The sequence below is a fragment of the Mesorhizobium huakuii genome (assembly GCF_030160235.1).
GTDB classification, from domain to species: Bacteria; Pseudomonadota; Alphaproteobacteria; order Rhizobiales; family Rhizobiaceae; genus Mesorhizobium; species Mesorhizobium huakuii.
In genome coordinates this window covers 223,289-271,357 of sequence record NZ_BSNY01000055.1, presented here as the reverse complement: position 1 = coordinate 271,357, position 48,069 = coordinate 223,289, and the positions used below count along the sequence as shown (strand labels likewise).

49 protein-coding genes (1 of these 49 running past the window's edge) are annotated in these 48,069 nt (G+C 64.1%); 21 read left to right on the top strand and 28 right to left on the bottom strand.

Annotated features, from left to right (window positions below; genetic code table 11):
• Positions 1–336 precede the first annotated feature (336 nt).
• A complete protein-coding gene (locus QQK95_RS29925; RefSeq protein ID WP_284278014.1) occupies positions 337–1,254 on the bottom strand; it encodes a LysR family transcriptional regulator in 918 nt (305 codons plus the stop codon).
• A 139-nt stretch (positions 1,255–1,393) separates the two neighbouring features.
• Here QQK95_RS29925 and QQK95_RS29920 point away from each other — a divergent pair, with 139 nt between their 5' ends.
• Both QQK95_RS29920 and QQK95_RS29915 read left to right on the top strand, forming a co-directional pair.
• The gene (locus QQK95_RS29920; protein ID WP_284278013.1) at positions 1,394–2,032 is read left to right on the top strand and encodes a DsbA family protein; all 639 of its coding nucleotides are present in this window, start codon (positions 1,394–1,396) and stop codon (positions 2,030–2,032) included.
• Between the two features lie 38 nt (positions 2,033–2,070).
• Positions 2,071–2,682 carry an NAD(P)-dependent oxidoreductase gene (locus QQK95_RS29915; protein WP_284278012.1) on the top strand — a complete coding sequence of 204 codons (612 nt, stop codon included), beginning with the start codon at positions 2,071–2,073 and terminating at the stop codon, positions 2,680–2,682.
• Here the strand turns inward: QQK95_RS29915 and QQK95_RS29910 are convergent, their stop codons facing one another.
• Positions 2,683–3,486, bottom strand: coding sequence for a hypothetical protein (locus QQK95_RS29910; RefSeq protein WP_284278011.1), 804 nt, complete (start codon positions 3,484–3,486; stop codon positions 2,683–2,685). It abuts the gene before it with no gap.
• A 179-nt stretch (positions 3,487–3,665) separates the two neighbouring features.
• Between QQK95_RS29910 and QQK95_RS29905 the strand changes: the two genes are divergently transcribed.
• The gene (locus QQK95_RS29905) at positions 3,666–4,448 is read left to right on the top strand and encodes a DeoR/GlpR family DNA-binding transcription regulator (protein ID WP_284278010.1); all 783 of its coding nucleotides are present in this window, start codon (positions 3,666–3,668) and stop codon (positions 4,446–4,448) included.
• On the opposite strand, the gene QQK95_RS29900 is transcribed toward QQK95_RS29905, so the two are convergent.
• Positions 4,427–5,902 (bottom strand): ROK family protein, encoded by a 1,476-nt coding sequence (locus tag QQK95_RS29900; RefSeq protein ID WP_284278009.1) that lies wholly within the window; start codon positions 5,900–5,902, stop codon positions 4,427–4,429. The two genes, QQK95_RS29905 and QQK95_RS29900, sit on opposite strands and share 22 nt — an antisense overlap.
• Positions 5,903–5,986: 84 nt before the next feature.
• Positions 5,987–6,895 carry a tagatose-bisphosphate aldolase gene (locus tag QQK95_RS29895; protein ID WP_284278008.1) on the bottom strand — a complete coding sequence of 303 codons (909 nt, stop codon included), beginning with the start codon at positions 6,893–6,895 and terminating at the stop codon, positions 5,987–5,989.
• 273 nt (positions 6,896–7,168) lie between these two features.
• Here QQK95_RS29895 and QQK95_RS29890 point away from each other — a divergent pair, with 273 nt between their 5' ends.
• From QQK95_RS29890 to QQK95_RS29875, 4 genes are all read left to right on the top strand, one after another.
• Entirely contained in the window at positions 7,169–8,068 is a 900-nt protein-coding gene (locus QQK95_RS29890) for a sugar-binding transcriptional regulator (RefSeq protein ID WP_019861322.1), read from the top strand.
• A gap of 411 nt (positions 8,069–8,479) precedes the next feature.
• Complete coding sequence (locus QQK95_RS29885; RefSeq protein ID WP_284278007.1) at positions 8,480–9,457, top strand: ABC transporter substrate-binding protein; 978 nt, start codon at positions 8,480–8,482, stop codon at positions 9,455–9,457.
• A 93-nt stretch (positions 9,458–9,550) separates the two neighbouring features.
• On the top strand, positions 9,551–10,612 hold the full coding sequence (locus QQK95_RS29880) for an ABC transporter permease subunit (protein ID WP_202357778.1): 1,062 nt from the start codon (positions 9,551–9,553) through the stop codon (positions 10,610–10,612).
• Entirely contained in the window at positions 10,605–11,360 is a 756-nt protein-coding gene (locus QQK95_RS29875) for an ATP-binding cassette domain-containing protein (RefSeq protein ID WP_284278006.1), read from the top strand. The genes QQK95_RS29880 and QQK95_RS29875 overlap by 8 nt, the downstream gene beginning before the upstream one ends.
• A gap of 70 nt (positions 11,361–11,430) precedes the next feature.
• On the opposite strand, the gene QQK95_RS29870 is transcribed toward QQK95_RS29875, so the two are convergent.
• The 6 genes from QQK95_RS29870 to QQK95_RS29845 form a co-directional block, all read right to left on the bottom strand.
• Positions 11,431–11,937 carry an L-2-amino-thiazoline-4-carboxylic acid hydrolase gene (locus QQK95_RS29870; RefSeq protein ID WP_284278005.1) on the bottom strand — a complete coding sequence of 169 codons (507 nt, stop codon included), beginning with the start codon at positions 11,935–11,937 and terminating at the stop codon, positions 11,431–11,433.
• Positions 11,934–12,719, bottom strand: coding sequence for an ATP-binding cassette domain-containing protein (locus tag QQK95_RS29865; protein WP_284278004.1), 786 nt, complete (start codon positions 12,717–12,719; stop codon positions 11,934–11,936). Before QQK95_RS29865 ends, QQK95_RS29870 begins: the two co-directional genes overlap by 4 nt.
• Complete coding sequence (locus QQK95_RS29860) at positions 12,716–13,513, bottom strand: ABC transporter ATP-binding protein (RefSeq protein WP_284278003.1); 798 nt, start codon at positions 13,511–13,513, stop codon at positions 12,716–12,718. Before QQK95_RS29860 ends, QQK95_RS29865 begins: the two co-directional genes overlap by 4 nt.
• The gene (locus tag QQK95_RS29855; RefSeq protein ID WP_284278002.1) at positions 13,510–14,340 is read right to left on the bottom strand and encodes an ABC transporter permease; all 831 of its coding nucleotides are present in this window, start codon (positions 14,338–14,340) and stop codon (positions 13,510–13,512) included. The genes QQK95_RS29860 and QQK95_RS29855 overlap by 4 nt, the downstream gene beginning before the upstream one ends.
• On the bottom strand, positions 14,337–15,323 hold the full coding sequence (locus tag QQK95_RS29850; protein ID WP_284278001.1) for an ABC transporter permease: 987 nt from the start codon (positions 15,321–15,323) through the stop codon (positions 14,337–14,339). The genes QQK95_RS29855 and QQK95_RS29850 overlap by 4 nt, the downstream gene beginning before the upstream one ends.
• A gap of 126 nt (positions 15,324–15,449) precedes the next feature.
• On the bottom strand, positions 15,450–17,060 hold the full coding sequence (locus QQK95_RS29845) for an ABC transporter substrate-binding protein (protein ID WP_284278000.1): 1,611 nt from the start codon (positions 17,058–17,060) through the stop codon (positions 15,450–15,452).
• Positions 17,061–17,429: 369 nt separating this feature from the next.
• Here QQK95_RS29845 and QQK95_RS29840 point away from each other — a divergent pair, with 369 nt between their 5' ends.
• A complete protein-coding gene (locus tag QQK95_RS29840) occupies positions 17,430–18,620 on the top strand; it encodes a M24 family metallopeptidase (protein WP_284277999.1) in 1,191 nt (396 codons plus the stop codon).
• A gap of 104 nt (positions 18,621–18,724) precedes the next feature.
• Here QQK95_RS29840 and QQK95_RS29835 read toward each other — a convergent pair whose 3' ends face one another.
• From QQK95_RS29835 to QQK95_RS29825, 3 genes are read right to left on the bottom strand one after another with little or no spacing between them, the layout of a single operon-like run.
• A complete protein-coding gene (locus tag QQK95_RS29835) occupies positions 18,725–19,144 on the bottom strand; it encodes a cupin domain-containing protein (protein ID WP_284277998.1) in 420 nt (139 codons plus the stop codon).
• A 4-nt stretch (positions 19,145–19,148) separates the two neighbouring features.
• Positions 19,149–20,015, bottom strand: a complete 867-nt coding sequence (locus tag QQK95_RS29830) for a phosphoenolpyruvate hydrolase family protein (RefSeq protein WP_284277997.1) — start codon at positions 20,013–20,015, stop codon at positions 19,149–19,151.
• A gap of 11 nt (positions 20,016–20,026) precedes the next feature.
• On the bottom strand, positions 20,027–21,223 hold the full coding sequence (locus QQK95_RS29825; RefSeq protein WP_284277996.1) for a Tm-1-like ATP-binding domain-containing protein: 1,197 nt from the start codon (positions 21,221–21,223) through the stop codon (positions 20,027–20,029).
• 52 nt (positions 21,224–21,275) lie between these two features.
• Here QQK95_RS29825 and QQK95_RS29820 point away from each other — a divergent pair, with 52 nt between their 5' ends.
• From QQK95_RS29820 to QQK95_RS29790, 7 genes are all read left to right on the top strand, one after another.
• Entirely contained in the window at positions 21,276–21,971 is a 696-nt protein-coding gene (locus QQK95_RS29820; RefSeq protein WP_284277995.1) for a TetR/AcrR family transcriptional regulator, read from the top strand.
• A gap of 359 nt (positions 21,972–22,330) precedes the next feature.
• Complete coding sequence (locus QQK95_RS29815; RefSeq protein WP_284277994.1) at positions 22,331–23,647, top strand: ABC transporter substrate-binding protein; 1,317 nt, start codon at positions 22,331–22,333, stop codon at positions 23,645–23,647.
• 69 nt (positions 23,648–23,716) lie between these two features.
• Complete coding sequence (locus QQK95_RS29810; RefSeq protein ID WP_284277993.1) at positions 23,717–24,622, top strand: carbohydrate ABC transporter permease; 906 nt, start codon at positions 23,717–23,719, stop codon at positions 24,620–24,622.
• Between the two features lies 1 nt (position 24,623).
• Positions 24,624–25,583, top strand: a complete 960-nt coding sequence (locus QQK95_RS29805) for a carbohydrate ABC transporter permease (RefSeq protein WP_013892904.1) — start codon at positions 24,624–24,626, stop codon at positions 25,581–25,583.
• On the top strand, positions 25,580–25,804 hold the full coding sequence (locus tag QQK95_RS29800) for a hypothetical protein (RefSeq protein ID WP_284277991.1): 225 nt from the start codon (positions 25,580–25,582) through the stop codon (positions 25,802–25,804). The genes QQK95_RS29805 and QQK95_RS29800 overlap by 4 nt, the downstream gene beginning before the upstream one ends.
• Positions 25,801–26,904: an ABC transporter ATP-binding protein gene (locus QQK95_RS29795; protein ID WP_284277990.1), complete on the top strand. Its 1,104-nt coding sequence runs from the start codon at positions 25,801–25,803 to the stop codon at positions 26,902–26,904. Before QQK95_RS29800 ends, QQK95_RS29795 begins: the two co-directional genes overlap by 4 nt.
• Positions 26,904–28,007 (top strand): ABC transporter ATP-binding protein, encoded by a 1,104-nt coding sequence (locus QQK95_RS29790; protein ID WP_284277989.1) that lies wholly within the window; start codon positions 26,904–26,906, stop codon positions 28,005–28,007. Before QQK95_RS29795 ends, QQK95_RS29790 begins: the two co-directional genes overlap by 1 nt.
• Positions 28,008–28,016: 9 nt before the next feature.
• Here the strand turns inward: QQK95_RS29790 and QQK95_RS29785 are convergent, their stop codons facing one another.
• The 3 genes from QQK95_RS29785 to QQK95_RS29775 form a co-directional block, all read right to left on the bottom strand.
• On the bottom strand, positions 28,017–28,448 hold the full coding sequence (locus tag QQK95_RS29785) for a DUF4437 domain-containing protein (RefSeq protein ID WP_284277988.1): 432 nt from the start codon (positions 28,446–28,448) through the stop codon (positions 28,017–28,019).
• A gap of 135 nt (positions 28,449–28,583) precedes the next feature.
• On the bottom strand, positions 28,584–29,555 hold the full coding sequence (locus tag QQK95_RS29780) for an AraC family transcriptional regulator (RefSeq protein ID WP_284277985.1): 972 nt from the start codon (positions 29,553–29,555) through the stop codon (positions 28,584–28,586).
• 47 nt (positions 29,556–29,602) lie between these two features.
• On the bottom strand, positions 29,603–30,586 hold the full coding sequence (locus QQK95_RS29775; protein ID WP_284277983.1) for an AraC family transcriptional regulator: 984 nt from the start codon (positions 30,584–30,586) through the stop codon (positions 29,603–29,605).
• Between the two features lie 184 nt (positions 30,587–30,770).
• Between QQK95_RS29775 and QQK95_RS29770 the strand changes: the two genes are divergently transcribed.
• A complete protein-coding gene (locus QQK95_RS29770; protein ID WP_284277982.1) occupies positions 30,771–31,985 on the top strand; it encodes an MFS transporter in 1,215 nt (404 codons plus the stop codon).
• A gap of 37 nt (positions 31,986–32,022) precedes the next feature.
• Here the strand turns inward: QQK95_RS29770 and QQK95_RS29765 are convergent, their stop codons facing one another.
• Complete coding sequence (locus QQK95_RS29765) at positions 32,023–32,601, bottom strand: TetR/AcrR family transcriptional regulator (RefSeq protein ID WP_284277981.1); 579 nt, start codon at positions 32,599–32,601, stop codon at positions 32,023–32,025.
• A 98-nt stretch (positions 32,602–32,699) separates the two neighbouring features.
• Here QQK95_RS29765 and QQK95_RS29760 point away from each other — a divergent pair, with 98 nt between their 5' ends.
• Positions 32,700–33,608 carry an SDR family oxidoreductase gene (locus QQK95_RS29760; protein WP_284277980.1) on the top strand — a complete coding sequence of 303 codons (909 nt, stop codon included), beginning with the start codon at positions 32,700–32,702 and terminating at the stop codon, positions 33,606–33,608.
• A 17-nt stretch (positions 33,609–33,625) separates the two neighbouring features.
• Here QQK95_RS29760 and QQK95_RS29755 read toward each other — a convergent pair whose 3' ends face one another.
• Positions 33,626–33,973: a GFA family protein gene (locus QQK95_RS29755; RefSeq protein ID WP_284277979.1), complete on the bottom strand. Its 348-nt coding sequence runs from the start codon at positions 33,971–33,973 to the stop codon at positions 33,626–33,628.
• 118 nt (positions 33,974–34,091) lie between these two features.
• Between QQK95_RS29755 and QQK95_RS29750 the strand changes: the two genes are divergently transcribed.
• Positions 34,092–35,387, top strand: a complete 1,296-nt coding sequence (locus tag QQK95_RS29750) for an amidase (protein WP_284277978.1) — start codon at positions 34,092–34,094, stop codon at positions 35,385–35,387.
• A gap of 24 nt (positions 35,388–35,411) precedes the next feature.
• Here the strand turns inward: QQK95_RS29750 and QQK95_RS29745 are convergent, their stop codons facing one another.
• Genes QQK95_RS29745 through QQK95_RS29725 form a run of 5 tightly spaced genes read right to left on the bottom strand, consistent with a single transcriptional unit; the run spans position 35,412 to position 39,677 of the window.
• Entirely contained in the window at positions 35,412–35,801 is a 390-nt protein-coding gene (locus QQK95_RS29745) for a hypothetical protein (RefSeq protein WP_284277977.1), read from the bottom strand.
• Between the two features lie 41 nt (positions 35,802–35,842).
• Positions 35,843–36,835 (bottom strand): hydroxyacid dehydrogenase, encoded by a 993-nt coding sequence (locus tag QQK95_RS29740; RefSeq protein WP_409371717.1) that lies wholly within the window; start codon positions 36,833–36,835, stop codon positions 35,843–35,845.
• Between the two features lie 2 nt (positions 36,836–36,837).
• The gene (locus QQK95_RS29735) at positions 36,838–37,557 is read right to left on the bottom strand and encodes a FadR/GntR family transcriptional regulator (RefSeq protein ID WP_284277976.1); all 720 of its coding nucleotides are present in this window, start codon (positions 37,555–37,557) and stop codon (positions 36,838–36,840) included.
• A gap of 2 nt (positions 37,558–37,559) precedes the next feature.
• Complete coding sequence (locus QQK95_RS29730) at positions 37,560–38,729, bottom strand: mandelate racemase/muconate lactonizing enzyme family protein (protein ID WP_284277975.1); 1,170 nt, start codon at positions 38,727–38,729, stop codon at positions 37,560–37,562.
• 60 nt (positions 38,730–38,789) lie between these two features.
• Positions 38,790–39,677 carry a sugar phosphate isomerase/epimerase family protein gene (locus tag QQK95_RS29725; RefSeq protein WP_010911615.1) on the bottom strand — a complete coding sequence of 296 codons (888 nt, stop codon included), beginning with the start codon at positions 39,675–39,677 and terminating at the stop codon, positions 38,790–38,792.
• Between the two features lie 402 nt (positions 39,678–40,079).
• Between QQK95_RS29725 and QQK95_RS29720 the strand changes: the two genes are divergently transcribed.
• From QQK95_RS29720 to QQK95_RS29710, 3 genes are read left to right on the top strand one after another with little or no spacing between them, the layout of a single operon-like run.
• Positions 40,080–41,135, top strand: a complete 1,056-nt coding sequence (locus QQK95_RS29720; protein WP_284277974.1) for a sugar phosphate isomerase/epimerase family protein — start codon at positions 40,080–40,082, stop codon at positions 41,133–41,135.
• 55 nt (positions 41,136–41,190) lie between these two features.
• On the top strand, positions 41,191–42,378 hold the full coding sequence (locus QQK95_RS29715; RefSeq protein ID WP_019861283.1) for a Gfo/Idh/MocA family protein: 1,188 nt from the start codon (positions 41,191–41,193) through the stop codon (positions 42,376–42,378).
• Between the two features lie 43 nt (positions 42,379–42,421).
• Entirely contained in the window at positions 42,422–43,273 is an 852-nt protein-coding gene (locus tag QQK95_RS29710; protein ID WP_284277973.1) for a sugar phosphate isomerase/epimerase family protein, read from the top strand.
• An 89-nt stretch (positions 43,274–43,362) separates the two neighbouring features.
• Here QQK95_RS29710 and phnE (QQK95_RS29705) read toward each other — a convergent pair whose 3' ends face one another.
• The 5 genes from phnE (QQK95_RS29705) to QQK95_RS29685 form a co-directional block, all read right to left on the bottom strand.
• Positions 43,363–44,730, bottom strand: coding sequence for a phosphonate ABC transporter, permease protein PhnE (gene phnE, locus QQK95_RS29705; RefSeq protein ID WP_284277971.1), 1,368 nt, complete (start codon positions 44,728–44,730; stop codon positions 43,363–43,365).
• A gap of 3 nt (positions 44,731–44,733) precedes the next feature.
• Positions 44,734–45,705: a phosphonate ABC transporter, permease protein PhnE gene (gene phnE, locus QQK95_RS29700; RefSeq protein ID WP_284277970.1), complete on the bottom strand. Its 972-nt coding sequence runs from the start codon at positions 45,703–45,705 to the stop codon at positions 44,734–44,736.
• Between the two features lie 55 nt (positions 45,706–45,760).
• The gene (phnD, locus tag QQK95_RS29695; RefSeq protein WP_284277969.1) at positions 45,761–46,669 is read right to left on the bottom strand and encodes a phosphonate ABC transporter substrate-binding protein; all 909 of its coding nucleotides are present in this window, start codon (positions 46,667–46,669) and stop codon (positions 45,761–45,763) included.
• A gap of 148 nt (positions 46,670–46,817) precedes the next feature.
• Entirely contained in the window at positions 46,818–47,675 is an 858-nt protein-coding gene (gene phnC / locus QQK95_RS29690) for a phosphonate ABC transporter ATP-binding protein (RefSeq protein ID WP_284277968.1), read from the bottom strand.
• A gap of 234 nt (positions 47,676–47,909) precedes the next feature.
• On the bottom strand, positions 47,910–48,069 hold the end of the coding sequence (locus QQK95_RS29685) for a DUF1868 domain-containing protein (RefSeq protein WP_284277967.1). Its footprint extends 551 nt past the window's final position; only the last 160 of its 711 coding nucleotides appear in the window; its start codon lies off the right edge, out of view — the gene reads right to left on this strand; the stop codon is at positions 47,910–47,912.

Genomic DNA, 48,069 nt, shown 5'->3' with positions numbered 1-48,069 from the left:
TAGCTCGTCAGGCTCATAACCTGAAGGTCACAGGTTCAAATCCTGTCCCCGCAACCAACTTCGCAAAACGGCCCGCCTGGCTTCCCGCCCGCGGGCCGTTTTGCGTTTTGCGGCTATGCTAGCCGTCGAGCGGCTCCCGCTCAGCCGCCCGCACGCAGACAAAGCCGAATCTCCGGACAAAAACGCAAAGCCTCTCCCAAAACCAAACGTCATAACCGCCCGCCAGGCTCAAAACCCCGGCGCGCCGGTTTTGCGTTCGGGGCCCGATTGAAACACGACCACTCCCCAAGGCGTTCCGATGTAAGTTTCCACTGACATTACGTGCTGTGTGCCGCGTTACGTCTTGGCGGCGCCGCGTGCTCGTTTTTTCTCGGCGGCGACGAGCAGTTCGACGAAGGCGCGCACCTTGGCGGGCCGGAAGCGGGCCGGCGGGAACACCGCGTGGATGCCGCCGGTCGGCAAGGTCCATCCGTCGAATATCCGCACAAGCCGCCCTGCGGCGATATCCGCATCGACCGCATAGTCGGGAAATATGCCCAGACCGATGCCGGCGAGCACGCACGCATAGGCCGCCGGGCTTTTGTCGCAGACGACGACGGGATTGAGTTCGGTCAGCACCGTCTCGCCGTCCCTGGAGAACAGCCATTGGCCGACGCCGCGCAACTGGGCATTGCCGACCCAGGCCAGCGATCGCGCCTGGTTCGGGCGCGCATCCGCGGGCAGGCTTGCGGTGAAGGCCGGACTGGCAACGACGATCTGTTGAATCGTGCCCAGTCGCCGCGCCTGGTTGGAGGAATCGGTAAGCCAGCCGACACGAATGCCGAGATCGATCTGTTCGTCGACCAGACTGCTCACCGTATCGTCGAAGATCGCTTCTACCCGCATCTGCGGATAGGCCTTCAGATACGCCGCCATGACCGGCGCCACCACTCTGGTGCCGTAGTCGAGCGGCGCGGTCAGCTTCAGCGTTCCGCTCGGCTCGACCGCTGCGTGCGAGATTTCACCGTAGGCCGACTCCGCCTCGCGCAGGATGATCATCGCGCGATCATAAAAGAGCCGACCTTCCTCGGTCGGGGTGACGCGCCGCGTCGTGCGCTGCAGCAACGTCGCGCCCAGTTCCTCTTCGAGCCTGCCGACCTGATGGCTGACCACGGCCTTGGCGACGCCAAGCCGGTCCGCGGCTGACGTGAACGAGCCGGTTTCCATCACGGTGGTGAAGTAAACGAGCCGATTGAGGTTCAGAAGGTCGGCCAAGATGATTGCTTTTGTCTGATCTGATCAGACAGTTTGTATTATTGGGCACCATTTATCGCAAGGCCTCCCACTGCCACATACGACCAAGGATTTTTGGCGGCGCGTCAGCCGACAGTCCGGACCAAGGATGGCAGCGATCGTGAGCAACTCAGACGTGACTTACCTTTTCGATCCGCTCTGCGGCTGGTGCTACGGCGCCACGCCGATGCTAGACAGGCTCTCGGCCAGCGGCGTGGGCATCGAGCTGCTGCCGACCGGCCTGTTCTCCGGCGCCGGTGCGAGGCCGATGGATGAAGGCTTTGCCGCCCATGCCTGGTCGAATGACCAGCGCATCGAGCGTCTGACCGGGCAAGCGTTCACGCAGGCCTACCGAAACAATGTCCTCAATATCCGTGGCACCTTGCTCGACTCGCATGCCGCCACGCTCGGCATCAGTGCTGCCGGACTGGAAGGTCCCAGCCGACGGCTCACAGCACTGAAGGCGATCCAGCATGCGCGCTATGTCGATGGCCGCGATATCGTAACTGTCGATGGTGTGGCCGCCGTGCTTGCCGATGCCGGCATGGCCGACGCCGCAGCAATGCTGAAGAAGCCGACCGAAACCTTGCTAACCGCGCATCGCGAGCTGGTCGGCCGGGGCCGAGCGCTGTTCCAGCGCCTGCATGCCAACGGCGTGCCTTCGCTGGCAGTCATCCGCAACGATGCGCCGCGGCTCATCGGTTCGAACGCGCTATTCGGCAGCTTCGACAATCTCGTCGCCCATATCGCGGCGGCGTGATCCTCCCAACTGACCTCCAACAAGGACTGGAAAAGGACATGGCAAAAGTCGCTCTCATCGGCGCATCAGGCGCCGTCGGTTCGCGCCTGCTCAAGGAACTCTCCGATCGTGGCCACACGGTCACCGGCATCGCCCGCAACCCCGAAAAGATCGCCGCGCTGCCTGGCGTGACGGCAAGGAAGGGTGATGTCTTCGATAAGGAAGGTCTCGCCAAGCTGATCCGTGGCCATGATGTGGTGATCAGCGCCGTGCATTTCGTGGACAGCGACCCCGACATGCTGATCGCCGCGGTGCGTGCTTCCGGCGTGAAGCGCTATCTCATTGTTGGCGGCGCCGGCAGTCTTGAAGTCGCGCCCGGCAAAAGGCTGGTCGACACGCCCGAATTCCCTGCAATCTACAAGCCCGAGGCACAGAAGGGCGCTGACTTCCTCGACAAGCTGAAGACGGTCGAGGATCTCGATTGGACGTTCCTGTCGCCCTCCGCCATGTTCGTCCCGGGCGAGCGCACCGGCAAATTCCGCCTCGGCAAGGACACGCTGCTGGCCTCGGACAAGGGCAGCAGCATCTCCTTCGAGGACTACGCCATCGTCATGGTCGACGAGATCGAAAAGCCGTCCCACATCAGGCAGCGTTTTACCGTCGGCTATTGATCAACCGGCCGCGGCCGTGTCTCGATCGAGGCCGGCCGATGCCAGCCGCATCAGGGCTTCGCGGATACCGACGCGCCGATAGGTTTCGGTGACGAGGCCGTCCTGTCTCAGTTCCTGGCGGCGGCGCTCGACGAAGGCGCGTTCCTCGGCGGTCAAATCGTGCTCGCGCTTGCGCAGCCAGTCCTGGTAGGACGAATCGAGTTCCTTGACCGGTTTGGCGGCGGTCGAAACCGAAGCCGGCCGGCTGTCGGTGTAGCGCGGCCGCAAGGCACTGTTGGGATTGTATTCGGTTCGCTTGTCGTTGCCTGAAATGACAAGGTCGGGATCCGCGACCCGGCCCGACGGGCTGTAGACGAAGGCCGAGGCGATGCGGTCGAGTGCGGCATCGACCTCCTTCGGCCGATGCACGACCTCGCGCGGCGCGCGATCCGGAACGGCCAGCCTTGTGATGCCGCGATCGTTGATGGCGTCGAGCACCTCGCGATGGTCGAGCGAAGTGATGACCTCGCGCCGGGCCGGCCAGAAATCATAGGGCGCATGCGCGCCGTAGCCCTTGCCGATGTGGAAGGCATAGATTTCGGGATAGACCGTCAGCTCCGTGCGGCGGCTCGGCTTGATGTCATAGAAGGAGGTGATGGCGATCTGCAGCAGATGGGTGGCGCCGATGCCGCCAAGCGCATCGTCGATCACCAGGCCGAAGCGGTCATGCGGGTTCCAGTCCGGCAAGGCCTGCGCGATCGAGGCGGGCTTGCCGTCAATCTCGACGTCGAACATGTCAGCCTTCAGCAATGTCACGACATGCATTGCGGTTTCCATCGTCTTGAGCCGATTCGCCGGAACGTCATCAGATCAGCAGCGCTTGCGCTTGTCAGCCGGCTTCCGGCCTGAACCGTTCGAATGAAGGCAGCCCTGCTTGCGTTGCAAGACGCCTTCCCCATCAACGTCGGTGTCGCTAATGTTCCAGACTTCTCGGAGGACACATCATGGAGCAGAGCCGGCTGTCGAAGAAGGAGCGGCACGAGCTCATCCTGTCGGAAGTGCGCCGGTCGGCTTCGATCCGTGTCTCCAGGCTCGCCTTGCGCCTGGGTGTCGCCGGCGAAACGATCCGGCGCGACCTTATCGAACTTGGCGATGCGGGGTTGCTCAACCGAACCTACGGCGGCGCGACGATCTCACTGGTGACATCCGAACCGGTGATCGCCGAGCGTAGCCAGACCATGATCGAGGAGCGGGCGCTGATCGGGCGTGGTGCGGCCGGACTGGTCGAGAAAGGCCAGATCGTGATGATCGATGGCGGCTCGACGACCTATGAGGTGGCGCGCAGTCTCTCACAGCTGAAGCGGGAGCTGACGATCATCACCAATTCCATCGGCGTGGCCTCGGTGGCCGGCGCCAATCCGAGCTTTCGGGTTATCCTGTGCCCCGGCACCTATGACAGCCGCGAAGCCAGCGTGCTCGGCGAGGATACAGTGGAATTCGTCAGGCGCTACAATGCCGACATCGCCATCATCGGCGCCTCGAGCCTGTCCGCGGACGGGCCCAGTGACATGATCTCGGGGGCGGCGGCGGTCAAGCGGACGATGATCTCCCTTGCGCTGTCTACAGTTCTTGTGGTGACCAACGACAAGTTCGGCCGCAACAGCCTCGAAAGCATCTGCGCGCTCGGCGCGCTTTCCGATATCGTCACGGATCGCGAACCGCAACCGGCGCTGCGCGCGGTCATCGAAGCGGCCGGAACGGAACTTCACGTCTGCAGCGGCGACTGAACCGGCCTTTCGACCGTCTGTGCGCTGCTGGCTGTCGTCGCTCGCAGCCAGGCTGTGATGGCTTCGAAGTCGATCGGTTTCGTCGTGTCGACGTCGAAGAGCGGTCCGCGCCGCAGCGGTTCGGCGCGCTTGGCGAGTTCGATCAGTTCAGGAATGTAGGCCGCACCGGGATGGCCGGCGGGGCGCTGGTCGAGCCGGGCGCCATAGCGCTCGGCGAGCACCTCGCCGGGCGCGTGGCACCAGATCTCGAAAGTCTGATCGACGCCAGCCTTCCGCAGATGGTCCTCGAGAACCTCGCGCGGCTGGAAGCCGAACCAGGCATCGACGATCACCGTGGTCCCTGCCGGGGATTCGCCGACGACCGACCAGATCGCCTGGTAGCTGGCGCGGCCGAGGGTCCGGTTGAACAGGCGGTCGCCGCCGCCGAGCACTTCGAGAAAGGGATTTTTGATCGTGTCGAGCGCCAGCAGCGGCCAGCCCATGCGATCGGCGATGCCGCGCGAGACGGTGCTCTTGCCGCTGGCGGGGATGCCGTTGACGAGCACGGCGCGCCGCGGGCGGCTGGGCTGGGTCGAGGACGAAAAGTGCGGTTCCGCCGCCAGGGCCTGGAGGCCGGCGCCGATCACGCCGGCGTCGTCACCGAGTTGCGCGGGTTCGACCTGGCACTGATACCAGGGCGCCAGCGCCGGCGCGCGGCCCAGCGCTGCATGTGCCGCCCGGCCGAGGCCGCCACCAAGCAGCACCAGCTCAGGAGCGAGCACGGCGACGGCGGTGTCGATGGCGGCGCGCAGCGGTTTCGCCCAGGCGTCCAGTACGCCGCGCGCCTGGATATCGCCGGCCGCGTCGCGGGCAAAGAGCTGATCGACCGAAATGTCGGCGCCGAGCCCGGCGCGCGCAATGTGACGGCCGAGCGCCGTGCCCGAACTGGTGGTCTCGACGCAGCCGCGCCGGCCGCAGGCGCAGACCTCGCCATTGATGTCCACTGTGATGTGGCCGAGCTGGCCTGCCGTTGCCGAGCCACGCGTGATCCGCCGATCTTGAGCGACGGCGCCGCCAATGCCGGTGCCGATGGTGAACATGACGATGTTGCCATGACCGCGCCCGGCGCCGAGTGCCATCTCGGCGGCCAGCGCCATGTTGCAGTCATTGTCGATGACGACAGGCTTGCCTGTCATGTCTTCCAGGCGCTGGGCCAGCGCAACCGAGGCGAGGTTGACATAGCCGCCCGACAGCACCGCGCCGCGCCGCGCATCGACGCGGCCGGGAACGCCGACGCCGATCGCCTTCACGTCAGGCGTGTCGAGAAGGCGCACCATGTCGGCGATGCGGCCGAGCACCAGTTCCGGGTCGGGCGCGCTCCTTTCGGAAACGCGCTTGAGGATTTCACCGGTGCCGGAAATGCGGGCGGCACGCAGATTGGTGCCTCCGATGTCTATTCCTATGCTGAGAGGCATGGCGTCCTGCACTTGTTTTCACGCGATTCCGGACGCAAAGCCGCTTCACTCTTTCGCTGGAATAGCTCTCGTCCAACGCAACTGTCAGGCAGCGGCTTTCTGCCGGTAGTGGCCGATCACGGCCTGGATTTCACGCAATCGCGGCACTGCGATGGTCTTAAGCCTTTCGCGCTGGATGTCACGGTCGAGCGAGATGCAGTCCTTCCACAGCGAACGGCCGGCGATGACGCCCGAGGCGCCATTCTGCATTGCGATCTCGACCTGGCCAAGGAAGGTCGCGTGGTTGACGCCGGCCGAAAGCACCGCCCACGGCACGTCACCGGCCATTTTGGTGATGTTGGCGCAGGCTTCCGGCGTTCCGGGGTAGGGAAGCTTCAGCACCTTGGCGCCGCACTCCAGCGAAATCCTGGTGCCTTCTTCGACAAGCCATGGCGTCTTGGCCGCATAGTCCTCGGGGCTTTCCCCATCGAGCTGGTAGGTCAGGAACTCGACGACCAGCAACAGGTCTTCCTGCCCGAAATCGGCGATGCACTGGCGCAGGATGGCGATGTTGTGTTCGTTCGCCTCAGGCTTGTCGGCCCGCAGATACACCATGATCTTGCCGCCGGTGCCGCCGAGCGCGCGGACGCGGCGCGCGTCTATGCCGGGAACCAGGCGAGACAGGCGGTAGCCCTCGGGCGAGACGTCGAAACCGGAAGCATCGAGGCCGATGAGCAGCGCCGTGTCGCGATTCAAGACGCCCTCGTCGACAATGCGAGGCACCGCGCAGAGCGGGTCGAGCAACACGCAGGACGCCGCACTGGCGAGGTAGCGCGTGATGTCGGCCTTGGTGTCGCCGAGCATGTCGTTGGTGATCTTGGCTTGTTCCGCAGGGTCCGATGCCAGCAAGGTCCGCATGCCGCCGCGCTGGTCGCAGGCGATGGCCACCATGGCCCCGTCCTTGCCGCATATCTGCTGGTAGCCGCGCAGTTCCGCGGTGGTCATCTTGGTCATGGTCTCAATCCGATGTTGGCGCTCTCTGGACGAAGAGCGCGGATCCCGTGGAAAACAACGATGTTCAGTTCTGCCTGCCGGCAGGACCCCGTGACGCGCCATCGCCTCCGTAGAAAGCGCCTCGCCGGGCTCGCGGCCCGGAAGCCGGCGCACGTTGCGAGTTGGCTGGATTTGCGCGATAACTCCCGTCGGCCTATGTGTGTGTAACACGTTGCTGAAAGGAATTGCAAGCTGTCTATCCCTCCCATCCAGGATGCGACCGCATCGCGGACGATGCTGCACACCGTGGCCAAGCTGCATTATGTGGAGGAGATGTCGCAGGTCGATATCGCTCGCCGGCTCGGAGTCTCCACCGCGACGATTTCGCGCCTGCTGCAGCGGGCGCGGGCCGAGGGCATTGTCCGCATCGAGGTTCTCGACCTGGCAACGCCGGAGGATATCACCAGACAACTGATCGACGGCTTGAAATTGCGCGATGCCGCAGTGGTCGAGACGCCGGCGGCGGGCACGCTGGCGGCGCTCGCGGCGCCCCTTGGCGGGCTGCTCAGGCAAGCGCAACTGGTGGCGGGCTCCGTCGTCGCCATCGGCTGGGGGCGCGCCGTGCGCGAGGTCATCCGGGCCGGCCTGCCGCGCATGCCGGGCGTGCTGACCGTGGCTGCCACCGGTGGCATGCAGCAGCAGGCGGCGCATTTTCAGGTCAACGAATTCGTGCGGCTTGCAGCCGAGGAGTTCGGCGGCACCCCGCATTTCATCCACGCGCCCTATCTGCCGTCCAGCGAATTGCGAGAAGTCTTCCTGCGCGACACCGCCATCCGTGATGCTGTCGCTTTGTGGGAGAGGACCGATGTCGCGATCGTCGGTATCGGCCTGCCGCATGCCATCAATGCCCCCGAGGCGAGTGCCGCCACGCCGAGCGAGCAGGCGCTGGTTCATGCCGCCGGCGACGTGCTTCGCCATTACTTCGATGCCGAAGGCACGCTGATTGCCTGGGAAGGGGAGAGCCGGATGATCGCCATGTCGCCGGCACAGTTGCGCGCGGTGCCGCTGGTCATCGGGCTGGCCGCGTCGCCGGAAAAGGCGACGGCAATTATTGCCGCCGTTCGCGCGGGTCTCATCAACACGTTGGTGACGGATACCAAAACGGCGCAGGCCATCCTCGCCGCGCTCGCGTAACGATTAGGCCAGGCAGGACGCTGTCGCGAAAACAAGTTGTGCCGCCAAAAGCCCCGGGTGATATTTGACCGGGGCTCTGCGGAGCAGTCGGATGTCGTACGGTGTGAAAAGCCCGGCGCTGCCAGCTCGGAAAAACCGAGTTGCAATTTATTTCTGCAAAGTGTTACAAGTTCGAGCGCCCACCGGCAAGGCGAGGCGTGGGACACAGTTTGCCGGACCTCGCGGAGGCTAGGGAACGGGGCTGTGGCCAGGTGCGCCGGCGACTGACCGCCGACATATCGACTGGAGGGCGCTTGGGAGGAGCTGCCCGCAAAAAGCAAACAGGCGTTCCCGGCCGTCGGCATCCGAATGGATGACGGCCATTCCAATGTCACTTGCAACGGCAGATCTGCCAACAATGAGGAGGATGTCATGAAGAAGATCGTTGCCGCGCTCGCGGCGCTCGCCGTCAGTGCCACGGTGCTGATCGCGCCCGCGCAGGCGCAGGACAAGAAATATACGATTGCGCTCATTCCGGGCCTGACCACCGACGGCTTCTACATCACCATGCGCAAGGGCGCGCAAGCGGCGGCCGACGCGCTTGGCGTCAACCTGGTTTTCCAGGGCGCGCCGGACTTCAACCCGGTCACCCAGGTGCCGGTGCTCGACGCGGTCATCGCCAAGAAGCCGGATGCCATCCTGATCGCGCCGACCGACAAGGTCCAACTGGTCGAGCCGCTGCGCAAGGCCAATGACGCCGGCATTCCAGTCATCACCGTCGACACTTTCATCGGCAGCGGCGTCTACCAAACCGGCGCCGGCGATGCCGACTTCCCGCTGGCCTATATCGCTTCCGATAACGTGCTCGGCGGCGAGATCGCGGCGCGGGCTCTGGCCACGTCCATCGGCGACAAGGGCAAGGTCTACGTCTCGAACGTCAAGCCCGGCATCTCGACCACGGACCAGCGCGAGGAAGGCTTCAAGAAAGAGATGGCCAAGCACCCGGGCATCACCGTGCTGGAGACTCAGTTCAATGACGATGACGCCAACAAGGCGGCCTCGCAGCTGCAGGCGGTGTTCGCGCGCAATCCCGACCTGGTCGGCGTGTTCGGCGCCAACCTGTTCTCGGCGCTGGGTGCCGCCAACGGCGTCAAGCAGGCCGGACAGACGGGTACGGTCAAGGTCGTCGCCTTCGACGCTCCGACCAGCATCGTCGACAACATCAACACCGGCCTGGTCGACGTGGCCATCGCCCAGCATCCCGCCGAGATCGGCTATTACGGCGTCGTCTCGGCCTATGCCCACCTGACCGGCCATTCGATCCCGGTCACCATCGGCACCGGCTTCACGATCATGGACAAGTCCAACATCGCGGACCCGAACATCTCGAAGTATCTCTACTCCGAGTAAGTCCAGCACAGTCTGGCTCCTCCCGGTCCGCCGGGAGGAGCGTGCATTAGGTCCTCGCCAATCGAGACCTGTTGAAGGCGCCGCGGAGTATCCATGACCTCGACATCACCAGCCCAGCCTGCCGAGAAGCATGTCGCCCCTCAGGCCGATCATGGCGATCCGGCCAGGAGCCTGGTCGCACGCATCGCCGAAGGCCGCGCCTGGCTGTTCCTGGCCGGACTGCTCATCTGTTTCGAGATCTGGTCGCGGCTCGCCTTCGGCGCGACCTTCGTGCTCAATCCGTTCAACCTGCAGTCCATCGCCATCTTCGCCGTGGCGCCGCTGCTGCTGGCGACCGGCCAGACCTTCGTCATCATTTCAGGCGGCATCGACCTGTCGCTCGGCTTCATCATGGGCCTGGCCGCCGTCATCGCCGCGCACGCCACCAACATGGCGGGCGCCGCCATTCCGCTGCCGCTGGCCATGCTGGCCGGCATCCTCGCCTCGGTGATCGTTGCCGGCGTGCCGGGCATCATCAACGGCCTGCTGATCTCGCGCCTCAAGGTGCCGCCTTTCATCGGCACGCTCGGCATGTTCGGCGTCGCGCGCGGTGCTGCCTTCCTGCTTGCCGGCGGCACCACCGTGCCGGTGCAGAATTCCTGGTTCGCGCTGCTCGGCAACGGCAAGTTCTATGGCGTGCCCTATCTGGTGCTGATCACCGCGGTCTTCGTCATCGTCATGCACTATCTGCTCAGCCAGACCCGGTTCGGCCAGCACAATTATGCCATCGGCGCCAATGTGCAGGCGGCGCGGCGGGCAGGCATCGACATCAGGGGCCACATATTGCGGCTCTATGTGTTGTCGGCGATGTGCGCCGGCCTCGGCGGCGCGCTCTATGCCGCCCGCTTCACGGCGGGCGCCGCGCAAGCCGGCGAGCCCCTGCTGCTCGACAGCGTCGCGGCGGTGGTGATCGGCGGCGCCAGCCTGTTCGGCGGCTCCGGCACCATCTTCGGCACGGTAGCCGGCGCGCTGGTGATCGCGGTCATCCAGTACGGGCTGGTCTTCGTCAATGTCGAGCCGTTCTGGCAGTTCATCGCCGTCGGCGTCGTCATCATCATTTCCGTTCTTATCGACCAGGCGCAGCGCCGGTTCAGTGGAGCCCGTCAGGATGAATAGCACCAACCAGAACACGCCCCTGCTGGAAGTCCGGAATCTCTCCAAGCATTTCGGCGCCGTGCGTGCGCTCAACGACTTCTCCATGGCCGTGCGGCCGGGCGAAGTGGTGGCGCTGGCCGGTGACAACGGCGCCGGCAAGACGACGCTGATCAAGGCGATATCGGGCGTGTTCCAGCCGACGGGTGGCGAGATCCTGCTGCGAGGTCAGCCGGTGACGTTCGCGACGCCGCAGGAGGCGCGCGAAAAGGGCATCGAGACGATTTATCAGGACCTCGCGCTCGCCGACAATCTGTCGATCGGCGCCAACATCTTTCTTGGCCGCGAACCGATGCGCAAGGCGTTCGGATTCCTGCCGGTGCTCGACCGCAAGGCGATGGCCGAAGCGGCCAAGGCAACGATGGGGCGGCTGGACTTCCATGTCAGCCGGCTCGAGGCTCCGGTCAGCAATTTCTCCGGCGGCCAGCGTCAGGCCGTCGCCATCGGCCGCGCCGTCTATTGGGATGCGCAGATCCTGATCATGGACGAGCCGACCGCCGCACTTGGCGTGCCGGAGCAGCGCAAGGTGATCTCGCTGATCCACCAGCTCAAGGCGCAAGGACGCGGCGTGATCTTCATCTCGCATAACCTGCAGGACATTTTCGCGGTGTCTGACCGCATTGTCGTGCTGAGGCGCGGCGTCCAGGCCGGTGAGCGCAAGATCTCCGAGACCAACCATGACGAGGTCGTCAAGCTGAGGGTCGGCGGCTAAGCTGTGCCGATATTCAGCCGGCCTGCAAACGACGTGGCCTGACCTGAATCTCAACACACCTTAGAACTGATTAGCCGGCATCGCGGTTGGTCAGCGCGATGTGGCAGCAGCCGGAGCCGTGGCCGGGCGTCCAGGTGACGTTGTCGAAGCGCACGCCGGTCGCCTCGAACAGGCCGCGGTCGAAGGCGCCAGCGATGCGGCAGAGCGTGGCGAGCTTTTCGTCGCCAACGCCGGCCTCGACCCAGGCGTCTTTCAGCGGGCAGCGCTTGACCTTGAAGGCGATGCGGTCGTCGCCGCGCTCGACATCGGTCGGATACATAAGGCCGCCATCCGGGCTGACCGCCAGGAAGGCTTCGCCGATGGCGCGTGCATCGTTGGCGCCGAAGCTGGCGAAGGCGGCCGCCGCCACTTCCTTGCCGCGTTGCTCGATGGCGCGGATCATGATCGCCTCCGCCTTGTCTGAACCCAGCTCTCCGGTCAGCTCTTCGAGGAACAAGCGGTAGAGATCGGCGCGGTTGCGGAAGGCGGAATCGAGTTCACGCGACAGCTTTTCGGCTCTGGCTTCGGGGTCGGTCATGAGGCGTCCTGTGTGGTTCTTTTGAGCCTTGGTGCTGCCGCCACCAACGCCCTGCCGATGGCTGACTGCGGGGCGTCGATGACGGCGCGGGCATCGCCGCTCTCGGCGATCCGGCCGGCATCGAGAAGGATGACGCGGCGGGCGAGCGCGCGCACGACGCCGAGATCATGCGAAATGAAGAGATAGGCGATCCGTTCCTGGCTTTGCAGGTCGAGCAAAAGGTCGAGGATCTGTCCGCGCACCGAGACGTCGAGTGCCGAGACTGCCTCGTCGAGCACGATCAGCGATGGTCCTGTGGCGATGGCGCGGGCGATGGCGACGCGCTGCCGCTGGCCGCCGGAGATTTCGTGGATGGCGCGGGGCGCAAGGTCGGCCGCCAGCCCGACACGCTCGAGCAAGGCGGCGATGCGGCGCGGCCGCTCTGCGCGGGAGGCGATGCCGTGGATGCGCAAAGGATCGTCGAGGACGCGCGCCACGGTGGCGCGCGGGTTGAAGGCGGCCAACGGATCCTGGAAGACCATTTGCAGGCGCGCGCGGCGCGCTCTGAGCTTTGCACCGCGCAAGGCCAGGAAATCATCGCCCTCGAATTCGATGCGGCCGGCGTCCGGCTCGATCAGGCGCAGCACCAGCCCGGCGATCGTCGACTTGCCGCTCCCTGAGGGGCCGGCGAGCGCCAGTGTTTCGCCGGGCTCGATGTGAAAAGAGACGTCGTCGACGGCTGTGACGACCTTGCCGCCGCGACGATAGCGTTTGGTGAGGTTGGACACGGTGAGCAGGCTCATGCGTGGAGCCCGCTTCGGTTCAACAGCGGGGCGGCGTCGAGGCCGATATGGGCGTCGAGCAAGGTGCGGGTGTAGGCTTGAGCTGGGGCGCCGACAATCCGCGCGGTCGTGCCAAGTTCGACGAGCTGGCCATGGCGGAACACGGCGATACGCTCGGCGAGTTCGGTCGCCAGCGCGATGTCATGGCTGATGAACAGCAGCGTCATGCCGTCCTCGGCCACCAGCCGCCGGATCAAGGCGACGATTTCTGCCTGCACGATGGTGTCGAGCGCGCTGGTCGCCTCGTCGGCGATCAGCAGTTTTGGTCCGGCCGCGATTGCCGCGGCGATCGCCACGCGCTGCTTCTGACCGCCGGAGAGCTGATGCGGGAAGGCATGAAGGGCCGAGTCCGGGTCGGGCAGGCGGACGCGTTCGAGCAGGGTCTTGGCCTTGGCGTAGGCCTGGGACCAGGTGAGGCCGAGATGGGTGCGGGCGACTTCGGCGATCTGTTTGCCGACGGTCATCACGGGATCGAGGCTGACGGATGGGTCCTGGAAGACGAAGCCGATATCGCGGCCGAGCAACGGTGGTTGGCCAGGGCCGGGCCATTCAATTCTACCATCAACCGCTGATGAAGCCGGCAGCAATCCGGCAATCGCCAGCGCCAGCGTGCTCTTGCCGGATCCGCTTTCGCCGATGACGGCCAGACGCTCGCCAGCCACGATGTCGAGGCTGATGTTCCTCAGCGCCGCCACCGCGTTGCCGTCGCGGCGATAGGTCACCGTCAGATCGTGGATCGAAGCGAGCGCGCTCACGACAGGCCTCTCCTGACCGCTGTCGTCTCGACAATGCCTTCACCGGCGAGATAGACGCCGAGCACGGTCAGCACCAGCGCAATACCTGGCACGATCGACAGGAAGGGCGCGGTGCGCAGGACGGCACGGCCCTCGGCGATCATCCCGCCCCAGGTGACGCGGTTGGGGTCGCCGAGGCCAAGGAAGGACAGCGCCGCTTCAGTGAGGACCGCAGCGGCGACGATCACCGAGGACATCGCCAGCACCGGTGGCAAGGCGTTGGGCAGCACTTCGCGAAAGGCTATTTCGAGCGGATGCATGCCGATGGCACGCGCACTGGCGACATAGTCGCGTTCGCGAATGGAGAGGACTTCCGCGCGGGCGATACGGGCAGGCCCGGTCCAGGTGCCGAGCACTATTGCCGCGACAACGATGCCGAGCGATGGGCCGACGACGCTGACGAAGGCCAGTGCCAGCAGGAAACTCGGCACGGTCTGGAAGGCATCGGTGACGCGCATCAGCATCTCGTCGACGAGGCCGCCGGCAAAGCCGGCAAGCGTGCCGACCACCGAGCCGATGGCAAGTGCCGCCGCAGCCGCCGCAAGGCCGACAGCCAGCGAGGTGCGGGCGCCGTGAAAGAGTTCGGCCTGAACGTCACGGCCGAGGCGATCGGTGCCGAGCGGCAATGACCAGTCCTGGAAGGGCGGCAGCAGCGCCGGGCCGGCGATGGCTTGCGGATCGCCGGGAAACAGCAGCGGTGCGATGAGCGCCATCGCAATCAGTGCGGCCAGCAGGATGGCGCCGGCGACCGCCTCGGGCGTGCGCAGGAAACGGCGGAGCGGGTTCATGCGCCGGCCTCGCCGGCGCCGACGCGCGGATCGAGGAAGGCATAGGCGATATCGACGAGCAGGTTGATGACGACGACCAGGACGGCGCTGGTGAGGATGATGCCGAGCAGCAGGGGCGTATCGCGCGCAGCCACCGCTTCCTGCGCCAGCCGGCCGAGGCCCGGCACGGAAAACACGCTCTCGATGACGACGCTGCCGCCCAGCATCTGCGCCGACTGCAGGCCGAGCATGGTGATGAGCGGCAGCAGCGCATTGCGGGCGACATGGGCGAGCACGACGCGGCGGCGCGACAGCCCCCTGGCGCGCGCGGCGAGGACAAAATCCTGCCGCCAGGCTTCGGCCATGCCGGCCCGCATCATGCGCAGATAGAGTGCGAGGTAGATGAATCCGAGTGCGGCCACCGGCAGGATGAGATGGATAGCGATGTCGGCGGCGCGGTCGAGGCCGGTCTTGTCCGAGGCGAGCGTCTCGATGCCGCCGATCGGCAGCCAGCGCAGGTCTACGGCGAAGATGACGATCAGCACCAGGCCGAGCCAGAAACCCGGCACGGCATAGAGCGCCAGCGAGCCGATCGACAGGAAGCGGTCGCGGGCGCTGCCGGGCCTCGCGCCGGCATAGATGCCGAGCGCGGAGCCCAGCCCGAAGGACAGCGCGGTGGCGCTGACCATCAGCAGCAGTGTGTTGGGCAGCCGTTCGAGGATCACGTCGCGGATCGGCCTGGAGAAGGTCACCGACTGGCCGAGATCGAGATGCAGCAGCGCCCAGAGGTAGTTGGCGAGCCGCGTCAGCTCCGACTGGTCGAGGCCCCAGCGATGGCGCAGCAACTCGATCATGCCGGCGTCGCCGCCGGTCGAGACGATATAGGCATCGACGGCATCGCCGGGTGCGGCTTCGAGCAACAGGAAGGTGCCGATGACGACGATCAGCAGCACGAAGACGCTGCCGACGAGACGGCGGCGGAGAAGGATGAGGGCGCGGGTCATGGCCGCCTCACCCTCCCCACAAAGGGGAGGGTGAGGCGGGCGTTGTCCAACACGACCGAGGGAGGCGCAAGGGAACTCTCATTCTCGAAGCTGAGCACCCGGATTCGCGATGCGCAAGTCTGGAGGTCAACCTGCCAGATACGTGTCCGCCCAGTTCGAGACCGCCCAACGCGGATTGTTGGCGATATTGCCCACGGTGTCACGGGCGACGCTGATGAAACTCCATTCGGCGACGTTGATCAGCGGCAGGTCGGCGGCCACCTCTTTCTGGAACTCCTTGTAGAGATCGGTGCGGGCCGTCGTGTCGAGCGTCTCGGAGGCCTTGGCGATCAGCGCATCGAGCGCGTCGTTCTTGTAGCCGCCCTGGTTGGAGAACGGCACGCCGTCGGGAATGCCGCTCTGCACCAGGATGGTGGTCGAGATCGCCGGGTCGCCGCGGAACACCGGCGGGCCGACGGCGAGGTCGAAGGCGTGGTCGGTGTAGACGGCCTTGATATGCGCGGCCGAGTCGTTGTTGACGAGTTGCGCGTCGATGCCAATGGCCGCGAGCGCCTGGCGCAGATAGTCGCCGAACTGCTTGGTCTCGTTGAAATAGGGCGCCGGCAAGAGTTTGAGCGAAAAGCGGTTGCCGTCAGCGCCCTTCTTGTAGCCGGCCTCGTCGAGCAGCGCGTTGGCCTTGGCGACGTCGAAGGCATAGGTCGGGACATCGCCGGTGTAGAATTGCGGGTCGTTCTTCGGCACCGGTCCGGTGGCCGTCGCGGCATAGCCGAGGAACACCGTCTTGACGACGAAGTCCTTGTCGATGGCGTGCGCGATCGCCTGGCGCACTTTCACATCGGCCAGTTCCTTGCGGCGATGGTTGATCTCGACGACGAGCTGATAGGTCAGCCCCTCATAGCCCTTGGTGATCACCTTCAGGCCCGGCACCTTGGAGATGCGGTCGAGGTCGGCCAGCGGCACGGCGGAGAAGGCGGCGAGCTGAATTTCCTCGGCTTCCAGCGCGCTTGCCGCGGACGTGCGGTCGGGCAGCACCTGGTAGATGATCTCGTCGAGATAGGGTTCGTCCTTGCCCCAATAGTCGGTGTTCCTGGTCAGCCGGTAATACTGGCCGGCCTTGTACTCGCCGAACTTGAATGGGCCGGTGCCGATCGGCGCGGTGTTGGCCGGGTTGTCCTCGATCTTGCCGACCTCGTAGACGTGCTTCGGCACCACGCTCGACAGCGCCGGCAGCGCGTTGCGGATCAGCTGGAACGGCGTCGGCTTGGCGAATTTGAATACTGCGGTGAGATCGTCGGGCGTCTCGACGCTGGCCAGATCCTTGAACACGGTGCGGCCGAGATTTTGCAGCGGCTTCCATATCTGCAGCGCCGAGAAGGCGACATCGGCAGAGGTGAACGGCTTGCCGTCATGCCATTTGACGCCGTCGCGCAGCTTGAACGTCGCCGACAAGCCGTCGGCGGCACCTTCCCAGCTCAGTGCCAGGCGTGGCGCAAGCCCGTCCTTGCCGTCGAAGGAGGCTTCGGCCAGCGTCTCGACGATCTTGCTGGAGATGAAGAAGACGCCGTTGGAGGCGACGATCGCCGGGTTGAGGTTGCGTGGCTCGGAGTCGGCGGCGAGCACCAGCCGGCCGCCCTTCTTAGGCGCCTGCGCCCAGCCCAATGCCGGCATGGCCGTGGAGGCCAGCAGCATCGCCGAGCCGGCAAGCATCTTGCGTCTCGAAATCGTGAAACCTGGCATGATCGAACTCCGTCCTCTGCGCGACCCGATCGGCGCGACAACACCCCTCGGATGCCGGCATCGGCATCCTTGCGAGAGCGATTATGGGCCTTGTCATGGGTTTCGCCAGAGACGGAATTGGCGCATCCTTGCTTGGCTTTGAAATTTTCGTCCGCTGGACCAGTTCAAGAGAACGGGTTCAATTTGATCTATCTGGTAGGACCAGATTTGGCGGATATGCGACAGATGACGACTTGGTGACCGTTTGGCTGCGCCGCTGGCATATTTCTGGCTAGACCAGAACGGGCAAAATGGTGCAGATTTGATCCACAGCCAGGGGATCGGGAGCGGAACAGCGTCGATCCCAGGCAAAATCAGGGAGAGAGAGAGATGAACATTGCGCCGGGCAAGAATGCCGTCAGCAATATTCCGTTCGACCAGGCAAGGGTCGACCAACTGATGGAGGAGGCCGGCATCGATGTGCTGCTCGCGACCTCCAAGCACAACACGCAGTATCTGCTGGGCGGCTACAAATTCATCTTCTTCGCCGCCATGGATGCGATCGGCCACAGCCGCTACCTGCCGATCGTCGTCTACGAGAAAGGTGGACCGGACCACGCGGCCTATATCGGCAACCGCATGGAAGGCGGCGAGCACCAGAACAACCCGTTCTGGACGCCGACGCTGCATGCCGCCTGCTGGGGCACGCTCGATGCCGCCAACCTTGCCGTCGAACATCTGCAAAAGATCGGCAGAGCGGGCGCGCGCATCGGCATCGAACCGGGCTTCCTGCCGTCGGACGCCTACACGCTGATCCGCAAGGCATTGCCGGAAGCGAAACTGATCGACGCGACCGATATGCTGGAGCGCATGCGCGCCATCAAGACCGACGCGGAGCTGGAGAAGCTGCGCATCGCCTCCGAGCTGATCACCGATTCCATGCTGGCAACCATCGCCTGGGCGCGCGAAGGCACGACCAAGGCGGAGATAATCGAGCAGCTGCGGCGCGAGGAGACCAATCGTGGCGCGCATTTCGAATATTGCCTGCTGACGCTGGGCTCCAGCCACAACCGCGCCGCCTCGCCGCAAGCGTGGAAGAAGGGCGAGGTGCTGTCGATCGATTCCGGCGGCAACTATCACGGCTATATCGGCGACCTCTGCCGGATGGGCATTCTGGGTGAGCCCGACGCCGAACTTGAGGATCTGCTGGCCGAGGTCGAAACGGTGCAGCAGGCGGCGTTCTCAAAGGTCACGGCGGGCACGCTGGGCGGCGACATGATTTCTTACGCCGAAGGCGTTCTAAAGAAATCCAAGGTGGCGCCCTATACGGATTTCTTCGCGCATGGCATGGGCCTGATCACGCATGAGGCGCCGTTCCTGATGACCAACCATCCGGTCGCCTATGAAGGCACCTATGCGGCGAAACCGCTGGAAAAGAACATGGTGTTGTCGGTCGAGACGACCATGCTCCACCCGACGCGCGGGTTCATCAAGCTGGAGGACACGCTTGCGGTGACGGAGAGCGGCTATGTGATGTTCGGCGATCGCGGGCGCGGGTGGAACAGGGGCGGGACCTTATAAGGGCCAAAGCCGGCGCCGCCCCTCATCCGCCCGCCGGCACCTTCTCCCCGTTCTACGGGGAGAAATGTCCGGCAGGACAATGAGGGGCGGCTGCCCGAGAAAAACTATTTCCCGCCCGCCGGAATCAGCCTGAAATCCGGCAGTTCACGCAACACCAGTTCAGGCCCAGCTGGCGAATAGACAACGAAAAGCTGCATCGGCCCATCGCCCGTATTGAGCGTTGAATGGAAGCGGCTCTCCGGCACATAGATGGTGCAGCCGGGGCCGACCTTCGCGACCACCGGATTGCCTTGCTCGTCCTCGACCATCTGTTCGCCATGACCGGAGATGACGAAGATGATTTCCTCGGCGCCCGGATGGTTGTGGCGGGTGTGGCCCTGGCCGGAGGGGAGATCGACGACGCCGCCGGAAAAGCGCTCGGCGCCATTCACTTCAGGCGCGACTGTCAGAGCCAGTCTGCCCCAATCGAAACCGAAGGCGCTTACGTCCTTCGGATAGACAAACACCTTGCTCTTGTCGGTCATGGTCTCATCCCTTCTTTTTCTTTGGCTTGGTCTTCTCACCACCGAGCGTCACCGCCTTGAAATCGGCCGTCTGCCTGGCGATCGCCGCTTCCGCCGGCAGCCGCTCCATGGAGCTCGCGCCATAGAAACCGTGCAGCCCTTTACAGCGGTCGAGAATGTAACGGGCGTCGTCCGGCATCGAGATCGGCCCGCCATGGCACAGCAGGATGACGTCCTTGCGCACCGAGCGGGCGGCGTTGGCTATGGCGTCGATCTCGACAGCGCAGTCGTCGAGCGACTTGGCCGAGGTGGCGCCGATCGAGCCGCCTGTCGTCACGCCCATATGGGCGACGACGATGTCGGCGCCGGCTTTGGTCATGGCGCGGGCTTCGTCGGGGTTGAAGACATAGGGCGTCGTGAGCAGGTCGAGCTTGTGCGCTTCGGCGATCATGTCGACCTCGAGCCCGAAGCCCATGCCGGTTTCCTCGAAACTCTGTCGCATGCTGCCGTCGAACAGGCCGATGGTGGGAAAATTCTGCACGCCGGAAAAGCCCATCGTCTTCAGCTCGGCCAGAAGCAGCGGCATGATGACGAAGGGGTCGGTGCCGTTGACGCCGGCAAGCACCGGCGTGTGCCTGACCACAGGCAGCACCTCATAGGCCATTTCCTTGACGATCTCGTTGGCATTGCCATAGGCGAGCAGGCCGGCGGCCGAGCCGCGCCCGGCCATGCGATAGCGGCCGGAATTGTAGATGATGATCAGATCGATGCCGCCGGCCTCCTCGGCCTTGGCCGACAGGCCGGTGCCGGCGCCACCGCCGACGATCGGCACACCCTTGTCGATCATTCCCCTGAATTTCTTCAGTATGTCCTTGCGCGGTATAGCGGGCATGTTTTTGGACCTCAGAGCCTGGCGATGTCGAGAAAAGCCGCAACCGCGGCCTTGGCGAATTCAGGGTCGTTGATGTGCAGCGGCAGGCGCGTGACACGACGATTGGCATTCGGCCTGATGGTGCGCTCGATGGCTTCGAACAGGACGGCGTCGGCCTGCGGATCGAAGAAGGCGCCACCCTCCATGTCGAGCGCCGAGACGCCCTTTTCCGGAATGAGAAAATGCACCGGCCCGTCGCAAAGGGCGAGCTTGGCGCCGATCCATTCGCCAATCGCGCGGCATTCCTGCGCCGTCGTACGCATCAGCGTGACATTGGGATTGTGCTCGTAGAACAGCCGTCCGCGATAGCGCTCCGGAATGGTCGAAGGCGCCCAGAAATTGACCATGTCGAGCGCGCCGACCGAGCCGACATAGGGCAGCTTGCCGCGGGCGATCGCGCCGAAGCGATCTTCCGTTGCCGGCAGCACGCCGCCGAACAACATGTCGCAGACCTCTGTCGTGGTGATGTCGATGACGCCGGACAGCAGGCCGCTGTCCGCCAGCTTTTCCATGCTACGGCCGCCGGTGCCGGTGGCGTGAAAGACCATGCAGTCATACGCGGTGCGAAGCTGGTCGGCGATGGCTGTGACGCAAGGCGTGGTGACGCCGAACATGGTCAACCCGATCGACGGCTTGCCGTCGGGCGGCGGCGCCGGGCTTGCCGCCATGCCCGCTATCGCCTGCGCGGCATTGTGCAGCACGACGCGGGAGAGCCGGTTCAGCCCGGCCATGTCGGTCACCGACGGCATCATGATGATGTCGGAGACATCGACATAGGGAGCCGTGTCGCCCGAGGCGAGCGTCGAGACCATGATTTTCGGCAGGCCGAGCGGCAAAGCGCGCATGCCCGATGTGATGATCGACGTGCCGCCGCCGCCGCCAATGCCGATCACAGCTGATATGTCGTTTCGCGACTGAATGAAGCGGGTGAAGGCGACGCCCATGCCGGCGACCGCGGCGCCACGGTCATCGCCGCCGAGCACGGCTGAGTGGCCGCGCGGATGGTGGCCGGCAATTTCCTTCGCCGCAATATCGACCGCGACCGTTGCGTCGCGCGTTCCGACATCGACGCGGCAGACATTGGCGCCCGTCGCGGCAATCGCATCGGCCAGGAAGGCGAACTCCTCACCCTTGGTGTCCGCGGTGCCGACCACATAGATGCGCTTCATTGGCGCCTTCCAAGGTTATTGCAAATTTTTGAGACGGGCGTATCATATTGACATGGATGTCTCACGTCAACGATCCACTGCAAGCGGCGACACCGAGCGGGGAAGCGCCCAGGCCGCCGAGCGTGGACCCCGGGCGCGCACGAAACGGCTGATGCTGGAGACGGCGACACGGCTGATGCAGGCGGGCGTCACGCCGTCGGTCAGCGAGGTGGCGGAGGCGGCCGAAGTTTCGCGCGCCACGGCCTATCGCTATTTCCCGAGCCAGGCGGCATTGGTGCAGGCTGTCGTCGACGAGGGGCTTGGTCCGATCCTGACCTGGCAACCGACCTCGGCGGACGCCGAGCGCCGGGTCGCGGATCTGTTCGACACGGCCATGCCGCGCATCGAGGCTTTTGAGGCGACCTTCAAGGCGGCGCTGAAGCTGTCGCTCGATCAATGGGCGCGCCGACAGGCCGGCACGCTGGGCGGTGAGCCGGCCTTCACGCGCGGTCATCGCGTCGATTTGCTGCAGCAGGCGATCGCGCCGCTCAAGGGCCATTTGCCGCCGCGCGACTTCAAGCGCCTGGCGCAGGCGCTGTCGCTGATCTTCGGTGTCGAGGTGCTGATCGTGCTCAAGGATATATGGGGCCTGGACAGCCGCGGGACGCGGTCTGTCGCGCAATGGGCGGCGGGCGCCCTGGTGCGCGCGGCGGTGGCGGAATCGGTCGATGAAGGAGGCGACGACTGTTCAAGGCTGGCCGTGGAGTAGGGCCTATCTGGTTCGACCAGATTTGCATGCCGACTACCAATATTATCCCGGACGCGGGGGTCGGTGCAACGCCTCAGCGTATCATTGAGTAGGAAAAACATTGGAAAACAGGCAGATAAAGCTTGAATTCCGCCGGAATGGCCGGGCTCGTCTCCTAAGAAAGGGCTTGACGTCGATGCAAAATTGGTAATACCAGATTAGAAAAGAAAAGTGGGTCAAAAGTGAGGGTTGCGATCCATTTTCCGGCAGGGCGAGGAGGCCCGAAACCGGAAAGGTGCGATCACGGGAGGAACTACCGGAGCCGGCCCCGTTGCCGGCTCGCATGACAGGGTAGAATGCGCACAAGGGAGGAAATCATTATGCGCAAGTTAGTGACCAGCGTGCTTGCTGGTATCGGCTTAACGCTTGCCTGCGGAACGTCCGTTTACGCGCAGGAAAAGTCGCTCACCATCTTCTGGGCGGAGTGGGATCCGGCCAACTATCTGCAGGAACTCGGCAACGAGTACGAGAAGGAGACCGGCGTCAAGATCACGGTCGAGACCACACCCTGGTCCGACTTCCAGACGAAGGCCTTCACCGAGTTCAACGCCCATGGCGACGCCTATGACCTGGTCGTTGGCGACTCGCAGTGGCTGGGCGCCGGCTCGACCGGTGGCCACTATGTCGACCTGACGGACTTCTTCAAGAAGCACGACCTCGGCAATGTCATGGCGCCGGCGACGGTGAAATACTACGCCGAGTATCCCGGCAACAGCGGCAAGTACTGGGCCATACCGCTCGAAGGCGACGCGGTCGGCTGGTCCTACCGCAAGGACTGGTTCGAGGATCCCAAGGAGAAGGAAGCCTTCAAGGCCAAATATGGCTACGACCTCGACGTGCCGAAGGATTTCAAGGCGCTGCGCGACATCGCCGAATTCTTCTATCGGCCCGACCAGAAGCGCTACGGCATCGCCATCTACACCGACAATTCCTATGATGCGATGGCGATGGGCTTCGAGAACGCGCTGTTCTCCTATGGCGGCGAGTTGGGTGACTATTCGACCTACAAGGTCGATGGCCACATCAATTCCGACAAGGCTGTCGCCGCGCTCGACGCCTACAAGGAACTCTACAAGTTCACGCCTCCCGGCTGGGCCAAATCGTTCTTCGTCGAAGACAACCAGGCGATCACCGAGAACCTGGCGGCGATGAGCATGAACTTCTTCGCGTTCTTCCCCTCGCTGATCAACGAGGCGTCGAACCCGAACGCCAAGAACACCGGCTTCTTCGCCAACCCGCCGGGACCGAATGGCGACCAGTTCGCCGCACTCGGCGGTCAGGGCATTTCCGTCATTTCCTACTCGAAGAAGCAGGAAGAGGCGATGAAGTTCCTTGAATGGTTCATCAAGGACGAGACCCAGAAGAAGTGGGCGGCACTTGGTGGCTATACCTGCAGCGCGGCGGTGCTCAAGTCGCCGGAATTCCAGAGCGCCACGCCTTACAACAAGGCCTTCTACGAGACCATGTTCAAGGTGAAGGATTTCTGGGCCGTGCCGGAATACGCCGAACTGCTGCAGCAGCTCAACCAGCGCGTCTATCCCTACATGATCGGCGGCGAAGGCACCGCCAAGCAAACGCTGGACGCCTTGGCCGCCGACTGGAACGCGACGTTCAAGAAGTACGGCCGCGTTCAGTAACAACCATGCATCACGGAGGGGGCGTTGGTGCCTCCTCCGTTTCTTTTTCTGCAAACGGGAGCAGGGGTCTTGGCGACCACGATGATCACAACACTGGAGAGGTCCTCGCGAGCGGCCGCGCGCGGCCTGAGCGACATGTCGATCCGCAACCTCTTCATTATTCCGACGGTCCTGTTCCTGATCGTCTTCAACATCTTTCCGCTGATCTACTCGCTTGGTTATTCCTTCACCGACTTCCGCGCGTCGACCAACGCGCCGGCGAATTTCGTCGGGCTGCAGAACTATCGCGACCTGCTCAACGATCCCTATGTCTGGTCCAATTTCGCCATCACCGCGAAATACGTCATCATCTCGGTCGCCGGCCAGTTGCTTGTCGGTTTCGGCGTGGCGATGCTGCTCAACAGGGATATCCCGCTCAAGGGCCTTATCACCACGCTGCTGCTGCTGCCGATGATGCTGTCGATGGCTGTTGTCGGCCTGTTCTGGAAGTTGCTCTACGACCCGTCATGGGGCGTCATCAACTATGCGCTCGGGCTCGGCAATTTCGAGTGGCTGGCCGACCCCAAGATGGCGCTCTACGCCGTGGCGCTTACCGACATCTGGATGTGGTCGCCCTTCGTCATGCTGCTGTCGCTGGCCGGCCTCTCGGCTGTGCCGAAACATCTTTACGAGGCCGCCGCGATCGACCGCGCCGGACCGTTCTATACCTTCTTCCGCATCACGCTGCCGCTGGTGGCGCCGATCCTGATGATCGCGGTCATTTTCCGCACGATGGAAGCGTTCAAGACCTTCGACCTCGCCTACATCCTGACCAGCCAGCCGACGGCCGAACTGATCTCGATCCGGCTCTACAAGATGGCGTTCCAGGAATGGCAGACCGGGCGGTCCTGCGCGATGGCCTACATCGTGTTGATCATGGTGCTGGCCATCACCAACATCTACGTCAAATACCTCAACAAGGTGAAGGAGCGCTGAGATGGCGGCCGTCCGCACTTCTTCCGAAATAGGCTTCAACCGCGTCGCCATCGTCGCCGTGCTGTTGGTGACGATCATCTTCCTCGCGCCGATCTACTGGATCGCCTCGACGGCGTTCAAGCCGCGCAACCTGGCCACCACCATCCCGCCGACGGTCGTCTTCCAGCCGGAAATTTCGCCTTTTGTGAAGCTGTTCACCAAGCGCTCGCAATTGCGCAGCCCGCCGACGCCGGAAGAATACGCGGCGGCGCCGTGGTGGGAGCGCGTCGTTTTCGATGGCGGCGAGAAGATCGTGCGCGACGGCAAAGGCCAGGTGCAGTGGTCGGGCTATCCGAGCCGCTTCCTGAACTCGCTGATCATCGCCATCACCTCCACGGTGCTGGCGGTGGGCATGGGCACATTCACCGCCTATGGCTTCTCGCGCTTCAAGGTGAAGGGAGAGGCGGATCTTCTCTTCTTCATCCTGTCGACGCGCATGCTGCCGCCGGTGGTGGTGGCGATCCCGATGTTCCTGATGTACCGGGCGGTCGGCCTCAACGACACCCATGTCGGCCTGATCATCCTCTACACCGCCTTCAACCTGTCCTTCTCGGTGTGGCTGATGAAGGGTTTCATGGACGAAATCCCGAAGGAATATGAAGAAGCGGCGCTCGTCGACGGCTATACGCGCATGGAAGCCTTCTTCAAGATCGTGCTTCCGGAGGCCGCCACCGGCATCGCCGCCACCGCCGTTTTCTGCTTCATCACGGCGTGGAACGAGTATGCCTTCGCGCTGATCATGACCAATCGCCGCGCCCAGACGGCGCCGCCCTTCATCCCCAGCCAGGTGGGCTCCGGCCTGCCCGACTGGACGGTGATTGCCGCCGGAACCTTCCTGTTCCTGCTGCCGGTCGCGATCTTCACCTTCCTGCTCCGCAATCATCTGTTGCGCGGCATGTCCTTCGGAGCGATCCGCAAATGAGCTTTCGTGCCATCAATCAGAAATATCTGGAGCCCGGTTCGCAGGTGCTTATGGTGCTCGGCATCGTGGCACTCTGCCAGCCCTGGAACATGGCGCTGCACACATACGGCTTGACCATCATCCTGATCGGGCTGATCGGCTTCAACATCACTTCGAAGATCGCGCCCGAGGAGGAGGCCGGCACCGGTCATGCCGCGCGAAATCCGGGAGCACAGCATTGACCCAGATCGAGCTTCGCGGCGTCCAGAAATTCTTCGGCGCCGTCCAGGTCATCAAGGACCTCAACCTCAAAATATCAGACAATGAGTTCATTGTGCTGCTCGGCCAATCGGGCTGCGGCAAGACGACGACACTGCGCGCGATCGCCGGGCTGGAAACGATCGACGAGGGCGACATCCTCATCGACGGCAAGCCGGTGCAGCATCTGAAGGCGGCCGACCGCGACATCGCCATGGTGTTCCAGTCGTTCTCGCTCTACCCGCATATGAGCGTCTACGAGAACATCGCCTTCCCCTTGCGCGCCACGCGCAAGAGCAAGGCGGAGATCGACAGCGAGGTGCGCTCGGTCGCCAAGACGCTGCAGATAACGGATCTGCTTGGCAAGAAGCCGTCGGCGCTGTCAGGCGGCGACATGCAGCGCGTCGCCATCGGCCGGGCGCTGGTGCGGCGGCCGAAGGCGATGCTGATGGACGAGCCGATCGGCGCGCTCGATGCCAAGCTGCGCGAGGAGATGCGGGCCGAGATCAAGCGGCTGCACATCAAGCAGGGTTCGACCACCATCTATGTCACGCACGACCAGATCGAGGCGATGAGCCTCGCCGACCGCATCGTCATCATGCATGAAGGCGTGCTGCAGCAGGTCGGTTCACCGGACGAGGTCTATTCGCGCCCGGCCAATCTGTTCGTGGCGCAATTCGTCGGCAGCCCTGTGATGAATGTCGCCGACGCGGCGGTGGCCGAGAATGCCGCGTCCGCATCGGTGACGGTCGGCGACGCGACCACCAGCTTCGAGTTTCCCCGCGCGCTGCTGTCGAAGCTCAACGGTCATGCCGGCGGTCAGCTGGCGCTCGGAATCCGGCCGGAAGGCGTGCTCATTCGCCGTGAGGCGGCCGACGGCTTCATGGCCGTCGAGACGCAGATCGTCGAACCGCTCGGCTCCTTCGACATCGTCGACCTGAAGGTCGGCTCCAACATGCTGCGGGCCCGCACCAAGAGCGGCTTCATCTCGGGTCCCGGTGAGAAGGTCTTTGCCCGGATCGACCCGACGCAGGCGCATTTCTTCGACAAGGCAAGCGGCAAGTCGCTTGAGGTGAGGCTCTGATGGCCCATATCCAGCTCAAGAACATCTCCAAGAGTTTCGGCAACCATACGGCGTTGACCGGGCTCGATCTCGACATCGCCGATGGCGAGTTCTTCGTGCTGCTGGGCGAAACGGGCGCCGGCAAGACGACGACGCTGCGGCTGATCGCAGGCCTCGAGAAGCCCAGCGAAGGCCAGGTCCTGATCGACGGCGTCGACGTCGCCGACTGGGGTGCGGCCGAGCGCGACGTGGCGCTGGTGCTGCAGCAATACTCGCTCTATCCGCGCTACACGGTGCGCGAGAATCTCGAGTTTCCGCTGAAGCCGAAAATCCGCAGGCTGCCCGATGCCGAGATCAAGGACCGCGTCGACCGCGCGGCCCGTACGCTGCGCATCGAGCATCTGCTCGACCGCAAGACCGACCGGCTCTCAGGCGGCGAGATGCAGCGCGTCTCGATCGGCCGCGCCATCGTGCGCAAGCCGCGCGTGTTCCTGATGGACGAGCCGCTGTCGGCGCTCGATGCCAAGCTGCGCGAGGCGCTGCGCACGGAACTCAAGAACCTGCAGATACAGCTCGGCGCCACCTTCCTGTTCGTCACGCACGACCAGATCGAGGCGATGTCGATGGGCGACAAGGTGGGGGTTCTTAACCACGGTCGCATCGTGCAGACCGGCACGCCGCACGAGATCTACAACAATCCGCGCGACACCTATGTGGCGAGTTTCGTCGGCTCGCCGCCGATGAACCTCATCGACGGCAAGCTGGTGAACGGCCGCGCGGTGATGGCGCCGCTGAATTTCGAACTGCCCTTTTCAGAGGGAGCCAAGACTTTTGGGGGGCTAAAGACGGGCGCGGCGACCGACGGTCGCCCGCTCGTCTTCGGCATCCGTCCGGAAGACGTCTATCTCGAGAGCGGCGCGCCGGTCGAAGCGCGCGTCCATGATGTCGAGAACCATGGCGTCGAAAAGATCCTGACGCTGCGCGTCGGCGACACGACACTGCGCGCCACGGTGCCGGCAAGGACCGATGTCGCCATCGAGCAGCCGGTGCGCTTTGCCTGGAACCCGGACAAGGTAGTGCTGTTCGACAAGGGCAGCGGTGTCAGCTTGCGGCACGCCGGATAGAGCGTCTGGCTACTTCGCCAAGTAAGTCTCGTAAGGAGTGTCGTTGATCAGCAAGATCACGCACTCCGTGTCGGACAGGCAAGCGTCGTCATGCATCTCATTGGCCTTCTGGGTCCAGTAGGAACCCGGAGGCAGTTCGACCTTGGTCGCCTCGCCGCCTTGCATCTGCCAATGCGCCCACAGCCCCTTTATGACCACCGCGCGATAGTCGGCGGTGTGCGCATGAACCGGAGCGCGCCAGTTGCCTGGCACTTTCAGCAGCGTTCCCGCGGGGCCCTTTGCCCTTTCGCCCCACAGCGGTCCGAGGCGCTGCGGCTGGTCCGGCGCCTCGACGACATAGGGGATCTTGTTGGCCGGAAGATAGCTGTCCTCAAGGGCGAATGCCTGGCCTGAGACGACCAGCATGGTGGCGAGCGTCAGGAACTTCAGATGATTTCGCATGGATTTTCTCCTTGGATCGACCCGCTCACTGCTGGCAACGGCAAGCTATTGCATGCAGCCGGCTCGGCAATGACACTGCGTCCGGAAGACTTGGCAATTCATCCAGCAATCCAACACGGCAAGGTGCGTGCGGCCTCAGCGTTCCTCGGAGACACCGTTGACGGTGCGCAAATGGCTGGGCGCCGTGCCGACGATCCGCTTGAACGCCCGGCTGAACGAAGCCTCGGACTCGTAGCCCAGTCTGGCGGCCACCACGGATACCCGCATCCTGTCTTCGATCAGCCACCGTCGCGCCTGGTGCATGCGCATCTGGGCGACATATCTCGCCGGTGTTTCGCCGACGATAGCCGTGAACCGTTCGGCGAAGGCCGAACGTGAGGCACCCATTTCGCGGGCGAGGGCTGCGACGGTCCAGTTCCGGTCGGGCTGGCGATGAATGGCCGCCAGCACGCGGCCGATGTCACGATCCCTGATCGCCGCGATCCAACCGGTCGCGCCGTCGCCGCTGTTCTCCACCCATGAACGGATAATGCTTGCGGCCAATACGTCGGCCAGCCGCGCCAGCATACCGCCCGAGCCGGCGCGATTGCCGGTCACTTCGCTGGCCATGGCTTCCAGAAGGTGCGGAATGCCCGGCTCGTCCGCCATCAAGTCGCGGGCGCGCATTACGTCCGGCATCATGGCGAGCACAGGATGCGATCCGCCCAGATTGAAGTGCATGCTGCCGCAGAACAGCAGGGTTTTCGCGCCATGGCCGCCGTTCGAGACGGCGTAGACATTGTCCTGCAAGGGTTCGACGCTGTAGCTTTCGATCGGCACGGCTTGGACGCCCGGCGCGCTGGCAAGGATGTGCTCGGCGCCGCGCGGCAACAGCAGCGCGTCGCCGGCTTTCAGCTCCAACCATTGCCGGGACGGCGAAAACAGCCAGCATCCGTGCCGGCCAATGAAGTGGAAACGTGCCGCCTCCTGGGCTGGAAAGAACACCGCCCAAGGCTCGCCAAGTTCGCAGCGGCCGTAATCGACGCCATCAAGCCGCAATCCTCGCAGCATATCGGTCAGCGGACCGCCTGAAGCCGGCGATACACCCTCGGACGACGTGAAATCCATGCCAGGGTTCTAGCGTGGAATCGCCCGCCCGTCACGGTCGAGATGCGTCACCCCTGGCGGATGTCGGCCTGTTCCTCGGCGCGCAGATGGCTGGGCGCCGAACCGATGACACGCTTGAAGGCACGGCTGAAGGCGGCGTCCGATTCATAGCCGAGGCGTGCGGCAACGACGGATATCTTCATCCGGTCGCGGACCAGCCACTGCCGCGCCTGATGCATCCTGACCTGGGTGACATATTTTGCCGGCGTCTCGCCGACGATGGTGGCGAAACGCTCGGCAAAGCCCGAGCGCGAAGCACCCATCATCCGGGCCAGGGACTCGACCGTCCAGTCATGGTCGGGTTCAAGATGGATGGCGGCCAGCACGCGGCCGATGTCGCGGTCCCTGACGGCCGCGATCCAGCCGGAGGAGTCGCCGCAGCCGCGTTCGACCCATGAGCGGATGACAGTGGCGGCAAGCACATCGGCCAGCCGCGCCAGGATGCCGCCGGAGCCGACACGCTCCATCGTCACTTCGCGCGCCATGGACTCCAGCAGGTGCGGAATGCCCGGCTCATAGGCTTCCAGCTCATGCGAACGCATCACGTCCGGCATCATGCCGAGCAGCGGATGCAGGCCATCGAGGTTGAAGTACATGGCGGCGCAGAACAGCAGCGTTCCCGGCTGGCAATTCTTGTCGCACATCTCCGCGTTCGACGTGCAATAGACGTCCTTGCAGACTTCCTCAAGCTCGTAGCCATGGATCGGCCAGGCCTTCGCCCCGGGTTCGCTGGCCAGCACATGGGCCTCGCCGCGCGGCAGCAGCACCGCGTCACCGGCATTGAGCTCAACCCATTCGCCGGAGGGCTGCTTCAGCCAGCAGCCCTTGCGGCCGATGAAGTGAAACCGCGCGCCTGGCTGAGCCGGAAACTGGATACCCCAAGGCTCTTTCATCTCGCAACGGCCATACTCGACACCATCGAGGCGCAGGCCGCGCAATATATCCGTCAGCGGGTCGCCGGTGACTGGAATTTTGGACGAATGGTCAAGCATAATGGGGTTTTTAGCATGGAAACTCCAGGGCGTCACTCCCTATGTTGCATTGCAGCCAAATGTTGCGCCGCAAACAAATAGCGGACCGGCCCCATAGCCAAGCCGTGACGGCAAGGCATGGAACGGGTGGAATCCCCGGGCGGTCATTCCCTATGTAGCGCTGCAAGCAGATCGGAGACTGACCATGGCCGAACCCGCAACTGATGTCATCGACGCCGCGCTTCTGAACCCCGCAGACGCCGATGAACGAACCGAGCCGGCCTGGGGCGCCGTGGTTTCGCTGGCACTTGGCGTTTTCGGTCTCGTCACCGCCGAATTCCTACCCGCCAGCCTGCTGACGCCGATGGCGCGCGATCTCGGCGTCACCGAAGGTGTCGCGGGCCAGGCGGTGACGGCAACCGCCATCGTCGGTGCCATTGCCGCGCCCACCATGGCGATCATCACAAGGCGTATGGACCGACGGCTGGTGATGTGGATGCTGACCTCGTTCCTCATCCTGTCCAACCTTCTCGCCACCTTTGCCGCTTCACTGCCCATGCTTCTGTTGGCCCGCGTCGTGCTCGGGGTGGCGCTCGGCGGCTTCTGGGCAATGTCGGCGGCCATGGCGCTGCGGCTGGTGCCGATGCGGCTGATGCCGCGCGCCATGTCGATCATCCTGACCGGCGTTTCACTGGCCACGGTCACCGCCGCGCCGGTTGGCGCCTATGTCGGCGACATCTGGGGCTGGCGCACGGCGTTCATGATCGCGACCATTGTCGGTGCCCTCGCGCTGCTGGTGCAATTGGCCACCATTCCGAAGCTGCCGCCGATGGGTGTCGCGAGCTTCCGCACCTTGCTCGACGTGCTGGAGCGGCCGTCGATCCGGGTGGCCCTGCTGGTCGTGCTGCTGGTCGCGTCGGGGCACTTTGCTGGCTTCACCTATGTGCGCCCGTTCCTCGAAAAGGTGCCGGTGCTCGACATCGAGACGATCTCGCTGGTGCTGCTGGCCTACGGCATTGGCGGTTTCTTCGGCAATATCGCCGGCGGCTTCCTGGCCGAGCGCAACCTCAAGATAGCCGTGGCGCTGGCGCCCCTGCTGATCGCCCTGGCGGCCGGCTCGATGCTGATCCTTGGCGCTTCGCCGACGATCGCCGCGGCTGCCGTTGCTGCCTGGGGCTTTGCCTTCGGCGCGGTGCCGGTCGGGCTGCAGAGCTGGCTGGTGCGGGCAGCGCCCGACCAGGCCGAAAGCGCCGGCGGCCTGATGGTGGCGACCTTCCAGGTGGCGATTGCGCTGGGCGCCGTCTTCGGCGGCCTGCTGGTCGACCATGCCGGCGTGGCCAGCGCCTTCGCCTATTGCGGCGTCGCAACGCTGCTGGCGGCCATCGTTGTGTTCCTGCGCGGCCCGAAGCAGGCCGAATAGGCTCTCATCTCCGACCCATCCAGCGGCCCGGGAACCATCACGGTTTTCGGGCCGCTGCCGTCGTGATGGCGGCAACGAAGCGGTTGAGACTGTCCTCGACATAGGCGGCGACTTCGATCGTCGGATCGAAACTCCACCACAGCAACGATCCCTGCCAATGCGAGGCCATCAGCAGGCCGATGTCCTGCGGTGGGCTGGGCGTTCCGGCAAAGCAAGCCGCGAGTGCGTTGCACAGGGCTGTCTTCCAGGCCGCACCGCGTGTCCTGAGCAGGGGGTCACGCAGATCCTCGCGCAGGACGAGCAGGCCCTCGGCATAGGATTCGATGCCGCCATAGCCTTGCGAGAGCGCCACCAGCAATTCGATCGCGCCGGCTGGCGTTCTTGGAACGGCGGCCGCCAGCGTCCTGGTCTTGTCGTCAAGACCATCCCAGGCATGCAGCAAGGTGCGTTGCTTCAACCGCGCCTTGTTCCCAAAGCGCTGCACCAGGGTCGCGCCCGAGAGACCGCAAGCTTTTGCCAGGCGTTCGAAGGTGAGCGCTTCCGGGCCGTGCTCGTGGATCAATCGCAATGCGGCTTCCAGCACCTGCTCGTCGGGCTGTGTTTTGGGTCGGGTCACCTTGACATCCTGATATAACCGAATGATCATTTATATATGATGCGAGCGGCACAAGCCAGCTCGGATTTCATCGATGATGCCGTTCTTGGGAGAGTTCAATGATGTTGCAAGGAAAAGTTGCCCTGGTCGCCGGCGGCACACGGGGTGCCGGGCGCGGCATAGCGGTCGAGCTCGGTGCCGCCGGCGCCACGGTCTATGTCACCGGGCGGAGCACGCGTGCCCGGCAATCCGAATACGCCCGGCCCGAAACAATCGAGGAGACGGCGGAACTGGTCACGGCGAACGGCGGCAAGGGCATCGCCGTCCAGGTCGATCACCTCGTGGCTGACGATGTGCGCAGGCTGGTCGAGCGCATCCGCAAGGAACAGGGCCGCCTCGACATACTGGTCAACGATATCTGGGGCGGTGAAAAGCTGTTCGAATGGGACAAGCCGGTCTGGGAGCACAATCTCGACAATGGCTTGCGCATGCTGCGCCTGGCCATCGACACCCATCTGATCACCGCCCACCATGCGCTGCCCCTGATGATCGAGGAGCCGGGCGGACTGCTGGTGGAAGTCACCGACGGCACGGCCGAATACAATGCCGAGCATTACCGCCTGTCGCCCTTCTACGACCTTGCCAAGGTCGCGGTGAACCGGATGGCATGGGCTCACGCCAAGGACCTTGCAAAACACGGCGCCACCTCAGTCTCTCTGACGCCCGGCTGGCTGCGGTCGGAGATGATGCTGGAGGCCTTTGGGGTGCGCGAGGAGAATTGGCGCGATGCCACGGAGAAGGTGCCGCACTTCATTATTTCGGAGACGCCGCGTTTCGTTGGGCGCGCCGTTGCCGCCTTGGCGGCGGACACGGACCGTTCGCGCTGGAACGGGCAGTCGCTGTCCAGCGGCGGGTTGGCGCAGGTCTACGGCTTTACCGATCTCGACGGTTCGCGGCCCGATGCGTGGCGCTATGTGCCGGAGGTTCAGGACGCCGGCAAACCCGCCGATGCAACGGGTTACCGGTAAGCCAACCCGGAACCGCTTCACGCCGAGCGTCCGTCGAAGTCGAAGATCGACAAGGTGGATGGGTCGACATCGGCGACGCAGTTGAGGTTGACATAGGCGCTGCGTTCACCACCTTCACGGACGTCCTCCGCGAAAGGGTGGATGCCGCAGGTGCGGCAGAAGCGGTGCGCCATGGCGTGGTTGCCGAACGTATAGGTGCCCAGATCATCGCCCCAGGCCAGGACCGTCAGGCTCTCATGCGGGATGGCACACAAGAGCGCGCCCTTGCGCGAACAGATCGAACAATTGCACCGCACGGCGCCCGTCAGTTCCGCCTTGAATTGGAAGGCGACCTTGCCGCAGTGGCAGCTGCCTTTGTACAGCATCAGTATCTTCCTATGGCTGGCAGGTGCAAAGGCACGCTGGCCGGGTTATCCCTTCCGCAAGCCCAATCGACCGCGCTTGCCCAAAAGACATTGCATCCTGGCGGAGTCCGACATCGACATGCAATCCATCCGCGACCGCCTCGAAATCATCCTGTCACGTCTTGCCAATCGTGCGGCCGACGAAAAGGTCCTCACCAAGCTCTATGTCGAGGTCGCGCGGGCCGCGGCCGATGCCAGCGACGCCCGCGGCCGGGCCGGCGTGACGCTCGGGCCGCTCGACGGCGCAATCGTCTCGATCAAGGATCTGTTCGATGTTGCAGGCGAACCAACCACAGCCGGCTCGCTGATGCGCACGACCTCGGCACCGGCTGTGCGCGACGCGGCCGTCGTCAGCCGGCTTCGGCAAGCCGGCGCGGTCATCATCGGCAAGACCAACATGACCGAATTCGCGTTCACGGCGATCGGCGACAACATGCATTACGGCACGCCCGGCAATGCGGTCGATGCCAGCCGCATTCCCGGTGGTTCGTCCTCGGGCGCCGGCGTTTCCGTCGGTGAGGGGACGAGCGATATCTCCATCGGATCCGACACCGGCGGGTCGATCCGCATTCCGGCGGCGCTCAATGGTGTCGTTGGTTTCAAGCCGACGTCGCGGCGCGTGCCGCTGACCGGCGCCTTTCCGCTGTCTGGCACCTTGGACTCGATCGGGCCGCTTGCCCGAACAGTCGCGCAATGTGCCGCCACAGACGCGGTGATGGCCGGTGAGGTGCCGATTGACCTGGCCGCCATATCGCTCGCGGGACTTCGAGTAGGTGTGCCGCGCGGCGTTCTTTTTGACGAGACGGAAGGTGAAGTTACCGCGGCGTTCGAGCATTGTCTCGGCAAGATCGAACAGGCCGGCGCGCACATGGCCGATCTGGTGATCGACGACATGATCGCGGAGCTCAGGACCGCCACCAAGCGCGGTTCGATCGCTGCCATGGAAGGGGCCGAAGTGCATGCCGACTGGCTGGCGACCGGGGCATCGGTGCCGGTCGATCCGCATGTCAGCGGGCCGTTGTCGCGGGCGGCGATGCTGCCGGCACCGGTCTATATCAGGGTCCTGCGCCGCCGTGGCGCGCTCGTTGCCGCCATGGACGAGCGGTTGGCATCGGTCGATGTGCTGGCCCTGCCGACCACGCCGGTGATGGCGCCGACCATCGTTTCCATGGCCGAGGACGCCGAACTGCGCGACCGCGTCGAAGGCCTGCTGCTGCGCAACACACAGGTCGCCAATCAGTTCGATCTCTGCGCGATCTCCCTGCCGATGCCTGGTATGGCGTTACCGGCTGGACTGATGCTGGTCGCGCGCAACGGCCATGACCGGCGTCTGCTGCGGATTGCCGCTGAAGTGGAGAGGCTGCTTGGCGGCTGACCGTTCGTCGATCGCAATGGCGGATCAGGGCGATGAACAGTGCTTGCGTTCGCTGTCCCTGGCGGTGCGCACGATGCGGGTCGCGACCAGCCATGGCAGGCTGTAGTCCTTACCGGTGATGGTCTGGGTACGCTGCTCGATCGAGCCCCTGACGACGATCTTCCCGCTGTAAAGCACGTCGGACTGATCCGTTATCGCCTTGTCGGCCTGCGGCAATCCGCTGGCGTCGATCGACACACCCTTGATGATCTTGCCGGTGGCAAGATCGAGCGCGCTGTTCGACGGGCAGGGCGCCTTGAAGCAGCGTAGCCCATTGTCGCAATAGACATAGCTGCTCTGAGCCGCGGCGAATGCCGGCAGGGCGCAGATGGAAGAGGCTGCGGCAATCAGGAATGCGAAGCGAGGACCGGACATGGCCGCACCGTCGCGGAGAATTGGGGCGAAACCGCGATTTGCTATAGGTCGAGCGGAAACCGCCGCCGATAGTGATCGACCGCTTCCGGATTGCGCAGATTGACCGGCAGCTTGCCGGCCAGCACCAGCAAGGCTTCGCCCGCCGCGCCAATGCCCATGCGCATCATCGATTCCTCGGTAATGCCTGCCATATGCGGGGTGATGATGACGTTGTCGAAACCGAAATAGGGATGATTTGAGGGCAGCGGCTGCGTCGAAAACACGTCGAGCGCCGCGCCGCCGATGCGGCGCTCGCGCAAGGCCTCGATCAGGGCATCGTCATCGACGACCGGCCCGCGCGAAACGTTGATCAAAAGCGCATTGGGTTTCATGCGGGCTATGCGCTCGCGGCTGATCAGGCCACGCGTCTCCGGCGTCAGCGGACAGCACAGCACGATGATGTCGCTCTGCTCGACCAGCGCGTCGATCGACAGGAAGCCGACTTTTTCGGGCGCCGGCTGCATGCTGCGCGTCGTTGCCACCACCTTCAGGTCGAAGCCGTGCGCCGCGATATGGCCGACGGCCTGGCCGACGGCGCCAAGGCCGACAATGCCGATGGTCTTGCCGGCAAGTTCGATGTTGGCGTTGGCGTGCTCGCGTCCGGCGAGCCAGCCTTTGGCGCGCAGGTCGCGGTCGACCCTGCGGAACTGCCGCAGCAGCGCAAGCGCGGCGAACATGACGTGTTCCGCAACCGAACGGGCATTGACCGCCGGCACGTTGGCCACCAGCACGCCGGCGGCAGTCGCGGCCTCCATCGGGATCATGTCGAGCCCGGCGCCATGGCGGATGGCGGCTCGCAGCTTCCAGGCGCCCTCGAACAGCGCCGGCGGCAGCGGCGCGCGCACGATGACGATGTCGGCGTCCTTGGCCTCCCGGGTCAAGGTGGCGGGATCGAGCGCCGATGCGATGACGAGCTGGCCGGCGCCGGCGAGCTTGGCCGAGGCGCGCGGGTGCAGCGGATGGGTCGACAGGATCTTCGGCACGGTCTGGGCCACGGTCAGGCCTTTTCGAGCGCCGGGCTCGCGGGCGCAGCTGCCTTGCCGCCTTCGATCAGGCCCTTCCAGTAGCTCTCCGCCCCTTGCAGGTGGGCGCTCATCAGCGCCTGGGCGAGATTGCCGTCGCGGCGCAGCAGCGCCTCGTAGATCTGCACATGCTCGGCATGCGAACGCACGCTGCGTTCGGGATCGTTGAAGTAGATCGGCAGGCGCTGTTCGCCCATCAGATAGTAGACGCTGCAGATGTTGTGGAAGACGCTGTTCTTGGTGGCGCGCACGATCTCCAGGTGAAACTCGCGGTCCTCCTTGGCCAGACCTTCGCCCGCGGCGATGCGTTCCTCGGAAGCCTTGAGGATCTCGCGCAGCCGCTCGAAATTCTCCTCGGTGGCGCGCGAACAGGCGAGTTCAGCGGCCTTGATCTCGTGGATCTTGCGCAATTCGACCGTCTCGTAGATCTGCAAGGGATCGAGCGGCAGGCCGGCACGCGCGAACAGCGCCAGCGCCTCGACGCTCGCCTGCTTGGTGTCGATGTAGATGCCGGATTTGGCGCGCCGCTCGACGATGCGCATGGCTTCCAGGATGGCCAGCGCCTCGCGGATCTGGCCGCGGCTGACGGCGAAATGCTCCGCCAGCTCACGTTCGGATGGGGTGCGGCCGCTCTCCTTGTCCGAGTGGGAGAACAGATAGGCTGCGAGTTCCGCGAGAAGGTTCTTTTCTTTCATCGTCAATTGCGTTGCGCGTGCGCCTCCAGGAATCGCTCAGAAACGGTGAATCCCAATCCGGGCTTTTCCGGGATCGCTATCATACCGTCCTGTGCTTCGACAGTCTCTTCGATCAGATCGTGGATCATCGGGTTGGCGCCGAGCGAATATTCGACGGTGAAACTCGACGGCGAGGCGGCGCAGACATGCAGCCCGGCGAAGAAGCAGGGCGCGCCGGCCCACAGATGCGGCGCAAAGCGCAGATTGAAGGCGCTGGCAATGGTGCCGATCTTCATCGCCTCGCTGATGCCGCCGCAAAAGGCGGGATCGGGCTGGAAGATATCGGCGGCCTTGAGCACGGCAAGGTCGCGGAAGGCATAGCGCGTCGCCTCGCTTTCGCCGGTGGCGATCGGCACGGCGCCGGAGGCGCGCACTTCCGCCATGCCCGGCTTGTCATCGGCGATCACCGGTTCCTCGAACCAGGCCAGATCGAGGTCGTTGACGAGATGGATGAAGCGCTTGGCTTCCGCCACCGTATAGGTGCCGTGAGCGTCGACCATCAACTCGACATCGGGACCGAGGGCCTGGCGCGCCGCGCGCACGCGGGCAGCGGAGATATGCGCGGCGCCATCCATGGCGCCGACCCGCATCTTCAGCGCCTTGAAGCCGCCCCGGGCGATGTACGATTTCAACTGCTCGCCGATTGCATCGGCAGACGCCCAGCCGCCCGAGGCATAGGCCTGCATGCGGTCGATCTTGCGGCCGCCGAGCAACCGCCAGACCGGCTGGCCGAGCGACTTGCCCAGGATATCCCAAAGCGCGATGTCGACGGCGCTGATGGCGGCGATGCTCATGCCGCGCCGCGCCAGTTGCGGCATGGCGTGGCCGGCGCGGGCGGCGGTGTCGTGGCGCACGCCATTGTAGAGCATTTCCCAGATGATGCCGATGTCGGCCGGATCGCGGCCGATCAGCTGCGGCCCGACCTCCTGGTTCAGCATGTGAACGAGGGCGCCGTAGCTGCCGGCGCTGCCGGCCGCGTTCTTGCCTTCGCCCCAGCCGACCAGCCCGTCATCGGTTTCGATGCGCAGGATGGCGGCGTCGAAGGTCGTCACCTGGCCGAAGTCGCTGCGGTGCTGCCGAGCGGCTTCGATCGGGATGCGGACCCACCAGGCTTGGACGGTCTTGATGCGCATGTCTTTCCCCAGCCCTGCCGCCGGTCAGGGCGAAAGGGCAAATTCCTCAACAGTCGTCGACTACTTGATCAGCGGCAGCAGCGTTTCGGCGGTGATGCGCATCTGGTCGGTGTAGAATTTCTCGGTCAGCACGCTGGAGCCGTGATCCTGGATGAATTTCAGCTGCTCAGGCGAGATATCGACCGGGTGGCGCTCGACCATTTCGGGATAGGGTGCCGCCGGCGTGCGGTCGACCGGGGCGACGAATTCATTGGTCAGCGCGCCGTCGTAGCCGACTTCCTTCAAGGTGGCGACGATCTTTGGCCAGTCGATCTGGCCAAGGCCGGCGGCGAAGCGGTTGTTGTCGGCGACGTGGAAGTCGAACAGGCGCTTTCCGACCTTACGGATGGCGTCGTAGACGTTAAATTCCTCCATATGGATGTGGTAGGCGTCGAGGCAGACGCCGCATTCGGGGCTGACCGCGTCGGCCAGCGCCAGCGCCTGGGCGCCGCGATTGAACAGATAGGTCTCGAAGCGGTTGAGCGGCTCGACGGCGATCTTGACGCCGACCTTCTTGGCATGGGTGAAGCATTCGCGGGTCGCGTCGACGACCCATTTCCATTCCTCTTCCTCGGTACCGTCCGGCACCACCTTGCCGACCGTCGCGGGGACGAGCGTGATGATCTCACCATCGAGCTCGCTGACCATGGTCAGCACGTCCTTGACGTACTGCACGGAGCGCTCGCGCTGGCCCTGGTTCTTGGCGGCAAGGTTGCGTTCGCCCAGCATCAAGGTCACCGCGCCCCAGCAGCGAATGCCATGCTCCTTCAACAGCGCCCGCGTCTCCTTGGTCTTGTACTGCTCGGGCTCGCCAGAAATCTCGATCGACTCATAGCCGAACTTCTTGATGCGCTTGAGCGTCGTCTCCAACGGTTCCGCCCGCATCCAGTTGTGCGTCGAAAGATGCATGGTCTGTCCTTCCCAAATTCGTCCGTATCGTTTGCCTTCGACATGCGTCGCCGAAAGACGGCGCAAAGGTTCCTCCCCAAGGCATCCCCAGCCTTTTTTTCTGCAAACTGGTTCGACCAATTGGGCCTGAAGTGAGGTCTACAGCAAATTGCCTGGAACGGCAAGAAGTGCGGAGGCGCAACTTGTCGCGTGAATTATTCCGTTGATTATATTGTGATATATGCCGAAACTTCGGGCATTGGGAGGGCTTGCCCGATGCATTGTCAGGCTTGACCAAATTCCCCTATTTGGTAATACCAGAATGGCAGTGCCTGCAAAGCGCCCGATGCGAAAAGACCAAAATGGCTGGCCCTGCTTCCAATCGGCGCTATGCTGGTCGCGACACAATGAGGGAGGATGCCGATGCCGACGACAATGAAAGGCCCTGGACTGTTTCTGGCGCAGTTCGCGGGTGACGCGGCGCCGTTCAATTCGCTGGCCGCGATCACCAAATGGGCCGCTGGTCTCGGCTATAAGGGCGTGCAGATCCCGACCTGGGACGCGCGCCTGTTCGACCTCGAGAAGGCGGCGTCCTCCAAGGCCTATTGCGACGAGGTGAAAGGCATTTGCGCCGATGCCGGCGTCGAGATCACCGAATTGTCGACGCATCTGCAGGGGCAGTTGGTGGCGGTGCATCCAGCCTATGACGCGCAGTTCGACGGCTTCGCGCCGGCCTCTGTCCACAACAATCCCAAGGCGCGGCAGGCATGGGCGGTCGAGCAGATGAAGTCCGCCGCCAAGGCCTCGAAGAATCTCGGCCTCAAGGCTTCGGTCTCCTTCTCCGGTGCGCTGGCCTTCCCCTACCTCTACCCCTGGCCGCAGCGGCCGGCCGGTCTGATCGAAGAGGCCTTCGCCGAACTCGGCAAGCGCTGGAAGCCGATTCTCGACGTCTATGAGGACAATGGCGTCGATATCGGTTACGAAATCCATCCCGGCGAGGACGTGTTCGACGGTGCCACCTTCGAAATGTTCCTCGACGCGGTCGGCGGCCACAAGCGCTGCAACATCAACTACGATCCGTCGCACTTCTTGCTGCAGCAGCTCGACTATCTCGCATTCATCGACATCTACCACGAACGCATCAAGGCCTTCCATGTCAAGGATGCCGAGTTCAACCCGACCGGCCGGCAAGGCGTCTATTCAGGCTATCAGAGCTGGACCAACCGCGCGGGACGCTTCCGCTCGCTCGGCGACGGACAGGTGGATTTCGGCGGCATCTTCTCCAAGCTGACGCAGTACAATTATGATTCCTGGGCGGTGCTTGAATGGGAGTGCTGCCTGAAGCACCCCGAGGATGGAGCGGCCGAAGGGGCGCCTTTCATCCAGCACCACATCATCCGCGTGACGGAGAAGGCATTCGACGACTTCGCCGGCGGTGCGACGGACAAGAAAGTGCTGCGCGCGATGATGGGAATCTGACACGGCTTTCCCTCCCCCGCGAGGGGAGGAGCATCCAAGACACGAGGGAGAAAACATGGTCGGCGCATCGAAATCGGAAACGGGAGGCGGCCCGATCCGCTATGGCATGGTCGGCGGCGGGCAAGGCGCCTTCATCGGCGCGGTGCACCGCATCGCGGCGCGCCTGGACAACGAGTTCGTGCTGGTGGCCGGTGCGCTATCGGCGAACCCCGAGCGCGCCAAGGCTTCGGCCGCCGAACTCGGGCTCGATCCGGACCGCAGCTACGCCTCCTATGCCGAGATGGCCAAGGCCGAGGCCAAGCGCCCCGACGGCATCGAGGCGGTGGCCATCGTCACGCCCAACAATGTGCACGTACCGGCTGCCAAGGCCTTCCTCGAGGCTGGCATCCACGTGATCTGCGACAAGCCGCTGGCAACGACACTGGCCGAGGCGAAAAAGCTCGCCGCGATCGTCGAGAAGACCGGCAAGGTGTTCGTGCTCACCCACAATTACACCGCCTATCCGATGGTGCGGCAAGCACGCGAAATGGTGGCCAAGGGCGTGCTCGGCGACATCCGAATCGTGCAGTCGGAGTATCCGCAGGACTGGCTGACCGAGGATCTCGCCGCCACCGGCCAGAAGCAGGCCTCATGGCGCGGCGATCCCAAGCAGGCGGGCGCCGGCGGCGCGCTGGGCGACATCGGCACTCATGCCTACAATCTCGCCCGCTTCGTCTCCGGGCTGGAGCTGGATTCGCTCTCGGCGGATCTCGATGCCTTCGTGCCGGGGCGGCTGCTCGACGACAATGTCAACGTCATGCTGCGCTTCAAGCCCACCGGCAAGACGCATCCGGCCAAGGGCATGATCTGGGCCAGCCAGGTGGCGCCGGGCCATGAAAACGGACTGAAGCTGCGCATCTATGGCTCGAAGGGCGGGCTGGAATGGGTGCAGGCCGACCCCAACTATCTCTGGTACACGCCCTTCGGCCAGCCCAAGCAGTTGATCACCCGCAACGGCGCCGGTGCGCTGCCGGTGGCGGGCCGTGTCAGCCGCGTGCCGTCAGGCCATCCCGAGGGCTATCTCGAAGGCTTCGCCAACATCTATCAGGAGGCGGCGCGCGCAATCCGCGCGGCGCGCAAGAAGGGTGGCAAGCCGGCCAAGGACGTTGTCTTCCCGACCATCCAGGACGGCGTCGAAGGCATGGCCTTCATCGAAGCCTGCGTGAAATCGTCGAAGAAGAATGGGGCGTGGACGAAGCTCTAAAACAAAAATGATCCGGGGGGATCAAACGGGGGGAGGGCTGTCGATGAAAATCGGCATGTGCATGTTCTTGTGGACGACCAGCGTCTCGAAAAAACACGAGCCGCTGCTTCGCGACATCAAGGCGACGGGCTTCGACGGTGTCGAGATACCGATCTTCGCCGGCACGCCGGACGACTATAAGAAACTGGGCGACCTGCTCGATCGCATCGGGCTGGAGCGGACAGCGGTTTCGGCGATGGGCGATCCCTCGATGAACCTGATCTCGCCCGATGCGGCAACGCGCAAGGCCGGTATCGCCTACATGAAATGGGCTGTTGATTGCGCCGATGCGCTTGGCGCCAGGACGCTCAGCGGACCGCTGCATTCGACGCTCGGCGCCTTTTCCGGCAGCGGGCCGACACCCGCCGAGAAGAACCGTTCCGTCGCTTCGCAGCGCGCCATCGGCGACCATGCCGGCACGCGGAACGTCACCATCGGGCTGGAGGCGCTGAACCGCTTCGAATGTTATCTTTTCAATACGATGGCGGACCTGTCGGAGCACATCGACGCCGTCGGCCGGCCGCATATCAAGGCCATGTACGACACCTTCCATGCCAATATCGAGGAGGCCGATCCGATCGGCGCCTATACGAAGCATCGCCGGAATATCGTGCACATCCACATATCGGAGAACGATCGCGGCGTGCCGGGGCGCGGCAACATCCCGTGGAAAGAGACGTTCGCGGCGATCCGCAAGAGCGGTTATGACGACTGGCTGACGATCGAGGCGTTCGGCCGTTCGCTGAAGGATCTGGCGGCGGCGACCAAGGTGTGGCGCGATTTTTCCGAAACGCCGGAAGCGGTTTATCGCGAGGGCTACAAGCATATCAAAAATGGATGGAAGAAGGCGGCCTAGGCCTATCTCTTCGTCATTTGTCATCCACGGGCTCCGCCCGCGGATGACAAAGGCGCGTCAAGCCGCTGTCGATCCTGGAGCCGAGCGCATCACCCCTGCTCGGCCTGGATCCTGTTGTAGTCATGGATGGTGCGGCTCAGCCGGCGGCGCAGAAAGTTCGAGATGTTGTCGAAGATGAAGACGACCATCAGGATCAGCAGCACCATGTAGAAGACATTGGCCCAGTTGGAGTTGGTACGCATCGCTTCCCATAGTTTCAGGCCGATGCCGCCGGCGCCGACGGCGCCGATGATGGTGGCCCCGCGTGCGTTGGATTCCCACTGGTAGAGCGTCTGGCTGATGAAGACCGGGATGACTTCCGGCATTACGCCGTAGCGCTGCACCAGGAGGCCGTTGGCGCCGGTCGACAGCACGCCTTCGCGCGGTTTGTCGTCAATGTTCTCCAGCGCCTCGGAATAGGTTTTGCCGAGCGTGCCGATCTCGGTGAAGAAGATCGCCGCACTGCCCGCAAGCGGACCAGGGCCGAAGGCGCGGGTGAAGAACAGCGCCCAGATCAGCATGTCGACCGAGCGCATGAAGTCGAAGAAGCGTTTCAGGACCTGGCTGAGCACGCCGCTCGGCGTGATGTTGCGGGCGGCGAAGAAGGCAAGCGGGAAGGCGACGATGCCGCCGAGCAGCGTGCCCAGGAACGCCATGACGATGGTCTGCAGCAGCTTCGTCCAGACGTCGCCGTGCTGCCACTGGGCGTTGTTCCAGATGTTGTCGCCTGCCAGCGCCAGGTTCGACGTGCCCGGCTTCAACTCAGGCCCGGACACGATCAGCGAGACCACTTCTCCCGCTGGTTTGCCGAAGAAGGGCGAGCGTGTGTCGAAGACGAAATTCGCCCAGCCGAGGAAGCGCTTGCGCACCTTGACGCGGTCGACGGTAACGCGCACCTCGCCGACGAAGCCCATCTTGGCGACCACCTCGTCATCGTGCGCGGTGATCCAGTCCGGCACCGGCCCCGTGATCACCGGCTTGCCGCTGGTCAGCGAAACCGGCACGGTTTGGCCGTTGGCCACAATCGTTGCCTGCGCCTTGTCGAAGGTGACGGATTTCGCCGGACCATCGATCAGCACGGTGAAGGTGCCGTCCGGGTTCCTGATCACCCAGTCGGGGTTGGGGTTCTCGCCAAGAGCGGAAAAGCGCGGGTATTTTGGCGTGATCTCAGGCTGGTCGAGGCGGAATTCCGGCTGCAGGTCGTAGCTGATCCACTGTGTCAGGAACAGCGGCAGGCGCTCCCAGTGCGATTCCCGCAGCACCTGCGGCAGGCTGAAGAACCACAGGACATAGAGGAGGTAAGTCAGGATGCCGACGAACAGGAGGAGCGAGGCGAAGCGCTTGTACAGCGGCCGCCGGAACACTTGCGGATAGCGCTCCTCGATCGACAGTATCTCCTCGGCGGTCATGGTCGCCATGGTTCACGCCCCCATCACAAAGGCCTGCTCGCCGACCAGCTTGCGGCGCAGCCAGGCGGAGAACTGGTCGATGATGAAGATGGTCGTGAACAGGAGCAGCACCAGCGCCAGCGTCTTGGCGCCGAAGCCGCGCGAGATGGACAGCTTCAACTCCTCGCCGATGCCACCGCCGCCTACGGCGCCGATGATGGTCGAGGCGCGGACATTGATCTCGACGCGCAGCAGCGTGTAGGACATGAAATTCGGCAGCACCTGGGGCAAGTCGGCGAAGCGCACGCGCTCGAACCAGTTGGCTCCGACAGCACGCAGGCCTTCCTCGGCCCGCATGTCGATGTTCTCGTTGATCTCGTAGAACAGCTTGCCGAGCGCGCCGATCGAATGCAGGCCGATGGCGATGATGGCGGCGATCGGGCCGATGGAGACGATGGCCGCGAACAGGCCGGCAATGACGATTTCGGGAAAGGCGCGCAGCAGTTCCATGAGGCGCTTGACGATGAGCCTGAGCGCCGGATGAGGCGTCAGGTTGCGCGCGGCGATGAAGGAAAACGGCACGGCGAAGATGAAGCCGATGAAGGTCGAGACCAGCGCCACGTTCACCGTGGTCAGCATCAGCTCGAAATATTCGGGGATGTAGAAACCGCCCCAGACATAAACGCGGCCAAGCGGAAAGTTGTATTCCTGGGTACCGGTGTCATGCGGCGAGGCAATGTCGAACAGTGCCCGCCAGACATCGTTCCAATCCTTGGGGACCAACCAGCTCAGGAAATCCAGAATATGCGGCAGCCGGTCGAAGAAGTGCCCGGCATTGGCTTCGTCGGCGAACCACATGCTGGCGAGCATCGCGGCCAGCAGCAGGCCGACGCCGAGCACGGTATAGAGCCGGCGCAGCGACGTCTGGCGTCGCCAGGCATCGGCCATCGGGTGGGGGGCGCCGGAAGAGGCTGTCAAAGAGGGGGCTGTCACGGAAAGGGTCATGATCGGAGATGCAAAAAGGGCGGCGCTTTGAGCACCGCCCTTTCCGATTTCGCCGTTAGCCGCCGATGGCTGCCTTACGGGCTTCGACGATGACGTTGTAGAAGTCCGGCTTCACCGGAACATAGCCGGTGAAATCGCCGCCTTCGACGCCCTCGAAGCAAGCCTTGTCCTTCTTCGGCAGCTCGGTGAAGAAGGCGGCGAGCTTGGCGGTCATCTCGTCGCCGAGCGCGGTGCGCACGACCAGCGGGCCGTTCGGGATCAGGCCCGAGCGCCAGACTTCGACGAAGTCGTTCGGGTCAACGGCGCCCTTGGCGACGACCTTGTGGAAGGTGCCGGAGGTGAAGCCGTTCTTGAAGTCGCCGATGCCGGAGGAGTCGTCGACCGCGACATCGACCTTGCCGTCACGCACGGCCAGGATGTTGTTCTCATGGCCGCCATTGAACTGGGTCGAGGCGAAGAAGGTTTCGTTCGAGGCGCCGGTTTCCTTCGGAATCTGGGTCAGCGGGATCAGGTAGCCCGAGGTCGAATCCGGATCGGCATAGCCGAGCTTCTTGCCCTTGGCCGACTTGATGTCGGTGATGCCCGAGGTCTTCAGTGCCAGGCCGATCGAATAGTAACCGGTGGAACCGTCAGTCTGCTTGGTGGTGAGGATCGGGGTCACCGCCTTCGGATCCTTGAGATAGACGCTGGCGTAGCCGGAAGCGCCAAGTTCGGCGAAGTCGAGCGTGCCGCCAAGCAGGCCCTGGATGACGCCATCATAATCGGCGGCGGGGAACAGCGAGACCTTCTCGAAGCCGAAGTCGGCCTTCAGATGGTCGGCCAGGCACTGATAGTTGCGCAGCCGGTCGGTCTCGTTTTCACCGCCCAGAATGCCGACGCGGAATTCCTTCAGATCGGCGGCGTGGGCCATGCTGGTCGCCATGGCGAGCACCGAAACGGCGCTGAAAACCATCTTCCTGAACATTTGATGTCTCTCCTGTAAGTTCCGGCCCCGCGCCGGCAGCGTTCTTGATCTTGACAAGTGCCCTTGACGCGGGCGGACGATCCGAGCCGCTCTTTCTTGGCCCATGATCTTTCCCGAAAACCGGATTCCACTTTTCGGGATCATGGGCTCAGTAACCCGGGAATGCGGGCTCGAGCGGTCCGGCGGATGCTGCAATCTTCTGCCTGAAGGCAACGCTGGTGGAGGTGATGGCCTCCGATATCTCCGCGCCATTGCTGTCGGCGCCATAGACGAGGCGCACGGCCTCACGGTTGAGCTCTTCGGGCGGGCCGTCAAAGACGACCTTGCCGGCGGCCATGCCGATGATGCGGTTGCAATAGGCGCGCGCGGTATCCAGCGTATGCAGATTGGTGACGACGGTGATGCCCTCGCGCAAATTGATGTCCTGCAGCGAATCCATCACCACCTTGGCGTTGAGCGGGTCGAGCGAGGCGATCGGCTCGTCGGCGAGGATCACCTTGGGCTGCTGCATCAGGGCGCGGGCTATGGCGACGCGCTGCTGCTGCCCGCCAGACAAGGTGCCGGCGGGCTGAAGTGCGGTGCGGGCTATGTCGAGCCGCTCGAGCGCGGCGACCGCCTCCGCGCATTCGGCGCGCGAGAACATGCCGAGAAGATTGGACAGGGTCGAACGGTGGTTCAATTTGCCAAGCAGCACGTTGGTCAGCACGTCGAGGCGCGGCACCAGGTTGAACTGCTGGAAGATCATTGCGCAGTCGCGCTGCCAGCGCCGTAGCGGCGAGCCGCGCAGCTGGGAGACCTCGGCGCCGTCAAAAAAAATCGCCCCCTGGCTGGGGTCGACAAGACGGTTGATCATGCGAAGAAGGGTCGATTTGCCAGCGCCCGAACGGCCGATGACGCCAACCATCTGACCCTGCGGGATCGAGATGTTGACGTCGCTGACGGCGGTGTTCTTGCCGAATCGTCGGCTGACGCCGCGGATTTCGAGTGTGGCAGAGCTTGCTGACATAAGCAGGTTCCAGTCCCGACCTTGTTGATCGTCAGGCACTCGCCTAGCGCAGCCACATGAACCTGCCGTGTCGCCAGCATGTCAGTTTTGTTACGCTCCACAGGCGCGACGACTGAAGCGCGTCGCGCTGAGACCAATTCATGCGACGCGCTTCAGGTCTTTGTTTTCATGCATGTCGTTCTCCCAAAACCGGGGCCGCTTTTCGGGCGACATGCATTGGCGCCTTGCCGGCGATCAGCCGAGCACCAGCAATTCCTCGAAATGCTTCATGTCGCGGAATGCGCAGAAGGCGGGCGCCTTGATCTCGATCACCGGGGCCCGCCTTGCGAAAAGCGCCAGGCAATCGTCGAACAGGGCCTGCCACGCGGCGGCGCGGTCGTCGGCAAGGCGCTGG

Excerpts from the sequence above, each read along its gene's own strand:
- QQK95_RS29915 (WP_284278012.1), top strand. The coding sequence starts at position 2,071 with ATGGCAAAAGTCGCTCTCATCGGCGCATCAGGCGCCGTCGGTTCGCGC.
- QQK95_RS29910 (WP_284278011.1), bottom strand. The coding sequence starts at position 3,486 with ATGCATGTCGTGACATTGCTGAAGGCTGACATGTTCGACGTCGAGATT.
- QQK95_RS29905 (WP_284278010.1), top strand. The coding sequence starts at position 3,666 with ATGGAGCAGAGCCGGCTGTCGAAGAAGGAGCGGCACGAGCTCATCCTG.
- QQK95_RS29900 (WP_284278009.1), bottom strand. The coding sequence starts at position 5,902 with ATGCCTCTCAGCATAGGAATAGACATCGGAGGCACCAATCTGCGTGCC.
- QQK95_RS29895 (WP_284278008.1), bottom strand. The coding sequence starts at position 6,895 with ATGACCAAGATGACCACCGCGGAACTGCGCGGCTACCAGCAGATATGC.
- QQK95_RS29890 (WP_019861322.1), top strand. The coding sequence starts at position 7,169 with ATGCTGCACACCGTGGCCAAGCTGCATTATGTGGAGGAGATGTCGCAG.
- QQK95_RS29885 (WP_284278007.1), top strand. The coding sequence starts at position 8,480 with ATGAAGAAGATCGTTGCCGCGCTCGCGGCGCTCGCCGTCAGTGCCACG.
- QQK95_RS29880 (WP_202357778.1), top strand. The coding sequence starts at position 9,551 with ATGACCTCGACATCACCAGCCCAGCCTGCCGAGAAGCATGTCGCCCCT.
- QQK95_RS29875 (WP_284278006.1), top strand. The coding sequence starts at position 10,605 with ATGAATAGCACCAACCAGAACACGCCCCTGCTGGAAGTCCGGAATCTC.
- QQK95_RS29870 (WP_284278005.1), bottom strand. The coding sequence starts at position 11,937 with ATGACCGACCCCGAAGCCAGAGCCGAAAAGCTGTCGCGTGAACTCGAT.
- QQK95_RS29865 (WP_284278004.1), bottom strand. The coding sequence starts at position 12,719 with ATGAGCCTGCTCACCGTGTCCAACCTCACCAAACGCTATCGTCGCGGC.
- QQK95_RS29855 (WP_284278002.1), bottom strand. The coding sequence starts at position 14,340 with ATGAACCCGCTCCGCCGTTTCCTGCGCACGCCCGAGGCGGTCGCCGGC.
- QQK95_RS29850 (WP_284278001.1), bottom strand. The coding sequence starts at position 15,323 with ATGACCCGCGCCCTCATCCTTCTCCGCCGCCGTCTCGTCGGCAGCGTC.
- QQK95_RS29845 (WP_284278000.1), bottom strand. The coding sequence starts at position 17,060 with ATGCCAGGTTTCACGATTTCGAGACGCAAGATGCTTGCCGGCTCGGCG.
- QQK95_RS29840 (WP_284277999.1), top strand. The coding sequence starts at position 17,430 with ATGAACATTGCGCCGGGCAAGAATGCCGTCAGCAATATTCCGTTCGAC.
- QQK95_RS29835 (WP_284277998.1), bottom strand. The coding sequence starts at position 19,144 with ATGACCGACAAGAGCAAGGTGTTTGTCTATCCGAAGGACGTAAGCGCC.
- QQK95_RS29830 (WP_284277997.1), bottom strand. The coding sequence starts at position 20,015 with ATGCCCGCTATACCGCGCAAGGACATACTGAAGAAATTCAGGGGAATG.
- QQK95_RS29825 (WP_284277996.1), bottom strand. The coding sequence starts at position 21,223 with ATGAAGCGCATCTATGTGGTCGGCACCGCGGACACCAAGGGTGAGGAG.
- QQK95_RS29820 (WP_284277995.1), top strand. The coding sequence starts at position 21,276 with ATGGATGTCTCACGTCAACGATCCACTGCAAGCGGCGACACCGAGCGG.
- QQK95_RS29815 (WP_284277994.1), top strand. The coding sequence starts at position 22,331 with ATGCGCAAGTTAGTGACCAGCGTGCTTGCTGGTATCGGCTTAACGCTT.
- QQK95_RS29805 (WP_013892904.1), top strand. The coding sequence starts at position 24,624 with ATGGCGGCCGTCCGCACTTCTTCCGAAATAGGCTTCAACCGCGTCGCC.
- QQK95_RS29800 (WP_284277991.1), top strand. The coding sequence starts at position 25,580 with ATGAGCTTTCGTGCCATCAATCAGAAATATCTGGAGCCCGGTTCGCAG.
- QQK95_RS29790 (WP_284277989.1), top strand. The coding sequence starts at position 26,904 with ATGGCCCATATCCAGCTCAAGAACATCTCCAAGAGTTTCGGCAACCAT.
- QQK95_RS29785 (WP_284277988.1), bottom strand. The coding sequence starts at position 28,448 with ATGCGAAATCATCTGAAGTTCCTGACGCTCGCCACCATGCTGGTCGTC.
- QQK95_RS29780 (WP_284277985.1), bottom strand. The coding sequence starts at position 29,555 with ATGGATTTCACGTCGTCCGAGGGTGTATCGCCGGCTTCAGGCGGTCCG.
- QQK95_RS29775 (WP_284277983.1), bottom strand. The coding sequence starts at position 30,586 with ATGCTTGACCATTCGTCCAAAATTCCAGTCACCGGCGACCCGCTGACG.
- QQK95_RS29770 (WP_284277982.1), top strand. The coding sequence starts at position 30,771 with ATGGCCGAACCCGCAACTGATGTCATCGACGCCGCGCTTCTGAACCCC.
- QQK95_RS29760 (WP_284277980.1), top strand. The coding sequence starts at position 32,700 with ATGATGTTGCAAGGAAAAGTTGCCCTGGTCGCCGGCGGCACACGGGGT.
- QQK95_RS29755 (WP_284277979.1), bottom strand. The coding sequence starts at position 33,973 with ATGCTGTACAAAGGCAGCTGCCACTGCGGCAAGGTCGCCTTCCAATTC.
- QQK95_RS29750 (WP_284277978.1), top strand. The coding sequence starts at position 34,092 with ATGCAATCCATCCGCGACCGCCTCGAAATCATCCTGTCACGTCTTGCC.
- QQK95_RS29745 (WP_284277977.1), bottom strand. The coding sequence starts at position 35,801 with ATGTCCGGTCCTCGCTTCGCATTCCTGATTGCCGCAGCCTCTTCCATC.
- QQK95_RS29735 (WP_284277976.1), bottom strand. The coding sequence starts at position 37,557 with ATGAAAGAAAAGAACCTTCTCGCGGAACTCGCAGCCTATCTGTTCTCC.
- QQK95_RS29730 (WP_284277975.1), bottom strand. The coding sequence starts at position 38,729 with ATGCGCATCAAGACCGTCCAAGCCTGGTGGGTCCGCATCCCGATCGAA.
- QQK95_RS29725 (WP_010911615.1), bottom strand. The coding sequence starts at position 39,677 with ATGCATCTTTCGACGCACAACTGGATGCGGGCGGAACCGTTGGAGACG.
- QQK95_RS29720 (WP_284277974.1), top strand. The coding sequence starts at position 40,080 with ATGCCGACGACAATGAAAGGCCCTGGACTGTTTCTGGCGCAGTTCGCG.
- QQK95_RS29715 (WP_019861283.1), top strand. The coding sequence starts at position 41,191 with ATGGTCGGCGCATCGAAATCGGAAACGGGAGGCGGCCCGATCCGCTAT.
- QQK95_RS29710 (WP_284277973.1), top strand. The coding sequence starts at position 42,422 with ATGAAAATCGGCATGTGCATGTTCTTGTGGACGACCAGCGTCTCGAAA.
- phnE (WP_284277971.1), bottom strand. The coding sequence starts at position 44,730 with ATGGCGACCATGACCGCCGAGGAGATACTGTCGATCGAGGAGCGCTAT.
- phnE (WP_284277970.1), bottom strand. The coding sequence starts at position 45,705 with ATGACCCTTTCCGTGACAGCCCCCTCTTTGACAGCCTCTTCCGGCGCC.
- phnD (WP_284277969.1), bottom strand. The coding sequence starts at position 46,669 with ATGTTCAGGAAGATGGTTTTCAGCGCCGTTTCGGTGCTCGCCATGGCG.
- phnC (WP_284277968.1), bottom strand. The coding sequence starts at position 47,675 with ATGTCAGCAAGCTCTGCCACACTCGAAATCCGCGGCGTCAGCCGACGA.